54 protein-coding genes (2 of these 54 cut by a window edge) are annotated in these 57,041 nt (G+C 61.6%); 16 read left to right on the top strand and 38 right to left on the bottom strand.

Annotation, left to right across the window (positions count from 1 at the left end; translation table 11 throughout):
- The 7 genes from VLA65_RS12730 to VLA65_RS12705 form a co-directional block, all read right to left on the bottom strand.
- Positions 1-920, bottom strand: the 5' portion of a protein-coding gene (locus tag VLA65_RS12730; RefSeq protein ID WP_332602707.1) for an O-antigen polymerase. It extends 268 nt beyond the left edge of the window; 920 of the gene's 1,188 nt are visible here — the first part of the coding sequence; its start codon is at positions 918-920; its stop codon lies off the left edge, out of view.
- 172 nt (positions 921-1,092) lie between these two features.
- The gene (locus VLA65_RS12725) at positions 1,093-2,250 is read right to left on the bottom strand and encodes a glycosyltransferase family 4 protein (protein ID WP_284989999.1); all 1,158 of its coding nucleotides are present in this window, start codon (positions 2,248-2,250) and stop codon (positions 1,093-1,095) included.
- Positions 2,243-2,719: a hypothetical protein gene (locus VLA65_RS12720; protein ID WP_332602706.1), complete on the bottom strand. Its 477-nt coding sequence runs from the start codon at positions 2,717-2,719 to the stop codon at positions 2,243-2,245. Before VLA65_RS12720 ends, VLA65_RS12725 begins: the two co-directional genes overlap by 8 nt.
- Positions 2,720-3,243: 524 nt before the next feature.
- On the bottom strand, positions 3,244-4,662 hold the full coding sequence (locus tag VLA65_RS12715; protein WP_306959105.1) for a lipid II flippase MurJ: 1,419 nt from the start codon (positions 4,660-4,662) through the stop codon (positions 3,244-3,246).
- Between the two features lie 56 nt (positions 4,663-4,718).
- Entirely contained in the window at positions 4,719-5,084 is a 366-nt protein-coding gene (locus tag VLA65_RS22015) for a DapH/DapD/GlmU-related protein (RefSeq protein WP_370872121.1), read from the bottom strand.
- Positions 5,085-5,254: 170 nt separating this feature from the next.
- Positions 5,255-6,217, bottom strand: coding sequence for an NAD-dependent epimerase/dehydratase family protein (locus tag VLA65_RS12710; RefSeq protein ID WP_332602705.1), 963 nt, complete (start codon positions 6,215-6,217; stop codon positions 5,255-5,257).
- A gap of 26 nt (positions 6,218-6,243) precedes the next feature.
- A complete protein-coding gene (locus VLA65_RS12705) occupies positions 6,244-7,365 on the bottom strand; it encodes a DUF1972 domain-containing protein (RefSeq protein ID WP_306959106.1) in 1,122 nt (373 codons plus the stop codon).
- A gap of 501 nt (positions 7,366-7,866) precedes the next feature.
- Here VLA65_RS12705 and VLA65_RS12700 point away from each other — a divergent pair.
- The 5 genes from VLA65_RS12700 (at position 7,867) to VLA65_RS12680 (ending at position 14,287) form a co-directional block, all read left to right on the top strand.
- Entirely contained in the window at positions 7,867-9,309 is a 1,443-nt protein-coding gene (locus VLA65_RS12700) for a sugar transferase (RefSeq protein WP_332602802.1), read from the top strand.
- 54 nt (positions 9,310-9,363) lie between these two features.
- Positions 9,364-10,677 carry a UDP-glucose dehydrogenase family protein gene (locus VLA65_RS12695; RefSeq protein ID WP_284990003.1) on the top strand — a complete coding sequence of 438 codons (1,314 nt, stop codon included), beginning with the start codon at positions 9,364-9,366 and terminating at the stop codon, positions 10,675-10,677.
- A gap of 131 nt (positions 10,678-10,808) precedes the next feature.
- Entirely contained in the window at positions 10,809-12,566 is a 1,758-nt protein-coding gene (locus VLA65_RS12690; RefSeq protein ID WP_332602704.1) for a DUF4012 domain-containing protein, read from the top strand.
- A 186-nt stretch (positions 12,567-12,752) separates the two neighbouring features.
- Positions 12,753-13,364 (top strand): LPXTG cell wall anchor domain-containing protein, encoded by a 612-nt coding sequence (locus tag VLA65_RS12685; protein ID WP_284990005.1) that lies wholly within the window; start codon positions 12,753-12,755, stop codon positions 13,362-13,364.
- A 320-nt stretch (positions 13,365-13,684) separates the two neighbouring features.
- On the top strand, positions 13,685-14,287 hold the full coding sequence (locus VLA65_RS12680) for an arsenate reductase/protein-tyrosine-phosphatase family protein (RefSeq protein ID WP_332602703.1): 603 nt from the start codon (positions 13,685-13,687) through the stop codon (positions 14,285-14,287).
- Here the strand turns inward: VLA65_RS12680 and galU are convergent.
- Both galU and VLA65_RS12670 read right to left on the bottom strand, forming a co-directional pair.
- Positions 14,284-15,174, bottom strand: coding sequence for a UTP--glucose-1-phosphate uridylyltransferase GalU (gene galU, locus VLA65_RS12675; protein ID WP_332602702.1), 891 nt, complete (start codon positions 15,172-15,174; stop codon positions 14,284-14,286). The genes VLA65_RS12680 and galU overlap by 4 nt on opposite strands.
- Positions 15,175-15,250: 76 nt before the next feature.
- Positions 15,251-15,727 carry a carboxymuconolactone decarboxylase family protein gene (locus tag VLA65_RS12670; protein ID WP_306959111.1) on the bottom strand — a complete coding sequence of 159 codons (477 nt, stop codon included), beginning with the start codon at positions 15,725-15,727 and terminating at the stop codon, positions 15,251-15,253.
- Positions 15,728-15,820: 93 nt separating this feature from the next.
- Between VLA65_RS12670 and VLA65_RS12665 the strand changes: the two genes are divergently transcribed.
- From VLA65_RS12665 to VLA65_RS12655, 3 genes are all read left to right on the top strand, one after another.
- The gene (locus VLA65_RS12665; RefSeq protein WP_332602701.1) at positions 15,821-16,648 is read left to right on the top strand and encodes a MurR/RpiR family transcriptional regulator; all 828 of its coding nucleotides are present in this window, start codon (positions 15,821-15,823) and stop codon (positions 16,646-16,648) included.
- 187 nt (positions 16,649-16,835) lie between these two features.
- A complete protein-coding gene (locus VLA65_RS12660; protein WP_332602700.1) occupies positions 16,836-18,197 on the top strand; it encodes a cation:dicarboxylate symporter family transporter in 1,362 nt (453 codons plus the stop codon).
- Positions 18,198-19,007 carry a bifunctional allantoicase/(S)-ureidoglycine aminohydrolase gene (locus VLA65_RS12655; RefSeq protein ID WP_332602699.1) on the top strand — a complete coding sequence of 270 codons (810 nt, stop codon included), beginning with the start codon at positions 18,198-18,200 and terminating at the stop codon, positions 19,005-19,007. It begins immediately after the preceding gene.
- 42 nt (positions 19,008-19,049) lie between these two features.
- Here VLA65_RS12655 and VLA65_RS12650 read toward each other — a convergent pair whose 3' ends face one another.
- The 4 genes from VLA65_RS12650 to VLA65_RS12635 all read right to left on the bottom strand — a co-directional run bounded on the left by VLA65_RS12650 (position 19,050) and on the right by VLA65_RS12635 (position 23,004).
- Positions 19,050-20,342 (bottom strand): LCP family protein, encoded by a 1,293-nt coding sequence (locus tag VLA65_RS12650; protein ID WP_332602698.1) that lies wholly within the window; start codon positions 20,340-20,342, stop codon positions 19,050-19,052.
- Positions 20,343-20,588: 246 nt separating this feature from the next.
- Positions 20,589-21,272: a hypothetical protein gene (locus VLA65_RS12645; RefSeq protein WP_332602697.1), complete on the bottom strand. Its 684-nt coding sequence runs from the start codon at positions 21,270-21,272 to the stop codon at positions 20,589-20,591.
- Entirely contained in the window at positions 21,269-22,078 is an 810-nt protein-coding gene (locus VLA65_RS12640) for an ABC transporter permease (protein ID WP_332602696.1), read from the bottom strand. The genes VLA65_RS12645 and VLA65_RS12640 overlap by 4 nt, the downstream gene beginning before the upstream one ends.
- On the bottom strand, positions 22,075-23,004 hold the full coding sequence (locus tag VLA65_RS12635) for an ATP-binding cassette domain-containing protein (protein WP_332602695.1): 930 nt from the start codon (positions 23,002-23,004) through the stop codon (positions 22,075-22,077). Before VLA65_RS12635 ends, VLA65_RS12640 begins: the two co-directional genes overlap by 4 nt.
- Positions 23,005-23,042: 38 nt before the next feature.
- Here VLA65_RS12635 and VLA65_RS12630 point away from each other — a divergent pair, with 38 nt between their 5' ends.
- Together VLA65_RS12630 and VLA65_RS12625 are read left to right on the top strand one after the other, a co-directional pair.
- Positions 23,043-23,546: a DUF2127 domain-containing protein gene (locus VLA65_RS12630; RefSeq protein ID WP_332602694.1), complete on the top strand. Its 504-nt coding sequence runs from the start codon at positions 23,043-23,045 to the stop codon at positions 23,544-23,546.
- A gap of 513 nt (positions 23,547-24,059) precedes the next feature.
- The gene (locus VLA65_RS12625; RefSeq protein ID WP_332602693.1) at positions 24,060-25,532 is read left to right on the top strand and encodes an HNH endonuclease; all 1,473 of its coding nucleotides are present in this window, start codon (positions 24,060-24,062) and stop codon (positions 25,530-25,532) included.
- Between the two features lie 55 nt (positions 25,533-25,587).
- On the opposite strand, the gene VLA65_RS12620 is transcribed toward VLA65_RS12625, so the two are convergent.
- The 11 genes from VLA65_RS12620 to VLA65_RS12570 form a co-directional block, all read right to left on the bottom strand.
- Positions 25,588-25,977, bottom strand: a complete 390-nt coding sequence (locus VLA65_RS12620) for a hypothetical protein (protein WP_332602692.1) — start codon at positions 25,975-25,977, stop codon at positions 25,588-25,590.
- Positions 25,978-25,986: 9 nt separating this feature from the next.
- On the bottom strand, positions 25,987-26,769 hold the full coding sequence (locus VLA65_RS12615) for a hypothetical protein (RefSeq protein ID WP_332602691.1): 783 nt from the start codon (positions 26,767-26,769) through the stop codon (positions 25,987-25,989).
- Positions 26,766-27,089 (bottom strand): PadR family transcriptional regulator, encoded by a 324-nt coding sequence (locus VLA65_RS12610; protein ID WP_332602690.1) that lies wholly within the window; start codon positions 27,087-27,089, stop codon positions 26,766-26,768. The genes VLA65_RS12615 and VLA65_RS12610 overlap by 4 nt, the downstream gene beginning before the upstream one ends.
- A 38-nt stretch (positions 27,090-27,127) precedes the next feature.
- Complete coding sequence (locus VLA65_RS12605; RefSeq protein ID WP_284990023.1) at positions 27,128-27,907, bottom strand: enoyl-CoA hydratase/isomerase family protein; 780 nt, start codon at positions 27,905-27,907, stop codon at positions 27,128-27,130.
- An 11-nt stretch (positions 27,908-27,918) separates the two neighbouring features.
- On the bottom strand, positions 27,919-29,154 hold the full coding sequence (paaE, locus tag VLA65_RS12600; protein ID WP_307053684.1) for a 1,2-phenylacetyl-CoA epoxidase subunit PaaE: 1,236 nt from the start codon (positions 29,152-29,154) through the stop codon (positions 27,919-27,921).
- A gap of 10 nt (positions 29,155-29,164) precedes the next feature.
- The gene (gene paaD / locus VLA65_RS12595) at positions 29,165-29,719 is read right to left on the bottom strand and encodes a 1,2-phenylacetyl-CoA epoxidase subunit PaaD (protein WP_059389572.1); all 555 of its coding nucleotides are present in this window, start codon (positions 29,717-29,719) and stop codon (positions 29,165-29,167) included.
- A gap of 8 nt (positions 29,720-29,727) precedes the next feature.
- A complete protein-coding gene (gene paaC / locus VLA65_RS12590; RefSeq protein ID WP_332602689.1) occupies positions 29,728-30,681 on the bottom strand; it encodes a 1,2-phenylacetyl-CoA epoxidase subunit PaaC in 954 nt (317 codons plus the stop codon).
- The gene (gene paaB / locus VLA65_RS12585) at positions 30,678-30,995 is read right to left on the bottom strand and encodes a 1,2-phenylacetyl-CoA epoxidase subunit PaaB (protein ID WP_284990026.1); all 318 of its coding nucleotides are present in this window, start codon (positions 30,993-30,995) and stop codon (positions 30,678-30,680) included. Before paaB ends, paaC begins: the two co-directional genes overlap by 4 nt.
- The gene (gene paaA, locus VLA65_RS12580) at positions 30,992-31,987 is read right to left on the bottom strand and encodes a 1,2-phenylacetyl-CoA epoxidase subunit PaaA (protein WP_284990027.1); all 996 of its coding nucleotides are present in this window, start codon (positions 31,985-31,987) and stop codon (positions 30,992-30,994) included. The genes paaB and paaA overlap by 4 nt, the downstream gene beginning before the upstream one ends.
- A gap of 487 nt (positions 31,988-32,474) precedes the next feature.
- The gene (locus tag VLA65_RS12575; RefSeq protein WP_059389568.1) at positions 32,475-32,867 is read right to left on the bottom strand and encodes a hypothetical protein; all 393 of its coding nucleotides are present in this window, start codon (positions 32,865-32,867) and stop codon (positions 32,475-32,477) included.
- A 241-nt stretch (positions 32,868-33,108) separates the two neighbouring features.
- A complete protein-coding gene (locus tag VLA65_RS12570) occupies positions 33,109-34,653 on the bottom strand; it encodes a sensor histidine kinase (protein WP_332602688.1) in 1,545 nt (514 codons plus the stop codon).
- A gap of 410 nt (positions 34,654-35,063) precedes the next feature.
- Here VLA65_RS12570 and VLA65_RS12565 point away from each other — a divergent pair, with 410 nt between their 5' ends.
- Positions 35,064-35,912, top strand: a complete 849-nt coding sequence (locus VLA65_RS12565; protein WP_332602687.1) for a response regulator transcription factor — start codon at positions 35,064-35,066, stop codon at positions 35,910-35,912.
- 11 nt (positions 35,913-35,923) lie between these two features.
- On the opposite strand, the gene VLA65_RS12560 is transcribed toward VLA65_RS12565, so the two are convergent.
- The 13 genes from VLA65_RS12560 to VLA65_RS12500 all read right to left on the bottom strand — a co-directional run bounded on the left by VLA65_RS12560 (position 35,924) and on the right by VLA65_RS12500 (position 49,300).
- A complete protein-coding gene (locus VLA65_RS12560; RefSeq protein WP_284990031.1) occupies positions 35,924-36,379 on the bottom strand; it encodes an Hpt domain-containing protein in 456 nt (151 codons plus the stop codon).
- 126 nt (positions 36,380-36,505) lie between these two features.
- The gene (locus VLA65_RS12555) at positions 36,506-37,390 is read right to left on the bottom strand and encodes a type II secretion system F family protein (protein ID WP_332602686.1); all 885 of its coding nucleotides are present in this window, start codon (positions 37,388-37,390) and stop codon (positions 36,506-36,508) included.
- 8 nt (positions 37,391-37,398) lie between these two features.
- Positions 37,399-38,331, bottom strand: coding sequence for a type II secretion system F family protein (locus VLA65_RS12550; protein WP_332602685.1), 933 nt, complete (start codon positions 38,329-38,331; stop codon positions 37,399-37,401).
- Positions 38,332-38,338: 7 nt separating this feature from the next.
- Positions 38,339-39,736 (bottom strand): CpaF family protein, encoded by a 1,398-nt coding sequence (locus VLA65_RS12545; protein WP_370872703.1) that lies wholly within the window; start codon positions 39,734-39,736, stop codon positions 38,339-38,341.
- Between the two features lie 128 nt (positions 39,737-39,864).
- On the bottom strand, positions 39,865-41,058 hold the full coding sequence (locus VLA65_RS12540; protein WP_306959129.1) for an AAA family ATPase: 1,194 nt from the start codon (positions 41,056-41,058) through the stop codon (positions 39,865-39,867).
- Positions 41,055-41,828: a Flp pilus assembly protein CpaB gene (cpaB, locus tag VLA65_RS12535; protein WP_307053690.1), complete on the bottom strand. Its 774-nt coding sequence runs from the start codon at positions 41,826-41,828 to the stop codon at positions 41,055-41,057. The genes VLA65_RS12540 and cpaB overlap by 4 nt, the downstream gene beginning before the upstream one ends.
- 34 nt (positions 41,829-41,862) lie before the next feature.
- Positions 41,863-42,894, bottom strand: a complete 1,032-nt coding sequence (locus tag VLA65_RS12530) for a Tad domain-containing protein (protein ID WP_332602684.1) — start codon at positions 42,892-42,894, stop codon at positions 41,863-41,865.
- Positions 42,882-43,256 carry a TadE/TadG family type IV pilus assembly protein gene (locus VLA65_RS12525; protein ID WP_059389560.1) on the bottom strand — a complete coding sequence of 125 codons (375 nt, stop codon included), beginning with the start codon at positions 43,254-43,256 and terminating at the stop codon, positions 42,882-42,884. Before VLA65_RS12525 ends, VLA65_RS12530 begins: the two co-directional genes overlap by 13 nt.
- 124 nt (positions 43,257-43,380) lie before the next feature.
- Positions 43,381-43,608, bottom strand: coding sequence for a Flp family type IVb pilin (locus VLA65_RS12520; protein ID WP_059389559.1), 228 nt, complete (start codon positions 43,606-43,608; stop codon positions 43,381-43,383).
- A 48-nt stretch (positions 43,609-43,656) separates the two neighbouring features.
- The gene (locus VLA65_RS12515) at positions 43,657-43,881 is read right to left on the bottom strand and encodes a Flp family type IVb pilin (RefSeq protein WP_059389558.1); all 225 of its coding nucleotides are present in this window, start codon (positions 43,879-43,881) and stop codon (positions 43,657-43,659) included.
- 720 nt (positions 43,882-44,601) lie between these two features.
- Positions 44,602-47,352 (bottom strand): PEP/pyruvate-binding domain-containing protein, encoded by a 2,751-nt coding sequence (locus VLA65_RS12510; protein WP_332602683.1) that lies wholly within the window; start codon positions 47,350-47,352, stop codon positions 44,602-44,604.
- A 99-nt stretch (positions 47,353-47,451) separates the two neighbouring features.
- On the bottom strand, positions 47,452-48,117 hold the full coding sequence (locus VLA65_RS12505) for a PAS and ANTAR domain-containing protein (RefSeq protein ID WP_307054626.1): 666 nt from the start codon (positions 48,115-48,117) through the stop codon (positions 47,452-47,454).
- Positions 48,118-48,337: 220 nt separating this feature from the next.
- Complete coding sequence (locus VLA65_RS12500) at positions 48,338-49,300, bottom strand: plastocyanin/azurin family copper-binding protein (RefSeq protein ID WP_332602682.1); 963 nt, start codon at positions 49,298-49,300, stop codon at positions 48,338-48,340.
- Positions 49,301-49,718: 418 nt separating this feature from the next.
- On the opposite strand from VLA65_RS12500, the gene VLA65_RS12495 reads away from it, so the two are divergent.
- From VLA65_RS12495 to VLA65_RS12485, 3 genes are all read left to right on the top strand, one after another.
- Positions 49,719-50,765: an LCP family protein gene (locus VLA65_RS12495; RefSeq protein WP_332602681.1), complete on the top strand. Its 1,047-nt coding sequence runs from the start codon at positions 49,719-49,721 to the stop codon at positions 50,763-50,765.
- Positions 50,766-50,970: 205 nt separating this feature from the next.
- Positions 50,971-51,591: a TasA family protein gene (locus tag VLA65_RS12490; protein ID WP_284990045.1), complete on the top strand. Its 621-nt coding sequence runs from the start codon at positions 50,971-50,973 to the stop codon at positions 51,589-51,591.
- Between the two features lie 84 nt (positions 51,592-51,675).
- Positions 51,676-52,662: a signal peptidase I gene (locus tag VLA65_RS12485; RefSeq protein WP_332602680.1), complete on the top strand. Its 987-nt coding sequence runs from the start codon at positions 51,676-51,678 to the stop codon at positions 52,660-52,662.
- A gap of 36 nt (positions 52,663-52,698) precedes the next feature.
- Here the strand turns inward: VLA65_RS12485 and VLA65_RS12480 are convergent, their stop codons facing one another.
- Positions 52,699-52,917, bottom strand: coding sequence for a hypothetical protein (locus tag VLA65_RS12480; RefSeq protein ID WP_332602679.1), 219 nt, complete (start codon positions 52,915-52,917; stop codon positions 52,699-52,701).
- A gap of 340 nt (positions 52,918-53,257) precedes the next feature.
- Here VLA65_RS12480 and VLA65_RS12475 point away from each other — a divergent pair, with 340 nt between their 5' ends.
- Positions 53,258-55,468, top strand: coding sequence for a S9 family peptidase (locus tag VLA65_RS12475; protein ID WP_332602678.1), 2,211 nt, complete (start codon positions 53,258-53,260; stop codon positions 55,466-55,468).
- 54 nt (positions 55,469-55,522) lie between these two features.
- Positions 55,523-57,041, top strand: partial view of a sensor histidine kinase gene (locus tag VLA65_RS12470; protein ID WP_332602677.1) — the 5' portion only. 113 nt of this gene lie beyond the right edge of the window; 1,519 of the gene's 1,632 nt are visible here — the first part of the coding sequence; the start codon lies at positions 55,523-55,525; the stop codon falls past the right edge of the window.

Raw genomic sequence — 57,041 nt, 5'->3', positions numbered from 1 at the left:
AGACCCCAATCCAGGTACAACCCTCCAAAAAGAGTGGGCGGCAACCCGCCAACCTGATCAGGTTGTCGATCGAGCAAAACTGTTACAAGTCGATCCGACGGCATAACCTGAAATCCGAGAAAATTCTGTAGATCGGCCCAAAAGAACTGTCCGGAAAGGAAACTTTCGTGAATGGATTCTCGGGCCGCCGACATTACCCGAGGTCCGGTCTGAAGTGAAATATCCAAAGTGCCGAACCAGGAGTCTTGTTCCCGGGTACCCAAATACGCAAGGCTAGCTTGACTGCCATTTGATCCAAGTGTTCGCGCATAACCAAAAGCTCCAATAACCCCAAAACCAGCAGCCGCAAACAACAAAATTGTCCTGAATCGCGGTCTAAAGAAATCGACGCTGAGCAGTCCGATGGCAATAAGCGGGATAATGAATAGTGATCTCCCTCCACTCAGAAAAAGAAAAACGAGCGACAGACCACCAAGTACGAACCACTTGCGGCTTCCGCGGCCTGCACAAAGTCGGGCAAAAGCTATAATCACAACTATCTGCAGAATTGGAAGTATAATTGGCCAGAATCGACCTAGGACTCCGTAGTTGCCCGTGAATCTACTACCGTCCACGTCATTCGACAATACTGGAATTCCCCCAGTTGCATAGTTCACCACGGCGGCAGTCATTGCCAAACCCGAAATGACAATTATCCTATGGTCTCCTCTGAACAGTACCTGTCCGAATTTCGGCTTGGATTCGAGGGTATAATCACTCTTAAATCGAAGGTTGGCAGCGATCAACGAACCGGCAAAAAGACTTATGAGCCCGATAGCGACGAGCTCATAGTCTTGACTCGTTGGGTTAATACCAAACACTGGGCCTGATCGATCAACCAGCCCAACGCCGTAGACAGCTGCTATGAGGAGAATGACCAACGCAGACGATCCTTCTAAGCCCCGACCAGCCGTTGAACGAAGGCGAAACAGACAGAAACCGCAAATTGCAATTAGAACCGCAAAGCTAACAGATGTTTCATTCGGGCCGCCAGATACGAACGGAAATAGCAAGGCAATAGCGATCGCAGTCAGGGATCCGATAAATCTCACATTAAGTCGATGAAACATATAACTCTTCAATCAGACTCGCAGTATTTTCGATCCCGAGGCCTGCTCGATGCTCGGAGAAATTGCTGTGCCCAATTAGCTCTGCTGAATCTAGGGCCTTCGTCAGCGCATGAACATCCCCGGGTTCAATCAGCACGGAAGGCGCAAGCCTGGCAATATCTGTAATGCCCGGAATGGCTGTTCCAACAACCACGCATCCTGCAGCTATTGCTTCCGCCAGGCTGTTCGGCATTCCTTCGCTGTAGCTTGGTAGTGTGAAGACATCGCTCGCCCAGTAGATTGAAGGCATTTCTTGCGGATCAACGTGCCCGAACAATCTTATTTTGAATCCCACGGCCTGCATGGCGCTTATTTCACTTATGGCCCGCGAAGTCAATTCGCGATAAAAACCCTCATATGGTCCAACAAGCCATAACTCGCTATTGCTGGTTTTCGATCTAAGCTTCCAGGCCGACAAGAGATCTAAGATGCCCTTGTGCTCAACCAGATAACCGATAAATGTAGTAACTTTCGTCTCGGGACCCACGCCATATTTTTTTCGGGCGCTTTCCCGTCGTTCCTCGGTCCGGTCCAAAGCATGAAGGTCAACGCCATTTCGAACCAACCTGAGACGTTTCGCGGGAACGAACGCCTTCGCCTTTTCGTAGGCTTCCGTGCTGAGCACAACTACGTAATCCGACGCCCTGAGCGACAGCCCGTACAGCCAGCCCAAGGGGACTGCCCGTAGGAACTTCCGTCCCAACACGGTCTCTGGATCATCCTCGCCGTCTCGGGTCACCTTCACAACCGTGGTGGCCGACACAAGCCGACCAGCAAGCACAGCCGGAATACTCCACCAATATGCTCCGTGAACGTGGACTGCCGTGGGGCGCCTCTTCAAAATTATCGACGCCGCGCCCAACCCCAGCGCGATGGTGGTCAGTGCTCTTTGAAGCTTGCCCGTCCCCGCGATACCCCGAAGCAGCCGAACCACTCCGAGCCCCTGGCCGAGAGAGCTTCCGACGCCCTTCTGATCTAGGGTGACTACAGCCACTTCCCAACCGCGACTAACAAGAGTCTGGCTCAGAAGCTTCGCCTGCTGTCCTGCTCCCCCATAAATTGGCGGATACTGGGAGCACACCATAACAACCGACTTATTCACGAAGTCCTTCCCTGCAATTCTTATCGAGGATCAGTCTTGCAAAAGTTCCACTGTCCCAGGTTGCGAAGACCTTCTCTCGGGCTTCCAGCCAAGCACCGTCCGGGGATCGGGTTAGCGATCTTTCAATAGCCTCGGCCCAGGCCGAGGCGCTGCCGCCCCTTACGAGTTCGCAAAGCTGCTCGGTCCTTTCCCCTAGGAGAGTCCTTATAATCGGAGAATCTTCAACAACGGGAATAACCCCGTGCCGCAGATATTCGAGTACCTTATAGCCGGCCTTCCGCTTGTTCCAAACCGTGGCCTCTAGAGGCATCAATCCTGACCAGCACCGCCTCAATGCGTGTTCTTCAACCGAAGCTGTCCATTGTTGTCTTCGAATGGATCCAGTCAAGTCCACGTCGATCGGACTGCCGACGATTAAGAATTCTAGATCCGGGAGCAGTGCAGCAACTGCCGGAAGAATCGATTCCACGTTAGAAATTGTTGACGGACTTCCGAGCCAAAGAACCGCGCGCTCTTTAGACGCTAGATCCTCCTCGGTTTCGGGCAGAAGCGGGCTCGGTCCGGGAAAAATGACACACCTTGAATCCGAGCTCAATCCCAGGTCATTCCGTATCATCGCGTTCGAAGTCAGCACAAGATCGAAATATCGAAGACCTCGTCGTACACGCGAACTGGCCTTAGTCACTTGTCGACTGGACGAACCTGGATATCCAAGATAAATCGCGTCATCCAGATCAAAAACCATTCTGGCGCACAGCGAACGAGAAATCTGAAGAAACCACGGCGGAGGCATTACTTTCTGAAAGAACAAAACTTCAGGCCTACGAATCAGCGTTGAAAGAAATAAATAGATTGGCCAGAACCTTGACGAACTTATGATTCTTATGACCCGGTATCCAGAATGCTCGATATGGTCCAAGGGAATGTGGGCGCGAATTCGACTACTCGCAACATCTCGTGTTCCAAGCACTAGGGCAACAACGGTCTTAATTTTCACAGTTTCCCGCCTGTGGCTGCTCGACATTGCTTCCAAATTGGCCTATAGAATCGAATAAACAGTACAGACACTATGAAGAAGAACCCCAATAGTACGTTTGTCAAACCCACGTCGCTTCCTACGGTTAGGCGGGAAATTACGGAAATGCCAAAAGAAACAATAACCGAGAAGCTCGAAAAATACAGTAGGGTCCGATACGCGCCAAGCTTACGCCGTAAATGGGGCCAAATGGGAGACCGCGCAACGAGCCAGATAATCCAAAAAAGAGTGACAACCGCTCCGGCGCTGCTCGCTATTGGGACGGCAGTCAGTTCGAAGGCTTGCTGAAGCAGACGAGAGACTATGAATGTGACAACTAGTCCGATCACCGCGGCGGTCGCGACGCGCACGTAGCTACGCTCAATATACAAATATGATGTGAGTGCCCCGGTAATTGCGCATGCGATCACCCAGGGTAGTTGGCACAACAATACATCGCCGACATCTACGGCATCCGAACTAGTGAATTCACCTCGTACGAAGAGGACACGAATTACGAGATCTTTCAACGGTAAAGCGACCAATAGAACTATCGCGGAGAACACGATCGTGGTGACGACTGTTTTGGCCATGAGATCGGCAGCGCTTTCCAAATCCTCTGATTTCACTTTGCGGGCGAGCGTCGCGTTGGCCGTAAGGGCGAGACCAAACGCCGCGAAAAGCAACAGTCCCTGGGCGAGTTTCTGTCCAAACCCCAATGTCGCGGTTGATCCCGTTGGGCCAACCACGGACAAGAATCTTTCCAATAGCGGCTGAAATTTTGACAATAGTGTGAAACCAACAAGAAACACGTAGAGGCGAATGGAAATATGGGATCCTACCCCGAATGGACCCCCTCGATTCATGGAAAATACACCGACGAGGATCATCTGGCACATGTAGCCAATAGTTAGACAGGCGCCTATCGAAGAAGGCTGTTGGGTCGTTCCGGTCAGCATAAATGAACCTAGGAGCGCCGCCCCATTGATTGCCGGACCAATTCCGGCGACCACGAAGCGTTTCCTTATGTAGGCCACGGCCAGTGGTATTGCCGTCATAGCTGCAAACAAATGGCTGGGAGCAGACCATCGGAGAATATCTGCAAGGCCAGGCTCACAGTAGTTTGCGATAAGAAGCTGGGCCAGCGTCAATACTGTGCCCAGCATGACGAATTTCGGCCAGTCGCCGAGGCCAATCTCGCGCGTTATCGGATTCTCAAGTCGTGGAACCAGTAATATTGGTACAAGCGTAAAGAAAAGCACCGTTCCGAACGTGACAATACTCCACGCCAGTTGAAAGCTGTCAGACGCGCCGGAAAGACCCATTGTCGCCGCAACTGCACTCTGGAAGACAAATCCCAAGATCACATTTAGGAGGGTCAAAACCGTCGTCGTCATGCCTGCCCTTGAGGCCGACACCGTTCGTTCCGAACTTGTCTTAACACCCACGCCAGTCACGAGTGGCTACTGAGGTCTCGAATAGTTCGAGTAGGTTGACCGCCCACCACGAATGAATCAGCAACGTCTTTGTGGATCACTGACCCTGCCGCAACAACAGCACCGTTCCCGATGCTAATGCCTGGCAGGATAGTCACGCCAGCGCCGATCCATGCGCCGTCACCGATCCTCACTGATCTAGCGACAGGTGATCCCGCACGCTTACCCCTGTCGCCGATTTCGTGAGTGCTCGTCAAAATCGTTGTCCCCGGACCGATCGCCACGTTCGTGCCAATGAAGACTTCGGCAGAAGTGTTCGCCTCGATCAAAACCCCTGCACCGATGAAGCACCCTTTTCCAATCCTCACAGTGTTGCCGGTCATACGGGTACCCCCGCATATCTCAACTCCTGGGGCGACCCGTGCGCCCCCCAACTTGAAACACAAGGCCCGAAGCCGTCTCGTGGAGTACGGAGGAAGAAGGACAGCAGCCAAGCAGTGACCAAAGGCAAGTCGCAACGCTCGAAGCTCAGAGGAAATGCTAAAACTAACCATCAATGCGTTGACCCCCAGGTACCGTAAGTAGGCTCAAGCTCGAACTTCACCTGACGAGCCACTCCTTCTTCGATTTGTACGCGGGGTTTCCATCCCAGGATCTCAGAGGATCGGCTTCCATCGGCTCCAGTACGGAGAACATCGCCGAGTTGAGCTGGATGTCGAGACAAATTCACCGGACCGCCGACCGTCGATTCGACCAGCGATATCAGTTCGTTCATAGAAATATCCCCAGAACCCCCGATATTCAATCGAACAGTTCCGTCAGGGTAGATCGAAGATGTCGCACGAACGCAAGAGTCAACGATATCGGCTACGAAAGTAAAGTCCCGCCTCTGATGTCCGTCACCATAAAGTCGAAACTCCCCGCCATCAATTGCAGACCTAATCAATCGCTGAATAGCCATGTCTGGCCGCTGACCCGGGCCGTAAACCGTGAAGAAACGAAGGGCAAACACCTCGAGACCGAAGTTCGCGGCGTGCGCATCAAGAAGACTCTCCCCTGCGAGTTTGGTAACCCCGTAGGGACTCCTTGGGATCGTTGGGGTAGTTTCGTGCGTTGGGTAGGCGTGCGCGTCACCATAGACCGATGAGCTGCTGGCGAAGACAAATCTCTTAACGCCAGCCTCCCCGGCCGCAGTTGCCAACTTATGCGTGGACAGCAAGTTTTCATTGATATAGTTGTCAAACTTCGCCCAAGATGCACGAACGCCGGGCTGGGCAGCTAAATGAATAATAGCGTCAACTCCAGTCAACTCAGCCTTCGTGAGTATCGCTAAGTCCATCTCAATGAACTGGAACGATTCTTTCCCCATGTTCCAAGCGTTGTTTCGTTCTTTTAATTCGCGAGGGTAGTAATCGGTGAAGGAATCAATCCCCGTTACCTGATGACCGTCAGCTAGCAGTCGATTTACTAAATGGCTTCCGATGAAACCGGCACATCCCGTAACCATAACGCGCATGTCGTATCGCTCCGTCTTTATTCTATCTAGGGTCGGTTCTTGTTCTTTTTGCGCTCAACCAAACAAAGTAACCGATCTTGATACTTCTCTAATACTGAACTCCATGAATACAGACTCCTCGCACGCTCGATATTCGAGGTAGAGGTTGCTTCCTGAAGTGATTCGGACTCCATGAGTCGCACGATCGAGTCGTAAATATCCATCGGGGAATTAGATGTAAAAATCGAATCGTTGCCTAGAACTTCGCGATTGAACGCAGTGTCAAGGGCGACGATCGGGGCGCCCGTAGCCATTGCCTGAACCAGGGCAGGATTGGTGCCGCCGACGCTGTGGCCGTGGAAATATGCTCCCGCATGCTGCCACAATGCAAACAATCGCGCATCATCGCTAATTCTTCCGAGCCAATTGAAGTTCGGATGCTTGCGATCCAACAACTCCGCCTTCTCATCAAGTTCGCCACCATACCCCGACGCACCGACCACTACAACCGGATACTCCTTGGCAAGCCGGTCCGCTGCTTCGAAGAATTCATGAATCGTATTCTCTGGAACAAATCTTGCGACGACGAGCACGTACGATCGAGATCGCAGTTCTTCACCAAGCTCGAGGGGCGATATCTCATCCCCGCCATACGGAATAAATGTACTTTCCCTACCGAATTGAACTTTCCACCGATGTTGGATTTCTTTGGCATCCGCCACCAGCTCGTCCGCAAACTTTGCGGTGAGCCTGGCTCCCAAACGAAAGACGGTTCGGGCAAGACGTCCCCATTTCGCCCGCTCCCACTCCATGCCATCAACATTAACGAGAGTTGGAATTCCCCTGAGCTTCAGAAGAGGCAACCAGAATCCGTTAGCGACATTCATGACGAGCGCTACATCTGGCTTTGTGCGAACCGCATGCAAAACGGATGTGAGGCCGAACGAGAGGGTGCTGAATGATCGATTCTCTATCCCAAACGTAATCTTTTGACTGATTCTGGGATCTGCCTCCGCAGCAACTTCCCTTGACGCCTTACGGCGGCCATAGACGGTAACCGTCCAGTCGCAATCGGCGAGGAAAGGTGCTAGCTTCCGAACCGCAGTTTCGAATCCGCCGTAGTAACTTGGATAGCCTCGAGTACCTATTATTGCTATCGATTTGGTCATGCTCACCCCAATTTTATTGCTTTGCTTCATCGATAATTCAGGTTGATTTCGACGTGCTCACCGGAACGTTTCCCCGCCTCGCTTTAGTCAAACCGTAAGTGTCCACCGCTACGCCGTTGCGGCTGAGTAGAGCCGCCGACCCTGACAAGTGCTCCCAGATGGAGAGGCGTGGTCTCACGGATGATGCTATCCCGCCGAAGGACATGACTGGAACCGAGCGGGAAGTGTGTGTCAGCCTGGGGAGGCTTGGCTTACCGTTGACATTCTCGACGCGCACTGCCCGGATCAGTGCAACGGCACTGATAGAATTTGCAGCCATTCGCCTTCTTCCGTAGATCGAGGCAAACAAGCGACTCCGGCGGGGCGGGGGATCAGGTTTGGGTCTGGGCGCTGTTTGAGATTAATTTTGTCCCTGGTTCGCAACATTAGAGGTGGCATCCCGGGCGGCTGTATCCTAGGCCCGGGGACTCCCAAAAACTGAAAACGACTACATACATGGGGATGCTGGTGGGGACAGTTTCTGATTGGCGAGTAAGCACGTCTCGTACCTTGAGGGTAGTTGATGCCTTTGTGATTGTTTGGGCCGTGGCTGGCGCATACAGCATTCGGTTCGGCCTGGATTCAGGATTCAGCATCAAGGGTCAGGATTCCAGCTACTTCTGGCTGTCAATATTCCTCGCCATTACATGGTGGCTCATGCTGGGGGCGTGGAGCACAAGGCAAAGCCGAATCCTCGGCTCGGGGCCGGATGAGTACAAGCGCGTGGCGGCAGCATCCCTCTGGCTTTTCGGTTTCGTTGCGATTTTCTCTTACGTCTTCCGTGTAGAAACCGCCCGGGGGTATGTCGGAATCGCTTTACCTGCCGGACTTGTTGGACTCCTCCTTGCGCGATGGTTACTTCGCCAGCATCTGAGCGTCCATCGCCAGAAGGGCCGACGAATGTCTCGGCTCATGTTGCTAGGAAGTCCGAGCGCGATCGTTCACCTTGCCGCGACCCTAGTGCGGGAGAAACATGCCGGCTATATGCCCGTTGCCGCTTACACGCCCGGCGACTCATCGCAATCGCACGAATTGACAGGTGTCGGGCTGCCCGTGCTTGGCCATGAGTCGGAGACGAAGGCAATACTTGACGCGATCGGGCGATGCGAAGCTGACGCCGTGGCCGTGACGGCGGGGGTCCTTCTGCATCCAAGGACCCTCCGCCAGCTCGGTTGGGAATTAGCGGAACGGAATGTCGGGCTGATTATGGCCCCTGCCCTTACTGATATAGCAGGACCGCGTATTCACACACAGCAAGTCGCTGGGCTCCCACTTATTCACGTCACAACGCCTACGCTCGAAGCCGGGCAGCGTGTCGCCAAACGACTGTTCGACATTGTGGTTTCCGCGGGGCTGGTTGTAGTGTTTTCGCCTCTGCTGGCGGTCCTAGCCCTCTTGGTAAAGTTCGATAGCCCCGGCCCGATCCTGTTTAAGCAGGAACGCGTGGGGTTTGAGGGCACTCCATTCAAAATGCTCAAGTTTCGTTCCATGGTTGTCGATGCCGAAGCGCGGCTCGCTGAGCTGGCACACCGGAATGACGGCAACGGGATCCTCTTCAAAGTCAAGAACGATCCACGCATTACGCGTACTGGACGCTTCTTGCGAAGATACAGCCTGGATGAGCTCCCTCAGCTATTCAATGTTGTTTCCGGGTCCATGAGTTTGGTGGGCCCGCGGCCGCCCTTACCGCTCGAGGTGGAGGCCTACGAACAGGATGCGCGTCGGCGGCTTCTGGTCAAGCCTGGAGTGACCGGGCTGTGGCAGGTAAGCGGAAGGTCCGATCTCTCCTGGCAGGACTCCGTACGGTTGGATCTTTACTACGTGGAAAACTGGTCTCTGGCCGGGGACTTGATAATTTTGCTTCGCACTGCCCGTGCCGTCTTGGGCGGCGACGGCGCCTACTAATTAGGCCGTGTTGGACCGTGACGCAGAAACGACCCTCTGGGGGAAGGCAACATAATGCGCATTTCAGTTATTGGCTGTGGCTATCTCGGGGCTGTGCACGCAGCTTGCATGGCCAAACTTGGCCACGAGGTGGTCGGAATCGACGTGGACGAACGAAAGATCAGTGCCCTATCGGCAGCCCGTGCCCCGTTCTTCGAACCCGGTTTGGACGAACTCCTTAGCGACGTGCAGGGGACGGGAAGGCTGTCATTCACCACTGACATGTCGAAGACTGCTGGGAGCATCGTCCATTTCATTTGTGTGGGGACACCCCAGAAGAAGGGCGAAAATGGCGCCGATCTGCGCCACGTCGATGCCGCAATGGAGGCGCTCCTTCCGCACATAAGACCCGGCGACCTTGTGGTCGGCAAGTCCACTGTCCCGGTGGGGACCGCTTCCCGTCTGGCTGACCTCTTGTCCGAATATCAACCCAGCGCTCACCTCGTTTGGAATCCCGAGTTCTTACGCGAGGGGCACGCCGTCAAAGATACTCTTTCCCCAGATCGTCTGGTCTACGGCGTCGAGGAAGGCTCGGAAGACCACCCCGCCGTCACCATTTTGGACGAGGTTTACTCCGGTCCGCTGGCAGATGGCACCCCCAGATTGGTCACAGACCACCCGACAGCCGAACTCGTCAAGGCAGCAGCCAACTCCTTCCTCGCCACCAAAATTTCGTTCATCAATGCCATGGCGGAGGTCTGCGAAGCAGCAGGCGCGGACGTCACTAGTTTGGCAGACGCTATCGGCATGGATGACAGGATCGGCCGAAAATTCCTTAACGCCGGAATTGGTTTTGGTGGTGGATGCCTCCCCAAGGACATCCGGGCATTCATGGCCAGGGCCGGCGAACTCGGCGCCGATCAGGCCCTGACCTTCCTGCGAGAAGTGGATTCGATCAACATGCGACGCCGCACGCGTGTCGTAGAACTTACCCGCGAGCTTTGCGGTGGAAGCCTGCTCGGTCACCGCGTCACCGTGCTCGGTGCTGCTTTTAAACCCGAGAGCGACGATGTCCGGGACTCGCCGGCCCTGAGCATCGCCGCCCAACTCCAGCTTCAAGGTGCCGTCGTGACGGTAACTGACCCGAAAGCCCTGGAAAACGCCGCCAAGCGATTCCCTGAACTGCAGTACGAATCTGATTTGGATACAGCGATCGCAGGAGCCGATACACTCCTCCTGCTCACCGAATGGCAACAATACAAGGAACTCGACCCATTTGAAGTGAGCAGCGGCGTTGCCGGTCTCCGGATCTTGGACGGACGAAACGTGCTGGACGCCGCAAAATGGCGTGCTGCCGGATGGCAGTACCGTGGACTCGGAAGGCCCTAGGCGTGACGGAAAACGAACTGTCCGATACCACCCCGAACGAACCCGAGCTGCGTCGGGGCAGGGGGAAATCCCAAGCAAGCAAGCGCCGTCGTCGCCAGTTGACAGCCGGAATTTGGCTTGGGGCCTGTCTGGTGGTTGCCGGCGCCGCCGCCCTATGGCTTGGTGCTAAGGCTTCCACCATCAAGACCGAGCTCGAAGCATCCACCCAGTTGGTGCCCAAACTCAAAGAAGACATCCTCCAGAACCGCCCCGCAGATGCCACGGCTTCTGCCGACGAGCTTCGGCGCCACACTGCGGCGGCCCGCGACGCTGCCTCCGATCCGCTCTGGTCTTTGGCTTCGGCCACCCCGTGGCTCGGCGCGAATTTCTCGGCCACTGCCGAAATTGCCCGTTCAGCCGACGACGTAGCCTCGCTGGGCGTCACACCCCTTGTAAAGGTTTACGATTCCCTGAAATGGGACAAGCTGATGCCGAGCGCAGGCGGCACCGACCTGGAACCAATCCGCAAGGCAGCCCCCGCAGTGTCCTCCGCCGCTCAAGCCGTGCGCGCATCTGCGCAGCGCCTGAACGGTATCGATGCCGGCGGCCTGCTCCCGCAGATCGCTGGGCCACTGATACAAGCCAGACAACAACTTGGCTCTGTTGTGGACGAGTTGGACACGGCGTCCGACGCCGCGGGACTAGCTCCGGGCCTGTTGGGCTCCGATAAGCCGCGGCACTACCTGCTGCTGGTCCAAAACAACGCCGAGGCCCGAGCCACGGGAGGCATCCCGGGCGCCTTGGTCGTCCTTACCGCCGACAAGGGCAAAATCAGCCTTTCCGCCGAAACCAGCGCTACGGAACTTGGCCGTTTCACCCCTCCGGTATCGGTGGATGAAGAGCAACAACGCATCTATACGGACCGTATGGGCACCTTCATGCAGGACGTTAACTTCACCCCAGATTTCCCGACGGCTGCCACCACCGCGTTGAAGATGTGGGAACAGAAAAAGAGTGAACAGCTGGACGGAGCAATTTCGATCGATCCAGTGGCTCTGGGCTACATCCTGGACGCCACAGGACCTGTCAGCCTTCAGGACCCGCAGATGCTTGCCCTAACTGGAGGGAAACTTCCGAACCAGCTTTCCGGCAAGAATGTGGTAAAAACCCTACTTTCCGACGTATACGCCCAAATCAAAGATCCAAAGGCGCAAGACGCTTACTTTGCAGTGGTGGCCAAGGAAATCTTCGGTGCTCTCTCCTCCGGCAAGGGCGATGCCAAAAGCCTGCTCGCCGGAGTAGGGAAAGGCGTAGAAGAACACAGGGTCCTGCTCTGGTCGGCAGATACCACCGAACAGTCCGTTCTCGCGAAGTACACGCTTAGCGGCTCAATATCCGGCCCTAGCGTGCCCGCTGCCCAATTCGGCGCTTACTTCAATGACGGTACTGGCGCGAAAATGGACTACTACGTGAAACGCACTGTTCGGCTTGTCGAGCAATGCACGGCTGCCGATGGTTATGCAACAGTCAAGGTTCGAATCACAAGCACTAATACGGCTCCTGCTGACGCGGCCACATCGTTACCGGCATATGTTACAGGCGGTGGAGCTTACGGAGTCCCGCCCGGTACTGCACAAAGCAACGTGATCGCGTACGGGCCTTCCCAATCCCTGGTTGAAACTGCCACGCAGGACGGGAAGACTGTTCCATTTGGTGCGCAGCGCCACGACGACCGACCAGTTGGCACACTCTCCGTACGTCTGGCCCCTGGACAGAGCAGTACCGTGGAATTCACTTTCGGAAAAATCGTCCAGCATAGCCAGCCTGAAGTCGTGGTCACGCCAACTATCCAGCCCATTGACAAAGTGGTCCTCACGACCGAATCAGAAACTTGTGGAGCCCTCGGATAGACAGGGTGTTAACCCTTTGTAACGAGTTTGGATTTACTTTGCAGTAAGCACCCTTAGGGTGGTAGCTTCTCTCTTGGGTAGGTCTCAGATTTCAGTTCACGTGTTCGTGGTGGATGAAATCACATCACCACAATGAATTTCGCAGCAGGTCTCAAGCACATACCAAAGGTCTCAGGGGGACAAAAATTGAAGAAATCACTTGCAGCGCTCGCGCTTGCGGGCACCATCGCTCTCGCCGCTTCGGCTCCGGCAATGGCCGTCGATTACCCGGCACCGGTCCCGGGCACCGTTTCTAGCGCGACTGTAACGGTGGGCGGATCCGTCGTATTCTCCGGAGGCGGCTTCACGCCCGGCGAAACCATCACTGTCACAATCACATTTACTGCCGCTCCTCAGGGCGCAGCAGCACCCGGCACCAGTGGCGGCCTCGCCTTGGCCGTACCCGGCGCCCTTCACCTGGCACCCACAACGGTGACCGCTGTTGCCAACAGCTCCGGCGCTTTCTCCACCAACGTTACGCTGACTGCTGCAGGCACCTACCAGTTGACCGCTGTCGGCGCGACCTCCGGCCACAGCGTCACGTCAACCGTGGTTGCTGCAGGAGTTAGCGGCGCAGGTCTTGCAAACACCGGTGGCACCGGGCTTGCCAACACCGGCGGTACCGGTTTGGCCAACACCGGCGTCGACTCCAGCCTGATCCTTTGGGGCCTGGTTGGTGCTGGCGCACTCGTAGCCGGCACGGCCTCCGTAGTGGTGGTTCGCCGCCGCGCAAAGAACGAAACCGTAGCCGCAGCCTAAACGCACAACGAAAAGGAGGGGTTGTTTCCGGTGATCCGGAAACAACCCCTCCTTGCTTGCGCCTACGGTAACTTATGAACATGGGGAGACATTGGCGACGCCGCAAGAGGCTGAGCTTCAGAGTGGGGTTGCCTGCGATTCCACGAATTCCAGCTGTTCCGAGTCAGGCGCGGCCCGTCATTTTCCTGATCCTGCTGGCCGTGGTTTCCATCGGCGTGGCCGCCTTCGCATTGCTACGCCACGCGTGACTATAACTCCCGTGTTAACTTGTAAAACACAGGTGTCCCGCACATCTGCCAGCTAGTGAAAGAGCTACACCTTTGGAATCGCCCCAACCCGTACGGATCCTGACCGTCTGCACCGGCAACATCTGCCGCTCCCCCGTAGCCGAACGCTTGCTTCAGGCAGGCCTGGACCAGGTTCTTCCCGGTGGCTTCGAAGTCCGCAGCGCCGGCACCCGCGCCATGGTTGGAAGCCCCATTCAGCCGCTGTCAGCGGACATCATCCGCACGTATGGCGGCACGCCCGATGACTTTGCCGCGCGCCAGCTCACTTCAAAGATCCTCAGGGAATCGGACCTGGTACTCACCATGGCGTCCCACCATCGCGGTGAAGTGCTGCAGCTGGACGCATCCCTGCTCAAACGGACGTTCACCATCCGCGAGTTCGCACGGATGGTGACGGCCCTTGAAGAACGAGGCGACGCGCCGCCGTCGGGCTCTGACTACACCCAACTGTGGCGAGAACTGCCGGCACGGGCATCCTCCGTCCGTCACCTCGTCCTCGCGGCAAAATCCTCGGACAACGACGTTGCGGACCCCTACAAACAAGGCGCCGAGGCGTACCTGCGGATGGAAGACGAGCTGGCCCCGGCCATCCTCAGGATTCTGCGCTACGCACGGCTAACCATGCAGCCGTCCTAGCCGAGGAATTCCTTCATCCAGGTTTTGAGGTCTTCACCGAATTCGGCCCGCTCGGCCGCCAGGGTGATGACGGCCTTCAAGTAGCTGAGCTTGTCCCCGGTATCGTAGCGACGTCCACGGAAGACAACCCCGTAAACACCCGCGCCTTCGCCATCGCCCATTGCGAGGGTCTGAAGCGCGTCGGTCAGCTGGATCTCGCCCCCGCGCCCGGGCCCGGTCTCTTCGAGGACATCGAACACGGCCGGGTGCAGGACATAGCGGCCAATGACAGCCAAGTTTGATGGCGCTTCTTCAACAGAAGGCTTCTCCACAAGGCTGTTGACCCGGACGTAGTCCGCCCCCGCGATGGGCGTAATGTCGGCGCAACCGTACGCGCTGATCTGCGACGGTTCCACTTCGATGAGGGCAATCACCGAGCCGCCCGTCTTCGCCTGGACGTCGATCATGGTTGACAAGAGCTCCTCGCTCTCGTCGATCAGGTCGTCGCCCAAGAGCACTGCAAACGGTTCGTCGCCCACGTGCTGCTTGGCGCACAGCACGGCATGGCCCAAACCCTTCGGCTCGCCCTGCCGCACATAGTGTATTGGTCCAAGCCCGGAGGCATGCTGCACGGCGTCCAAGCGAGCTTCGTCGCCTTTCAGCTCCAGAGAGCGTTCAAGATCAGGTGCGCGATCGAAGTGGTCTTCAAGGGCGCGCTTGTTGCGGCCTGTAATCATCAGCACGTCGCTGAGGCCCGCCTTCACGGCCTCCTCAACCACGTATTGGATGGCCGGTTGATCCACCACCGGCAACATTTCCTTCGGCATCGCCTTGGTGGCAGGCAAGAAACGCGTGCCCAATCCGGCTGCCGGAATAACTGCTTTACGAACTAATCTCCCCATAGACATAGGCAAATCCTACGAATGGATTATCGGAAGCACGAATCCCTGGGGCAAGATTGCGACATTTCCGGCCAAGAAGTCGTTAGCTCCGGGCTTTGCGCACCGGGTGCTCGCTCAGGATAGACAGGCGGTTGAAGGCGTTGATGCCGATGCACGCCATGCACAGCACGCTGATCTGCTCCTCGGTGTAGACCTTCCGCGCGCGGGAGAACAGCTCGGCCGTGGGACGGGCACTGCTCATGCGCGTGATCTGTTCGGCAAGCTCCAGCGCCACCTGTTCGGCCTCGTCGAAGAGGCCCACCTCGCCATGCACGGACACCAAGGAAAGCCGCTGCTCAGTCTCCCCATAGCCGATGGCGCGGCGGTGATGGAGATCCAGGCAAAAGGCACAGCCGTTGATCTGCGAAGCGCGGTAGTTCAACAACTCCAGTGTGCGGCGCGGGATCCCGGTCCTATCAGCCTCGGCAGTCACCTTACCCGCGTAGTCGGACAGCGCCTGATAAAGCCCGGGCTGTTGCTTGTCCAGATAGCCAGCGAGTCGCGGTGTATTTTCGCTCATTCGCCGAGCCTATCGGAGAGATAAACCCGGCAAAGACCACACAAAGAAAGAAACGGCTGTGGGAACAGCGCGGGGTCGTGAGACGGTTGTTTCATGAGGATCGATGAGCGAATCGAACAGCATTATCCGGCGCTTGGCCCGCAGGAACAGCTCGCGGCAGACACCATCCTGAACCACTTGGGTGATCTCGCCGTCTACAACGCGGCCGAACTGGCGCGCCTGAGCGGTGTCTCCAAGGCAACCGTGAGCCGCTTGTTTCGCCGCCTCGGCTTTGCCGATTTCAATGAGGTCAAGGAGCACACCAGGGCACTGCGGTCCAGCGGTGTGCCGCTCGCCACCAGGGAGTCCGACGGCGGTCTGCCGACCCACGCGGCACTGGAACAGCGGAACCTTCAGCGTCTGTTCGAGTCAATTGACGAAACACGGCTGGGCGAGGTGGCCAATCTGCTTGCGGGAGCCCGGAAGGTACTGCTCATCGGCTTCCGAAACAGCTTCCCCCTCGCGCTCCATTTGCGGCAACAGCTCCTCCAATGCCGCGACGGCGTCGGGCTGGCCCCGCAGCCAGGCCAAAGCGTGGGCGAAGAACTCGCGGGGCTCGGTCCTGCCGATGCTGTGGTGCTGATGGGTTTCCGCCGCCGTCCAGAAGCCTTCCCAAACGTCCTCAAAGCAGCTGCCGGAACAGGTGCGTCCACCATCCTGATTGGCGATGCCAGCGGGCGCCGGATGGCCGGCGACGCCAAGGTGTGGATCGAGTGTCCCGTGGAAGGCGCTGGAGCCTTCGACAGTTATGCTGCGCCCATGAGTCTCCTGAGCGTCCTGGCCAACGCGGTACTTTCGGCCATGGGAAGACCAGGGACCAAACGCATCAGTGAAATCACAGGCCTTTTCGACTCGCTCGGAGAGGTTGAAAGGCTTCGGTAGATCCGGCTCTCGGACGCTGAGGAACCGTCCTCAGACCAGCGGTCCGCGCACCTTTTGAAACAGATGTTTCAAGGTTCCGATAGTTTAATACATTCGTTTCAGGCTGGAAACAATGCTCCCCTACGTTGGAGGGGTCCCTTGAATTTCGGCCGCGGACCTCTGGTTCCGCATGAGGATTGGCTTCGCCATGAAACTCGACACCTATGCTGCGCAGGCAGCCGCCATCAAGAAACCGCTGCACAAGTCCCTGTTCTTCCAGATCTTCGTCGCCGTCGTCGCCGGCATCCTGATCGGGTATCTTTGGCCGTCAATCGGGGCAGGACTACGCCCGCTCGGTGACGGGTTCATCCAGCTCATCAAGATGATCATCGCGCCGCTGATCTTCCTGGTGATCGTCACAGGGATCGCGGCCGTTGGCGATGTCAAAGCCGTGGGCCGAGTGGGAGTCAAAGCGCTCTTGTATTTCACCGGGGCCACGTTGTTCGCTCTGGCCTTCGGCCTCGTGGTGGCCAACATCGTCCAGCCCGGTGCGGGGCTCAACATCGACCCGAGCACCCTAAGCCAGGACGCCCTGAAGGCTAAGACCGGCACCGCTCCGCCCAGCGACGCCGGACAATTCATCCTTGGCATCATCCCGACGAGCGTGATCGGCGCCTTCGCGAGCAACAACCTCCTCCAGGTCCTGTGCTTCTCTGTCTTCTTCGGCGCGGCCATAGTGGTGATCGGCAAGGACCGCTGTGCCCCTGTCATGAAGGTCCTGGACACCATCCTGGAGGTCTTCTTCAAGATCATGGGCTGGGTGATGCGCCTGGCCCCGATCGGCGCCTTCGGTGCCATGGCGTTCATCATTGGCCAGTATGGACTGAGCACATTGGGCACCTATGCCTTGCTCATCGTGGCCTGCTACGGTGCAGCGATCGTGTTCATTGGCCTGCTGTTCGTGATCGCCTGGGGCCTGGTCCGGGTCCCGTTGTGGCAGTTCATCAAGTACACGCGCGAGGAGTTCCTCCTGGCTCTGGGCACCGCGTCCACTGAGTCGGTTCTGCCGCGGATCATGACCAAGCTGACGGACGCCGGCTGTTCCCGCTCCACCGCCGGCCTGGTGGTCCCCACCGGCTACTCCTTCAATCTGGACGGTGCGGCCATCTACTTGTCGATCTCGCTCTTGTTCCTTGCCCAGGCCTTCGGCCACCACTTGGATCTCGGGCAGCAACTGGCCGCCCTGGGCATTCTGATGCTCACCTCAAAGGGCATGGCAGGCGTCCCGGGTTCGGCCTTCCTGGCACTCTCCGCGACGGCGGGCGCATTGGGGATCTTCCCTGTGGCCGGCGTCGCTCTCCTGCTCGGAGCCGACCGCCTCATGGACTCCATGCGCGTCGTCGTGAACCTGCTGGGCAACTGCGTTGCGACGTTCGTCGTCGCCAAGTGGGAGGGGCAGTTCGACCGTGAAGCCATGCTCCGTGCCTTCAGCGGAGACAAGCCCGCAGCTGAAGGCGGCCCGATCAATGCCGGGAACCTTGCCGTGCAGGCTGCAGGGACGCGCAGTTAGATGGCCAACTCATTTCACCCCGAAGGCGCCATTCCACAAGCCCAGCTCCCAAAGGACCGGGCCATGGTCAAGGACACCTATACCGTCATACCCAAGGGCGTCCTCAAAGACACAGTCACCAGCACTCTCCCCGGCTGGGAGAACACACGGACTTGGATCATCGCACGCCCCATCGAAGGTTTCGCGACACGGTTTTCCCAACTAATCGTCGAGGTGGGACCAGGCGGCGGTTCGCGGAAGCCCGAGCCGGAAGCCGCCGTCGAAGGGGTCCTCTTCCTGACAAGGGGATGGCTTACCCTGGCGCTCGACGGCGAACTGCATATCTTGGAGGAAGGCAGTTACGCGTATATCGCAGCCGGGGCCGACTGGTCCGTAAGGAACGATTCGGACGGCATCGCAAATTTCCACTGGATCCGTAAGGCCTACGAACCGGCGGATGGCTACACGGCCACGTCCTTTGTGACCCGCGATCAGGATGTGGAGCCCAGCCAGATGCAAGGTACCAACGGCAGCTGGGCCACGACTCGATTCGTGGATCCCGACGACCTCGCGCATGACATGCACGTGAACATCGTGACCTTCGAGCCTGGCACTTCAATCCCGTTCGCCGGAACACCAGCCATGGAACATGGGTTGTTCGTCCTCGAAGGCAACGGCGTCTATCTGCTCAACGACGACTGGGTGAAGGTCGAGGCCGGTGACTTCATGTGGCTGCGCGCCTTCTGCCCGCAGATCTGCTATGCAGGAGGCCCGGGCAAGTTCCGTTACCTGCTCTACACCGATGCAAATCGCCAGATCCGTCTCACATAAGCGTCCGGGTGGTCATAGTGCCCTGACCTCACGACCACTCCGCTACTTCACGCAGGCGATGGCCCCGCCTTGGAGGGCCCCGGTGGAATCCGCGTAGACGTTGCTTGCAGGTGCCGACGGAGTGGCTGGTGCTGCAGCTCCTGAGGCGGGTGGCGCTTCGGGTGCGGGTGCCGCCGGCGAGGTGGTCGCCGCCGTCGCGGTCGCCGTCGTCGTCGGTGCGGGAGCCAGCGGGACCGGAGTAAGGAGTTCCTTGACGGTCGCCTGCACCTGCTTGACGTCCACGGTGTTGATGGATGCGCCATCCGGGGAGGTGCCGAAGCCTGTGATCGGCAGGGTGGAGAAGGAGATGTTGCCCCCGGTCAGGGACGTTGCCTGCTGGGCAAGCTGGATCAGGTTCAAGTCCGAATCCACCACGATGTTCTTGCTCACCGCATCCAGGACACCCTGCATTTTCCCGATGTCGGTGAAGGTCCCGGCGTCCTTGAGCTGATGGGAGACCGAGGCGATGAAGGCCTGCTGCCGGCGTTCGCGGTCCAGGTCCGAGAAGAGGTACGTCGGATCGGTGGTGTCCCGACGCTGCCGCACGAAGGCCATGGCCTGTTTGGCGTCGATCTGCTGCATGCCCGCTTTGAAGTCGGCCCCGGAGAAGGTGTCCTGGGTGGCCCGGTTGACGCACACGGTGATGGGCGCGATAGCCTGGGCCGTCTGGTAGAACGCGGCCATGGTGACTTCGAGGAAGTGGTCGACGTGCACGCTGCCCAGGAACTTGGTCACGGTCGCTATTTCGGCCTTGCGCCCGGCGTCGCGGGCCGCCTGGTAGGTGGCGTCGTCGTCGGGCTTTCCCGCGTTGATCAGAGAGGTCTTCTCTGCCGCGAAACCGTAACCGTACGCCTCCTTGATCTTGGCTTTGAACGGGCCGCTTCCGGGGATGCCGTCCACCTGGACGTAGTCATCCCGGGGAATCGAGATTCCTGCGGCTTTGGAACCGTCCGCGGGGATGTGGATGAGCATCAGGACGTTCGAGTTGTAGCCGCCGATATTCTCATCCCCCGCGTGCAGCGCGTCATACATCTCCGGAGGAAGGGGCTTACCCTTCTCGTCGACCCTCGTATCCAGGCCCATGATCAGGATGTTCGTGTCCTGGCTCAGCTTCGGCACCGCCTGGGGCTGCGACTTCAGGTCATTGAGGACATCCGATCGGTGGACGTTATTGTTGACCGCAACCGCCGTCGCGCCCACATACGTGACCACGACGGCGGCCGCCAGGGCCACGGTCGCCGCGACCGCCGTCGTCGAGATCAGGAGGACGGACTTGCGCCGGGACTTGTGGCGCATATGTCGGGGACCTTGAGAGCTTGCCTCCCCGCCGGGTGATCCGGCATGCGTTCCGCCGCGTCTTCCGGCGCGTCTTCCGCCGCGCAGGCGGTGGGGCCCATCATTCATGGAATTCTCCTGTCCCCGCCGCGGTTGGCGCGGTGGCTGGGTCCGCGGCGGGACCAGCGGGTAAGCAGATTGTAATCGGACATCCAAGGAATGGACTCGATGACGCGGGGCACGGCGCCGAGGGTGTTGCTTCCGCCTCTAGCGGCGCTTGAGCATCACCGCGACCGCGGTCCCGATGCACACCGCGACGGCGAGGACCCCAGGCCCGGTCACGGCCTGACCGCGCCACCCCTCCCATGGTGCGGCCGTCGGCAGAAGCATTACCGCGGAGATCGCGGCCAGCACGAGCACCGCGATGTTGACCGCCAGCCGCATCCGGCGTCCCCCGGGCTCCGGTTTCCCGCGCTCCTGCTTGACGGTGCGGCGCCGCCAGTCGTCGGCTATGAGCCCAGGTACCCGCCTCACGTACGCGAAGACGTGCACTGCGAGGGTGGCGAGCCAGAACAGGAAACTGACAACGTGCACCCGGATCAGGATCTCGGGAGCCGGGCCGGTGATGGCCAAGGCGATACCGCTGCCAATCAGCACAAGCGTTGAGACGACGAGCAGCGGAGCAGTCAGGCGCAGAAGCAGCCGAGGCGGACCCTTGCGACGGTAGGCGGGATCCCGCGTGTAGTAGCGAATGAACCGCCAGCCGGTGCTGGCCGTCTTGGCCACCACCGGGCCGGCCAGGAGCACGCCAATGAAGAAGTGCGCCACGATCAGGCTGCCCAGGGTGGGAACGGTGGCGATCTCGGCCACCGACAGCACCAGCACCACGGCCCCTGTCAGGGCGGTGAGGCGCTCGTTGCCGACGACGCCGGAGGTTGCTTCTTCTGTCACGCTTTGACGTCCTGGCGGGGGAACACGACGGCGGTCACCACAACGAAGCCGACAATCCACAGGAGCGCTGCACCTACGGCTGCCGGATAACCTTGGAGAGGGGTCGGGCCAACCAGGGGCACGGTGGTCCCCACGATGGTGTTGAACACCCGGCCCGGGAACCACTGGCTGACCTGCGGCAATACCACCGCGATGATGCCTTCGACCACCAGGATGTAGGCCAGGCCGATCCCGACGCCGGCCGCGACCGAACGCGTGAGTACCGCGATGACCATGCCCAGGGCGCTCACGCCGACGAGGCACAGCACCTCATTGCCCAGGAACGCCAGGAAGACCTGCAACCCCTCCGGAGAGGTCCAGGCGGCGGTCTGAATCCCTTGGCCTTGAGCAGCGACAAGGATGAACGTGCCGCTGATGAGCAAGGTGAGCAGCATCGAGAGCAGCACAAAAAGTACCAGCCCCAGCATTTTGCCTGCCAACCAGCGCAGGCGGCGCGGCTCACAGACCAACAAGTTGCGCAGCGTGCCTTGCGACCATTCGGCGGCGAGATTGGCTGTCACCATCACCAGCGCGATGGCAATGATCACGGAGCGGGCCTGGCCAATGATCGAGACCAATCCCTGGGGTGTGGGGAACGCGGCAATCAGGCCGGTCATCTCCCGGCCGGTGGCTCCGGATGCGATCTGGTGGAACGTCAGATAAGCAATAAAGGTGCTCACCACCAGCATCGCCCCCGCGACCGCCACAACACTCCAGCGGCGGAACTTGAGCACTTCGCTGCGAAACGCACGGATCACGGAAATCATGAGCGGTCTCCTTTCAGCAAAGCCAGGAACAGTTGCTCCAGGCTGGCTTCCCTCACTCGGATGGTCAGATCCGGCGCGCCAGCCTCCCTGGCCTGCCGGTTCAAGGTCTCGGCAAAACCGGCAGAACAGGCGATGTGCAAGGCCTGATCCTCCCGCGTGACCGTATAACCGGCCTCGCCCGCGATCCGGGCCACCAGATCCAACTGGACCGAGTCCTGGGCTTCGACCACTACCTCGACGCGTTCGGCGAACAGCTCCCGTGCCGGTCCGCAGAACAGGGCCTTCCCTTGATTGAGCATGATCAGCCAGTCGGTGAGCTGTTCCAACTCGCCGAGCAAGTGACTGCTGAGGAGGATGGTTTTCCCCTGGCCGGCCAAACGGCGCAGCATCTCGCGCATCTCGATGATGCCGAGGGGATCAAGGCCATTGGCTGGCTCGTCGAGAATGAGGAGCTCCGGATCGGGCAGCAGGGCCATCGCCACCCCAAGGCGTTGCTTCATGCCCAGTGAATACGTTCCTACCCGGTCACGGGCCCGATCGGAGAGTCCCACCACTTCCAGCAGTTCGCTCACGCGGGAACCGGGATGGCCTCCAAGACGGGCGAGCACCTCCAGATTTGTCCGCCCGGAAAGGCCCGGATAGAACGCCGGCGCTTCCACCAGTGCCCCGACGCGCGGCAGGTAGCGCTCGAATTCAGTGAGCGAGTGGCCCAGAACCGTGGCGCTGCCCGCATCCGCCCGCACCAGGCCCAAGAGCAGGCGAAGGGTGGTGGTCTTGCCTGCCCCGTTGGGGCCAATAAACCCTGCGATGGCTCCCTGAGGCACGCGCATGGTCAAGCCGTCGACGGCGGTATGCCTGCCAAAGTGCTTGCTCAGGCCATGTGTTTCAATCGCGAAAACTCCTGCGGGATCAGAAGAGAGGGGCATAAGAAAGAATGTATCTTGAGGTAGCGGAGGGAAGTGTGATGGAAACGAAACCAGCTGAAACAACCCTGCTCGACCGGACATTTCGCGTGAGCCTCATCCTGAAGGGCCTGGACGGCGTCCTGGAACTGATCGGCGGCGTTCTCCTGTTGCTGGTCACGCCTCAACAAATCGGTGATCTGGTCGGGTTCCTCACCCAGCACGAACTCGCCCAGGATCCGCACGACTTCCTGGCGAACAGCCTGGTGCACCTGAGCTCCAACCTCTCAGGGTCCGCGACGCTGTTCGGCGCGATCTACCTACTGCTCCACGGCTTGGTCAAGATCGTCCTCGTCTGGGCCGTCCTGAAGGACAAACTCTGGGCCTATCCGTGGATGATCGCGTTCTTGCTGGTCTTCATCGTCTACCAGTGCTACCGGATCGTTGTGGCCTTCTCCTGGGGCCTTGTCCTTTTGACAGCCTTCGACATCTTCATCGTCTGGATCACCGCCCGCGAATACCGGCTGCACCGGGCACGGAATCGACAGCACTCCCCTACGACTTAGCAGGGCGGCTGAGGGCACCTGCGCGCTTTTTTGTTACCGCCGGATCCGTGGGTGCGGGCCCACTGCTAGGTTCCGGAACGCAGCTGTGGGACTTCTCCCACGAATTCAACAGACCAGTGCTTGCGGCCGGACCCTTCCTACCCCCTGGCGACCTGCACCGCTTCTCCTGGAACGCCCGGAAACCTTCGGCGTAGTCCTCGGTCTTGCACAGCCGGGCCTACTCGAATCGCGACGCTCAAGACGAGCATCGGCAAAGTAGTCCGCGCCCTCCGCGAGCACTCCCAACGAATTGGCCGAGATCCCCACAACGAGCAACCCGGCCTCCAGCACCAGGTTCAAGTTCGACCTCCGGGCTCCGCTGAGGTGGTTCGATACACAACGCGGACATCTGCGGTCCCGAAATAGTTTTACTAATTTTCCTGGTTTTCGGTGAGGAAGCGGTTTTCTGGGCCCTAAATTGTCAGACCCCCCTGGGATGCTTTGGTTATGGAAGGGATTCGGGGAACACAGCTGATGGGGACGGGCTCGCCAGTCGGCGGCGCGGCTCCGATGTCGGGTGCCTGGGTACGGGACGTGATCGATGCCCTGACCTCGTTCCGGCCAGCCCTCCCGAACGGCACGGTACCCGATGGCCGCGCCGAGCTGATCGACCAGCTGCGGGCACTGGAGGATCTGAAGTCCGCGGCCGCGGCTGCGCAGGCCCGGATTGCCGTCTCCTTCGATGCGGCCCAGCGCAGCGCCGAGACGAACCTGGGCGTCCCCGCCGACGAGCGCGGCCGCGGCGTCGCGGCCCAGATTGCCTTGGCCCGGCGGGAGTCCCCCGCCAAAGGATCCCGGTTGCTGGGTTTGGCGAAGGCCCTCGTGACTGAGATGCCGCATACCCTGGCCGCGCTGGATTCGGGACAGCTGAACGAATGGCGGGCCACCCTGTTGGTGAAGGAAACAGCCTGCCTGAGCGCCGAAGACCGCTGCGCGGTGGACGAGGAACTGGCCGCCGAGACGGGAGCCTTCGACGGCGCCGGAGACAAGGCCATCATCTCCGCCGCACGGGCCGCCGCCTACCGGCGGGACCCCCGGTCGGTGACGCAACGCGCCAGCCGTGCCGCGGCGGAGCGGCGCGTGAGCTTGCGCCCGGCCCCGGACACCATGACCTACCTGACCGCCCTGCTTCCCGTCGCCCAGGGCGTGGCCGTGCACGCGGCCCTGAGCCGGCACGCCGACACCCTGCGCTCCGGCGGAGACACCCGCAGCCGCGGGCAAATCATGGCCGACGCCCTGGTCGAACGCACCACCGGCACCCCCGGCGGGATCACCGGAGTGGCCATCCAACTCGTCATGACCGACCGCACCCTCTTCCAGCGCGACAGCGAACCCGCCCGGCTCCCCGGCTACGGCATCGTCCCCGCAGGTTGGGCACGGAACCTCCTCAGCGGCAGCAGCGGGAACACCAAGGATGGCCGGTCCGGCCAGGACCAAGCCGAAGAGACGCACGACTTCAAGCTCTGGCTCCGGCGTCTCTTCACCGCTCCGGGAACCGGAGAACTCGTCGCCGTCGATTCCCGGGCCCGGTTCTTCCCCGCCGGGCTGCGGCGCTTCATCCAGGCCCGCGACGACACCTGCCGAACCCCCTACTGCGACGCACCGATCAGGCACTTCGACCACATCATCCCCTGGCACGACGGCGGACCCACCAGCCTGGCCAACGGCGCGGGCCTGTGCGAAGCCTGCAACCACACCAAAGAACTCCCCGGCTGGACAGCACAAACCGGAGCAGTAACAACCCAGCACGCGACACGGCACGTCCTCGGCATCCGCACCCCCACCGGACACCACTACCAATCAACAGCCCCGCCGCTGCCAGGCAGCAATCCACTAGGAACCGACCCGCCCGACACCGCGCCGTCGCATTCCAGACGCCGGCGCAAACTCCGCCACCAAGCCAAGGCGCTGAGATACGCCCATCTCACGCAACTCCAGGTCGCGTGACACTCCAGGCCGCTTGAGCAACGCCACCGTTGCGTCCCGGCGTTCGGCCGCGTCCTCAAAGGGCCGCGGTCACCAGGTGGGTGCGGAGATTGCTTTGCTGCCCTGCGTCCCTGGCTTCCGGGGTCCGGGTTAGCCGGCCGAAGTTTGCTGCGGGCTGTCCGGCCTGGACCACCACGGCGTTCCTCCATCCGCCGGCCCGGAAGAGTGCCTCGGGGGAATCCGTACAGAACGGTAGCGGGCGTCCGGCACTCCTGCGGGCGGCCACTACTGGTGCCATGCCCTCAAGCGTCAAAAGCCCGGTGCCAAAGATATCCGCCAGGAAGGTGGACCGTCCCGCGGAGAGGGCTGCGGCGTCGTGGACCAGGGACTCGGCATCGGAGGCGGCAATCCACCGGCCTGTGCCTACAACGGCTGCCCGTGCCCGGGGATCATCAAACCCCGCCACCGTGCGGCCTCAGGAACCCAGGGGCTTCATGCGCATCCTGCGCAGGGCGGCTACCGCGAACACTACGGCGAGCGGCAAGGCGACGACGACGGCGCTCAGCCACGCGCCCGTGCCTTGCCAGCCTTGGACGGCGGCGTTAAGGGCCTGGACGCCGGTCGCCGCGGCGGCGAGCAGGAAAGCCGCGGCCGCGAGCGACGGCGCGAGGCCTGCCGGGAGCGCGGCGTCGCGCGGAAGGAGCCGCCATACGAGCAGGAGAACAAGGCCCAGCACCCCGAGGACCACCCGATATTCGACCACCTCGCCCCAATGGTGCTCGGCAGCGGCCTGGGCGCAGTCGAGGCCAGCGTAAGGAGCCTGCAGGACCGCGCACCTGGCGGCCGTGTAGGCGACGCCGGGGAGGTCGCCGGCCACGAAGCCCGCGCCCCAGATCCGGCCGAACAGCTCCGATACGACGCCGCTCACGCCGACGGCGATCGCGCCCACAGCCGCAAGGCCAAGCAAGGGTCGCACGAACGCCCGCAACGGCAGCCGGGCAACATCTCGAAGTGACGGGCGCAGGACCGGCGTCACGGTGCTGACCGGACCGAAGCGCTTGACGGCCTCGCGTTCGGCGTCCACCGGGTCCAAGCCTTGCCCACGGAGCCGGGCGGCGCATTCGCGCAAATGCGCATCGGTTTCAGCGAGAAGCCTGCGCGCGGCAGCGGGATCGCCGTCGCGCGCAGCTCCGAACAGCTCGTCGAGGTATGCGTCGATGGGCCCCTCTTCGGCCCCGGCGCCGTTCCCCGCGTTCATGATGCTGCTCCAAGAACGCCCCGCACCGCCGCCGAGAAGCCTTTCCACTCCTCCACCTTGCGGGCAAGCTCGGCGTGTCCGGCCCCGGTGAGCGCATAGACGCGACGTCGGCCGCCGTCGTCGTCCGCCCAGCGGCTCGCGACGCACCCCGCCGCCTCGAGCTTGTGCAGCGCGGGGTAGACCGAGCCCTCCTGAAGCTCAATCCGCGCGCCGCTGCGCTCGTGAATGCGCGCGATGAGCGCGTAGCCGTGAGCCTCGCCCGCTCCGAGCGAGCTGAGCAGCAGCAGGTCAAGCTGTCCGTTCACTGAACTCCGTCCCATACCTAGAGAGTCTAGGTATGGGACGGGATGCTGACAAGCTACCCCTTGAAGACCGGCGCCCGCTTCTCCTGGAACGCCCGGAAACCCTCGGCGTAGTCCTCGGTCTTGCAGAGCCGCGCCTGCTCGTCGTTCTCTTCGGACATGGCGGCCCACAAGCCAAGGCGCTGGTCGCGGATATGGGCCACGAGCTCCTTGCTGGCTGTGAACGCACCGGTGGCACCCGCCGCGACCCGCTCCACGATGATCCGCGTGGCCTCCAGCAAGGCGTCGTCCGGCATGACCCGGCTGAACATGCCCTGCGCCACGGCCTCAGCGCCGCTGATCAGGTCCGCGGTGTAGATGAGGTCCAAGGTCCGGTGCATGCCCAGGCGCTCGGTGAAGTACCAGTGCCCGCCCGAGTCCAGAGTGGCACCCAGTTTGGCGAACGGCGAACCGAACTTCGCGTTCTCCGCCACGTACACCACGTCGGTAGCGAGCAACAGGCCGAGCCCGACGCCGAGGCACGCGCCGTGTGCTGCCGCGAACGTCGGGGCGGGGAAGGCTGCCATCTTCTTGAGCAGGGGCTCCACGAGCCCGTTCAAGTACGCCTTCGCGTCGTCGCTCTCCGGCGTCACCCCGGCAATGTCGCGTCCCGCGCAAAAGGCGCGGCCCTCTCCGCGGAGGAGCAGCGCCCGCACCATCCCGCGGGAGGCGGCGGCAGCGGCGTCGTCGTACGCTCTATCCAGTTCCGCGAGCGCCGCCTCGTCCAGCGAGTTCAGCTTTTCAGGGGCATTGAGGACAATTTCGGCGATGCCGTTGGCGATGGAGAGCTCGATCATTCGTATATTCCTTAGACGTCGAAATCGACCGTGACGGATTCACTCGTGGGGTGGGACTGGCACGTCAGCACGTAGCCCTTGTCCAACTCATCCTGCTCCAAGGCGTAGTTCTCGTCCATGCTGACCGTCCCGGAGACCAGTTTGGCGCGGCACGTGCCGCACACGCCACCGGCGCACGCGAAGGGGACGTCCGGGCGGACGCGCAAAGCCGCGTTGAGGATGGATTCCCGCGCGTGGGTGGGGCTGGCGACATCGCCCGTCAAACCATCCAGCTTGAAGGTGATCTTGAAGGTGTCCTTCGACTCGTCCTCCACAACAGGCCGGCCGGCGTTGCCCTCGGGGCGGTCCGGGCGGCCGGTGGTGAAGAGCTCAAAGCGGACGTGTTCGGGCTCCACGCCACGGGCAGCGAGGGTATCCCGGCACAGCTGGACCAGCTCGAACGGCCCGCACAGGAACCATTCGTCCACATCCTGCGCGTGGATGGCCGTGCCCAGCAGCTGCTGGAGCTTCTCGGCGTCGATACGTCCCGTCATGAGCGGGGCGATCCGCTGTTCGCGCGACAACACATGGTGCAGCGCCAATCGCGACGGGTACTTGTCCTTCAAGTCCGCCAATTCCTCGAGGAACATGACGTCCATGGCGGCCTTGTTGGCGTAGATCAGGTCGAAGCGCGTGCCCGGATTCGCGGCCAGCAGCGTGCGGGCGATCGCGATCACCGGGGTGATGCCCGAGCCGGCGGCGATGGCCACGAACGAACCGGCGTCGGAGAGCTCGCTGGCCATGTTCTCCGGATTGTTCATCGAGTTCATGACGTTCTGCTGGACAGTCTTGCCGTCCTTGCCATGCTTCGAAATGAACGCGCCCATGGGACTCATGACGTCCAGGGTGTCGCCGGCCTTGAGTTCCGCGTTCGCCCACGTGGAGAAGATGCCGCCCAGGTCCTTCTTGATCGCCACGCGGATCTCGCTGCTTCCGTCCGCGAAGCTCCGCGGCTCTGCGCAGATGGAGTAGCTGCGGCGGACCTCGTGCGGCTCCCCGCTCTCGTCAGGAAGCGTGGTCCGCAGGGCCACGTACTGGCCGGGAAGGTAGTCATACTGGCCGGCGAGCTCAGCCGGGACATCGAACGTGACCTCGATAGCGTCGTCAGTCAGGCGGCGGACTTCCGAAACACTGAGGGAATGAAAAGACGCACGACGGCGGCCGGTGGCCTGCGCTTGTTCGGCTGCGGTCTGGCGGACAACGGGCATGTCGGATTCCTTACAGGACTTTGAAGTAGTCGAACGGTTCCTTGCAGTCCTGGCAGACGAAGAGCGCCTTGCAGGACGTGGAACCAAAGCGGGTGAGTTCCTTGGTGTTCAGCGAAGAACACTGGGGGCATTTCACGGCGAGCTGGAGCCTTACCGGGCCTGAGTGGCCGCCGGCGGCCGCCCTGCCACTCGGAGGGGCGATGCCGTATTCCTGCAGCTTGGCCTTGCCGTGCTCGGTCATCCAGTCCGTGGTCCATGCCGGGGCCAGGACGAGCTCGACGTAGACGCTCGGGTAGCCCTCTTTGTGGAACGCGGTCTTGAGGTCGTCGCGGATGGCGTCCATCGCGGGGCAGCCCGAGTAGGTCGGCGTAATGGTGACCTGGACCGCAGGGACCAGCCCGCCGTCGTCGAACAGTTGGACGTTCCGGAGAATCCCCAGATCCTCAATGGTGAGGACGGGAATCTCTGGATCGCAGACCGTGGCGGCAATCCCCCAGGCCTTTTGCTCGGCGGTTTGCTGAGTCTTGACCTGCGCGGTCCTGGCGCTGGTGTCATGAACGAACATGTCCACCGTCACCAGCTTGCACCGGGATGTTCGCGGGCAAGCACCTGCATCTCGGCAAGCAGGTAACCCAAGTGCTCGGAATGCTTGCCTTGGCGGCCGCCACCCAAGGATTGCGGGATCCGTTCGAGGCTGAGCTCTGTGTCCAGCCCGGCTTCGGCGAGGATCTCGCCCGTGAGCTGGTCGAAATCCGCGCGGAGGCTGGAAGGCTGCACGCCTGCTCCGCTTTCCGCCAGGCGGGCCGTGAGCTCGTCGTCTTCGAAGAGTTCTTCCACGTATGGCCAGACGAGCTTGAAAGCCTGGACAATACGACGGCGGGACTCTTCCGTGCCGCCGGCAAGCCTGAGGACCCACTGTGCGCTGTGGTCGCGGTGGTAGTCGACCTCTTTGAGGGCCTTCGCCGCGATGGCCGCGATGGTTTTGTCGCTCGAGCCGGTTAGCCGTTTGTAGAGCTCGAACTGGTAGTAGCTCACGATGAACTGCCGGGCGATGGTGACGGCGAAGTCCCCGTTGGGCTGCTCGAACAGGTGCGCGGAACGGAACTCGTGCTCGCGGCGGAAGTACGCCAGATCGTCCTCGGACTTGTCCCACGCCGCTCCGGCGTAGGTGAGGAAGGAACGGGCGTGGCCGAGCTGGTCTAGCGCGATGTTGCCCAGGGCGACGTCTTCCTCGAGCTCGGGTGCGCGGGAAATCCAGTGGCCCAGGCGCTGGGCGAGGATCAAGCCGTCGTCGCCGATGCGCAGGGCGTACTCCGCGACGTCTTCGCTTGGCTTGACTTGTCCCTTGCGGATTTCAAGGGCGATGTCCTCCGGGCGCAGGGCGTTCCCGGGCGTGATGCGCGTAGCGCTTGCCGAACCGTCTCCGGAAGCACCGGCGCCTTTGACGCCGACGGAGATGTCGCCGTGGCCCTCGATGGCGAAGTCCGGGTTGTTTTCGTTTGCGTTTGCGTTTGCAGGGGCGGTCACAGGTGCTTCACGCCTTCGCTCTTGGTGTAATACGTCGCGTGGCGGTAGTCCTTGCCCTGCGGGGATTCGAAGAAGGAACCCTTGGAATCCGGGTCGCTCGAGGAAATAGCGTCGGCCGGAACCACCCAGATGGACACGCCTTCGTTGCGGCGCGTGTACAGATCGCGGGCGTTGCGCAGCGCCATGGCCGCGTCAGGAGCGTGCAAGGATCCGGCGTGGACGTGGGACAGGCCGCGGCTGGAGCGGACGAAGACTTCCCAGAGGCTCCAGGGGGTCTCGTGGGGTTCGTTGGTCTCGTGGGCTGGGGTGGTCATGCTGCGTCTTCCTTTTCTGCTTGCTTGCGCGCGTATTCGGCGGCCGCTTCGCGGACCCAAGCGCCGTCGTCGTGCGCTTCGCGCCGGCGCTCAAGCCGCTGCGCGTTGCAGGGACCCTTGCCGGCGAGAACGTCTTTGAACTCGTTCCAGTCCAGGGGCCCGTGCTCCCATTTCTTGGTTTCTTCGTTGAAACGGATGTCCTTGTCCGGGAGCGTGAGGCCCAGGACCTTGACCTGCTCCACCATCATGCCGACGAAGCGGCTGCGGAGCTCGTCGTTGCTGAACCGCTTGATGTTCCAGGCCATGGACTGCTTGGAGTTGGGGGAATCATCGTCCGGCGGGCCGAACATCATCAGCGCCGGCGCGTACCAGCGGTTGACGGCGTCCTGGGCCATCGCCTTCTGGGCGGGGGTGCCGTTGGACAGTTCAAGGAGGATCTCGAAACCCTGGCGCTGGTGGAACGACTCTTCCTTGCAGATGCGCACCATTGCGCGTCCGTAGGGTCCGTAGGAAGCGCGGCACAGGGGAACCTGGTTGCAGATCGCGGCACCGTCGACGAGCCAGCCGATCGCGCCCATGTCCGCCCAGGAAATCGCGGGGTAGTTGAAGATGGATGAGTACCGTGCCTTGCCGGCGATCAAGTCGCTGGTCATCTTGTCCCTGCTCTGGCCGAGGGTTTCCGCGGCCGAGTAGAGGTACAGCCCGTGGCCTGCCTCGTCCTGCACCTTGGCCATGAGGATGGCCTTGCGCTTGAGGCTCGGAGCCCTGGTGATCCAGTTGGCTTCCGGCTGCATGCCGATGATCTCCGAGTGCGCGTGCTGCGAGATCTGGCGGAGCAGGGTCTTGCGGTAGGCCTCCGGCATCCAGTCGCGGGGTTCGATGCGCGAATCCTCAGAGATGATGCGGTCAAAATATGCCTGACCGGCCCGTTCCCGCTCAAGCTCTTCGGGGGACAGCTCAGCGGGCACAGACTGCAGATTCTGCGATGCCATGGTTGCTCCTAAATATTTACCGACCGTTCGTTCAGAATATGCGGAAGGCGCGAGATGCGTCAAGCGTTGCATCACTACACGCAGCAGGTGGAGCAGGCCGGGCGGGGCGGGGCAGGGCTGAGCAACAGAACGCCCGCTCACATATATGGCCCTCTCCCCCGACGCCCGCTCACATATATGGCCAAATGCCGGAACGCCCGCTCAGATCATCTGAGCGAGCGTCGGCGGAAAACACCCCAAAGGTGAGCGAGCGTCTGGGCTGAGCACGGCGCAAAGGCGGGAGGACAGCGCAACGGGGACTGCCGCCGTCGGGCACTAACGGACCTTTCCCGGCGCACCGACAGCGACGCTCGCTCAGATATATGGCCCTTTCCCCCGACGCCCGCTCACGTATATGGCCAAATGCGGCGACCCTCGCTCAGATCATCTGAGCGAGGGTCGCCGGAAAACACCCCAAAGGTGAGCGAGCGTCGGGAGGGGTGGGCGCTTAGGCTGAGGCCGACGCCGGGATCAAGGCGGGTCGCGGGGTCAGTTGCTTCCGCGCCCAGCGGGCCAGCTTCTTGCCTTTGCCTTTCCACCAGCTGTCCTCGTCCTTGTCTTGGTGCCAGCGGAAGATGATCATCACAATCACGAAAACGCCCATTGCCACGTCGGCCCAATTCCATTGGATCGCCTTGGCCAGCACGCTGACGCCCATGACGAGAATCGACGGCACTGCCAGGGTCTTGAAGATGGTGTTCGCGACATAGCGCCGATGCGACCGTGGCACGGACATGGCACGGACCATGTCGAAACACACGCAAACCACCACCATTGCCTGGCCCAGGTCCATCAAAATGAGCCCGGGCAGCGAACCGGCGAACATGGAAGCGGATTCCATCCCCGCGCTCAACGGACTGCCCCCCTCACCATGGGACGCGGAAAGGACACAACAGGATTGCAGGAAACACACATACGGATAACCCCCAGAGACCAGGAACTGCATTGAGACCAACTGCGTTCCATTCAATCTGGCGGCTCCGGGGCCGGTCACGAGTAGTGGGTACTCTACTTTGCGCGGCTGACTACTTGCCGGCGCGTGCAGTTACCCGGTCCGGGAACGGACCCACTACAGTCCCGGCCTAATACAGTGCGGGCGCGCCGGCCTGTGACGGTTCCTGGGGTTGGCCAGCCGGCAGCGCCACTGTGAAGGTGCTTCCACTACCGGGTTCGCTGCTGCAGGAGATGCTGCCTCCGTGGCGTTCCACGATGGACTTGGTAATGGACAGCCCGAGGCCGACGCCGGGTATCGCGGCTTGACGGGCAGCATTTGTCCTGAAGAACCGGGTGAAAATCCTGGCCGACTCGTCGGTGGTCATGCCCATTCCCGTGTCCTTCACTTCGAGCTGGACCCAACCGTCGTTCCGCTCGGCCCTGATGGTCACGAGTCCGCCACCGGGTGAATACTTGATCGCGTTGGATACCAGATTGTCCAAGGCCTGGCCCAGCCTCAAGGGGTCGGCGTTCGCCCACAGGGGTGCCGGAACGTCGGCGACGAGGCCCACGTGCGCGGCGTCGGCCTGCGCCCGAGCAGAAACCAGGCTGTTTTCGACCAACCCTGCCAAATCCGTTCGCCGCAGATGCACGCTCTCTACTGCCGCGGCTGACGAGAGCAGGTCCTCCACCAAGGCCCGGAGCCGCTCGGCATTCCGCTCCGCAACTTCCAAGCCAAGCCTTGTTGCTGGTTGGAGCTCCTGGTCGCCGCGGAGCACAAGATCGATGTTGCCCAGGATCGATGTCAGCGGCGAACCGAATTCGTGCGAAACGTTGGCAACCAGTTCGTCCTTGGCGGCAAGGGCATCGACAACATCCGTCACATCCTTGAAAACGATCACCGCACCACCAAACCCGTCGTCGAGCTCGCTTTTCATACCCCGCGCGGCGGTTGAGATGGCCCGTTGGCCGGCACCGGCGCCGAACCACAGCAGATAGTCGGAATATGTTTCCCCTTGAACGGCCCTCCGAACAGGGCCCTTTTCAAGTGGGACTGGCGTCCGCCGGTCCTGGCCGAAAACCAGCCAGTCTTGTTCCCCGGGTCCCCGCGAGCCTTCCGCGGGCATTGCCATCTTTATGAATGCATTTTGTTGGTTGTTGATCAGGAGTGTTTCGCCCTTCGAATCGACGGCGACAATTCCGACGTCGATCGTGTCCAGGATTGTCTTGAGCAGCGTTTCCCGCTCCCTGCTCGCGGCCAACAATTGCCGCAGGGCCTGATCCCGCTGGCTTACCCGCCGTTGCTGCAGACGGGCATTTGAACCGGCCAGACGAATGGAGACTGCCATTGCAAACATCATGAGGGGCAAAAGCAGTACTGAAGAAATGTCTGACGACGTCGGACGGGGCATGTGCGAAATGACCGGCGGAATCGCGATGAGGAAAGGACCCACAAAGCTGAGGATCAGGCTTGTCCTGGAAAGCATGCCCGAGGCAGACAACCAGATCACGGGAAAGATAGCCAACGTGATGAGGCCCGGTACCGCGCTGAAGGCGCCATTTCGAGTGAACCACAGGGCAACAAAATCCAAAATAGGGATTGCCAGGCCCGCGCTCGGCGACAATCTCTCCCATGGAACCAGCAGACAGCCCAGGAACAGGATGCCGTGGAGGACGACTCCGGTGACGAACAACCAATTTTGGATTAAGCCTGGCCAAAGGGTTGGGGCTGCGATCGCCAAGCCCGCGATGATAAGCGTTAGCGGCAATTCACAGACAGCCAGGCGGGCGCGAGGCGTGAGTTTCCTGAAGAAACGGGCGGCCGCGCGGAAAAATGGCTGCTCACTCAAAGTCGAGACCCTTCGTTGGAGATTCGCGAACCAATTACTGCTCCACGCGATTCCCGAAGGAACCGCACAGAGCCCACTATTCCCCCCAAGGAACCACAATACGACGCCCCGAACGATCCAACTGGAAGTTCGGAGCAGCGCTTAATCCACATATTAGATGCCAGATGGCTTCAATGCTTGTATCGTGAGTATTTGGGTGGCATTTACCGCATTGCGCTGGGCTGTGCGGCGATGTGCACCCACAAGGATGTCCAATGAGCGAGCCTGGGGTAGCTGTAGTCATTGAGGATGACGAAGATGTACGAAATCTGGTTGACGCCATCCTCAAAGAAGCTGGATTTGTGGTGCATTCTGCCGCCACCGGACGCGAAGGGGTGGAGGTCGTACGGGACCACCACGCCTCGGTGGTGACACTCGACGTCGGGCTTCCGGATATGGACGGCCACGAGGTCCTGCGTCGGATTCGGCAATTCAGCGACGCATATGTCGTGATGCTGACGGCCAGGCGCGACGAGCCGGACACGTTGACGGCATTCCTGACCGGCGCGGACGACTACGTCAAGAAACCGTTCTTGCCCCGTGAATTGAGGGCCAGAGTCACCGCCATGATGCGGCGGCCTCGCGCGGAGGGCAGGCTTGCGGAGGGCAGGCTTGCGTTGCCGGAGGAAGGTCGCGTGGGTTACGTGCCCGACGGCGGTGCGGCCGGGGGCGGCGGTGCGGGCGGGGGCGGCGGTGCGGGCGACGCCGGTGGTTCGGCCGGGCCCGATGGAGCGGTGATTCGGCACAACGGCTTGGCCCTGAACTACAAGTCACGCATGGTGACGCTTCAAGGTTCGGTCCTGACTCTGACGCGAAGCGAGTTCGATCTTCTCTACGACCTGCTTCGGGCCAAGGGCGAGGTGCGGACGCGCGCTGACCTTGTGAGGGCGGCCCGCGGAGACTACTACGACGACGATGCGTACATCAGCGACGCCGACGAACGGGCTGTTGAGACCCACATCGGCAACCTCCGCCGAAAGCTCCGTGAAGATCCACAATCGCCGCGATTTCTACAGACCGTCCGGGGAGTCGGGTATCGCCTGACACCGAAAAGGTCAGATTGAGCCGGCGAAGGTCAATCGTTCCGGAGTACGTAGCTGTCCTTTAGTTCCTGGACCGTCAGATGCCCGCATTCCGCAACTTCCTTGAGGAGGGGCCGAGCCTCCCGCAATTCACTTTTTCGAATGCGTTCCTCCAGTTGCGCTGCAAGCACCGCGAGGCGAACACCGCCAACCATAATTGACGAGGTTCGGAGGCTTAGGACCGCGTTCAGGGCCGCGGCCACGTCGCCGCGCTCGACGGCGGTAGCCAGGATTTCGTATCGCTTAACCCAGAGTTTTGCGAAGTCGCCAGCAAACGTGCGTGCGATCAGCGGATTGTCCACTTGGTCTTCCAGGAGTTGGAATTCCGCGAGATCCAGTATGGGATGTTCGGCCAGCGGGACGATGGGCAGCCCAGTAGAGTCGTCGACTGAGCCGGGATGGCTCGGATCTGAATCCTCGTTGACCTCGCTGGAACCTGAACTGAACATAGCCCAATGCTACTTTCTGAATTTCCGGAAAAACCGAACTTATGGCTATCTTAAGGAAATCTTAGGCCTTTCTTGATTTAGACCCCTTTCATCCGGTCTAACAATTCGGAGAATGTGATATTGCGCTCAGCCTCCGCTGAACGTGGCTATAGCATTGATGATCGCCGGCCCCAGGATGGCGATGAACAACACGGGGAAAATGAAGAGCAGAAGGGGGAAGAGGACCATCACGGGAAGCTTCATCGCCTTCTCCTCGGCACGTTGGCGACGCTTCACCCGCATCACCTTCGCCTGGACCCGCAAGACACGGCTGATCGCAATGCCGTATGTGTCCGCCTGAATCACGGCCTGCACGAAGCTTCGAAGCTCCGGAATGTTGGTGCGCTCGGCCAACGCCAGATAGGACTCACGACGGCTCCGTCCAACTTGCATGTCCTGCAGTGTCCGAACCAACTCCTCAGCCAGCGGCCCCTTCCCGTTTTCCCCGGCACGGGCCATTGCTCCTTCGAAACCGAGGCCCGCCTCGACCGATATCAGCATTTGGTCCATGGTATTTGCGAGTTCCAATTGCATGGCCTTTTGCCTCTCTTGTCCTTTGCTGTACAGCATTAAGTCCGGAATAAAGTATCCAAGCAGCACAACAAATATTCCCAGGAGCTTAAGGATTCCGCTCGAGCTATTGGAGCTGATCACAAACCCAAAAAGTGCGCCGAGCAATCCGAGCAGCGGTTTGGCTGCGAGGACGCGCCCCAAAGGGAGCGACGGCGGGCGGCCGGCCAACGAGAGCAGCCGATCCAGCTTCTGGACGTAGCCCGCGGGAGTCAGACGGTAGCCAATGAGCTCGAGTCCACCGCCACGACTTTGTGGACCGGCCTCGGCAACGTTTTGGCCCTGCGTCAAAAGCACGCGGACAGCACGTTGGGCTTTTCGGTCAACCGAGAGGAACGACCACGCGAGGTAGGCGATAGGCAATGGAACCAACAGCAGCGAGACAAGGAGAGAGGGATTCACGAGTCACCTCAAAACTTCAAGTCGATGATCTTGCGCATCCAGAGACCGCCGATGGTCATGAGAATGACTGACAATCCGATCATTCCCCAACCAAGCGGCTGGGCGAACATCACATTCATGTAGCCAGGGTTGACAACCAGGAGCATGGTCACGATGCCGAAGGGAAGCGCCATCAGGATGTATCCGGAGAACTTTCCCTCCGCGGCCAAGGATTTGATGTGGCCCTTGATCTCGCTGCGTTCACGTATAGTCTCGTTGACCTGGTCTAGGACCTCCGCAAGGTTTCCGCCCACCTCGCGGTTGATTTGAATGGCCTGCGCTATCCATACAAAGTCCTCGCTCCGCATTCGCTCCGCCGTATCGTTAAGCGACGCCTCAAGGTCGCGGCCAAGGCTTGTCTCTGTAATGATCCGACGCATTTCCTCGGACGTGGGGCTGGCAGACTCTGTGGCCGCAGCGTCGATGGCACGGAGGATGCTGTGCCCGGCTCGCAAGCCACCAGCCAGTAATTGGAGGGTGTCCCCAAGCTGAGCATCGAACTTCGCGCGCCTCTTACCGGCAAGGGAGCTCAAGAACATCCGTGCCACGAAGGGCGCCGGGATGAAGAATAGAAAAGCTACGAATGGGCCGCCGATGACCAGCCCGATCAAGGCACCCACGAGTGCACCCGCAATCACAAGGATGAAGAAGTCCGCCTGGCTCATTCGCAGCCCGGCATTCTCCAGTTGTTCACGGTTAAAGAGCCGGACGTCGCGCCTGGCCAGAACCCCATGAACTGCTTCGGAGGCAGAACCCGCAAAACGGGTCAGCTGGGACCCCGAGCCTTCATGGTAAGGCCGCCTTCGATCGAACGGTACTTCCGGGGTTTTCGGCAAAATCACGGCCACCCCGAGGAGCAGGATGGCTGAAAACATCAGGGCCATTCCGGTCAAGAGCATCATGTTCCGCTCACGTCCTTGCTGCTGTTGCAGTTGCCAAGGGAGCGGCGAATACTGCGGGAGACACATGAATGCCGAAGTCATCGAAGCGGTCGATGAAGCGCGGACGAATACCCGTCGGGACAGGCTTTCCCAGGAACCTACCGTGCGCGTCGACGCCAGCCGAGTAGTCGAAAATAAAAGCGTCCTGGAGGGTGACAATGTCCCCTTCCATGCCTTGGACTTCCGTGACGTGTGTGATGCGGCGCGTTCCATCCCGCAAACGGGAGATCTGGATGATGAGATTCACGGCGGAGGCAATTTGCTCACGGATCGCGCGCAGGGGAAGGTCCATGCCGGCCATGAGGACCAAGGTTTCAAGGCGTGCCACCGCATCGCGAGGGGAATTTGAGTGCACCGTTGACAGTGAACCGTCGTGCCCGGTGTTCATCGCCTGAAGCATATCGAGGGACTCTCCGCCGCGGACCTCGCCGACGACGATCCTGTCCGGCCGCATACGGAGGGAGTTCCTGAGCAACTCCCTGATGGTCACTGCACCCTTGCCCTCGGTGTTTGGGGGCCTGCTCTCAAGCCTGACCACATGTTGCTGTTGAATCTGCAGTTCTACAGCGTCCTCGATGGTGACGATGCGGTTGTCCTCCGGGATGAAAGACGAGAGGACATTCAACAAGGTGGTCTTACCGGTTCCGGTACCCCCGGAAACAATGATGTTCAGCTTCGCTTTGACGCAAGCATTGAGGAGCTCAGCCATCTCGGGCGTGAGCGTGCCGAAGTCGATCAGGTTCCTGATGGTCAACGGTACTTTGCTGAATTTTCGGATGGTCAGCGACGAGCCGCCCACCGCAAGCGGAGGGATCACCGCATTGACTCGGGACCCGTCCTCAAGTCGCGCATCAACGAGGGGTGACGACTCATCGATCCTGCGCCCCACCTTCGAAACGATGCGTTCAATGACCCTCCGGAGATGGTCCTCAGAGCTGAATCCGGAGTCCGTGAGGATCAGCTTGCCTTTTCGTTCGACATAGATCTGGTCCATCCTGTTGACCATGATTTCGGTGACCTCTGGATCGTCCAGCAAGCGTTGGAGCGGCCCATAGCCAAGGACGTCATCCGCCACGTCGGCCACGAGCCTGCTGCGCTCATCCGCGGACAGCGGCACCTGCTCGGCGTCGATGATCCGGATGAGTTCTTCGCGCGCAGTCGACCGCAATTCACGTTCGCTGACGCTCGAATCATTGAACCTTGCCCCCAACCGCTCGAACAACGCGGTGGCGGCGCGCTGCTTGAGGGCAGCGAAGGCGTCCACCGGTTGTTGGGCCCTGAGCTTCGGAGAGTCAGGGACGTCGGACAGCTTGACCGAAGTGTGGGATTTTACCGCGCTGCCAGGCTTCCCCGCGGGAAATGACATGATTTGCTGAGTGGACTCGGCGAATGTCGGTTTAGGCGTAGACAGCGTGCTCGGGCCAAGGTCGCTCCCCGGGCCAGAGGACCCTTCGATTTTGTCCTCGGCAGCATGCAGGCGTTCGGACAGCTTCATTAGACCACTACCCTTCTGTGCAGTTTGCGCTGCGCCGTGGCTCGCCACGTGGGATTGAAACGCTCGACGAGTTGCTTGAGTCCTTTGACGGCCGGATCCTTCACCGAGTCCTGGAGCACGGGAATGCCGCGGTTGGTGGAAAACGCTACAGCTTTCGATCGAGGGATACTCACATCAACCGGGGCACCGACGGTCGATTCGACATCCTGGACCGACAGCCCCGACTTGGAATCAGCCATGTTGAGCACCACGTGCCGGGTTTCCGGCAACAGGTTCAGCCTGCGGAGAATATCCAGGCCGGAGCGAAGGCCCCGGACGCTCGGAACATCCATGCCCGTCACCCAGACAGCGTCCGAGCATTGTTCTAGGGCAGCGAGCCCGATCTCGGGCAGTCCGGGTGCCGTGTCCACCACCACGTACTGGAACTCTTGGGCGAGCTGTTCGAGGAGTCGGCCCACCTGTTCCGGCGAGATCTCGTCTGCTTCGACGGGGTCCTTCGGTGCACACAAGGCATAAATGCTTGCCGGGTGGACCGTCAGAAAGGCCTTGAGTACAAGAGAGTCCTGGCTTGCCGACGGCGTGACAGCGTCGGTAACGGTGTGTTCCGGATTCAGATAGAGCCCGGAAGCGACGTCGCCGAATTGCAGGTCCAGATCCACGATCACCACGCTCATGGGGGCGATCTTGCCCAGCCCGACGGCGATGTTCGTGGCGATTGTCGTCTTGCCCACGCCACCCTTGGGCGAAAAGACGCCGATCACCAGGCCCTTCGGCGAGCCCGATTGCTTGGCATCCCCAGTGCGCTGTCGGCTCGCGAAAGACTGGCACGCGCGCTCAAGCATGACCCGTATCTGGGCCAGGTCCGCATCCGGGCTCATGATGTCGCGGATGCCGGACCGCATTGCCTGGAGCACGAAAGCGGGATCCAGTTCGCTGACGAGGATCACGCTCAGCTCCGGCAACTGCACATCGAAAACCGTTGCCAAGCGAAGGGCGTCCTCAACGGGAACGTCAGGTCCCAGAATCAGCACTTCCAGTTGTTCCTGATTGAGCGCGCCAAACAGCTCAGCCGGGTCGGCCGGCAAAATGCTCGTGAAGAAAGTCTGCACGCTTCCGGGCAGGCCACCCGCAACAGCTTGACGCAGCCGCTGGTCAAAGTCGGTGTTGGGGGTTATCAGGACAAAACGGCTCACCTGTATACCCCGCTCTGCTGGATGACGGTGGGGCCGCTGTCTTTGGCATCCAACGGCTCTTTGCTCAACCAGATCTTGGCGTACTCGGCGGCGAAGACAATCTTGGCTGCGTCCACGTCACTTACCGCAACGGTCAGCAAGAGGGAACCGGTGGGAAGGCTTGTATCGCCAGGGTTCGCCGCGCCACCAGAGCCGGGAGTCGGCGTCGGCTGCTGGCTTGCGGTCGCTTGGGGGGCGCGCTGGACCGCGGTCAGAAGAACCTTGGGGATGGTCAATTGGGTGGTCCCTTTGTCCGACTTCGAGTCACTTCCGCCGCTGGACATGGAGATGAAAATGCCAACATGGTCGCCGGGAACGAGTCGTCCTCCGACCACGCGCTGGGGTTCCAGTTGGAAGGAGACTTCCTGAAGTCCTGTGGGCACCTTGACGTCCCCAGGAGTCTTGAGCGCGTCCGGGGCCACCAAACGTTCGGCCACCAGCGTCTCGCCAGGGACGAGGTCGACGGCGGCGACCTTGCCTGCTGCGTCCCCCAAGGTGTGTAGCGCGGTCTTGGGGACCGCCGATCCCGGCAACTGCTGGGTATCGAGGGAATCCTTCATGGCGTCAACAGAGGTGCCGGCCGGGATGGCTGTCTTGACCACCAACACATCAACGGGCGCCAAGTTTTGGACTGCCCGTTGATCCGCTCCTTGCGCGTAGGAAAAGACGAGAATCACCCCGACGAGGGCCAGCACTGCCGCTGCCGACCCGGCCAACAAGCGTGACTTCACTTACAACTCCTGTGCTCATAGAACGGATGAAAATCTAGGGGGTGAGGCGGACAATGGTGGCCCCAAACGCATCTACCGGGCCCAGCGTGTAGCCATCCGCCAGCGAGACGTATTTGATGAAGCTCCCGATGATTCCGCGGCAGTTGCCGTTGCAGGAAACTGCTGAAGGGACGTAGGGACTTGTGTTGTGAAAACTGTCCGGAAGATTGTTGTTGCCGCTGAATGTCCATCCGGCCACTTTGAACGCCGCGAAGGAGACCAGATGGTAGATTGCGCCGGCACCCGTACCTGTGACGGCATCGAAGACCGGAAGCAGGACGACGACCTCGCGGCCCGCGTTGATGGTGTCTGCCCACTTTTGAAGGGTGGTTGCGCAGTTACCCGGCGAACTGTTACCAGGGGCGCTCCCACCCTCGCTGACGGCGAGGTTAATCGTGCCGCCACACGCACCGGTGTCTTGGACTATCCAGCCGTATCCGCCGGCAACCGTGGCGCCTGAAGGGCCGTAATTGCAGCTGGGATTGGCACCGGAGCCGTGATCCTGAAGAAGCTGGAGTGCTCCACCGATGTATCCCTGCACCTGGCAGATGGAATACGCGAGGGGAAATGCGGTTCTGCCGGCGACTGCGCTCCCCCACTGAACATTCGACGTGGTCACAACGTTGCTCGTGCTGATACCGAGGACTCGCGCGAAAAAGAGTGAGACGGCGTTCGGCGCTCCGCCTGCCTGCTGGGCGCCTGCGGTCACGGTGACTTTCCGGTTCGTCAGGTCCAGGTTGATCGACTTGATGTTGTTCAGGCCGTCGTTTGCGTTCTTATTGGCTACGTCAGCCGCGATCTGCGACGTGATGGAGCAATTCGGATCGCTCGTATTCGCGGCGCATTTCTGCGCTACGGCGAGGGCGGCAGCGTCGGACCCGTTCTGCACTTGCGCCTTTTCCGAGTACAGCATTCCCGCATCCACGGCGAGGGCGGCAAAACCGAGCAGCACCACCAGCAAGAGGGCGACGAGGACGGCAACTGCACCGCGCTCGCCGTCGTCATCGCGGATCGTCAGCCGCCGCATACCATGACTCCTACTCCTTGCATGGGGAAAGGCCCAGCGATTCCAGTGAGGGTGCTGAGGGTGTACTTGATGGTCACGGACATCTGTGCGCCGGAGGTGCAGCTGGCCGGACTGAAGGTGAAGTTCGTGTCTGCCAGCCCTGGATTCAACGACACTGCAGCATTCTTCGCCGCTGTCTTGGCTGCCGTCTGATCATTCGAAATCGCCATGACACGGACTCCTTCGCGGGCTGCATTTGAGAGCGATACCTGAACGTTGTAAGCCCTGCCGAATTCCATGATGCCTAGGAGCAACATGATCAGGAGCGGTGCCAGGATGGCGAATTCAACAGCCACGGCACCGCGCTCTGAAGCCCTCGGCATGATCTTGCCCTCCCAGCGACGGATAGTTCGAACCAAGCAGAGTGGCGGCCGCCTGAATGCCGCCGCCACTCGGAAATTGCTTGGTATGCCCCGAATTGCCTCCCGGGCACTCGCAGCACGACTTCTAGGCGCAGGTGCCAGTACCACCCGAAGTGGTGGCAGCCGTCCAGGTTTTGCCACTGACGGAACACTGGACCTGGGAGAACGTCTCCCTGACCGTGCTGCCCAGCAGCGTCACAGCCGCGATGATCACCACTGCGATAAGGGCAACCATGATGCCGTACTCGACGGCAGTGGCACCTGTTTCGTCGCGCCGCACGTGAGACGCGGACTTTAGGAAAGCGGAAAGCATTGATGCTCCTTGTTGTCTGGTACGAACGGTCGGGAGAAGGCGAACGACCTAGGCGCAGGTGGCCTTACCAGCGGATGCTCCAGCGGTGTAGGTCTTACCAGCCACTGAGCACTGGACCTTGGTGAACGTGTCTTGGACCGTCCCACCCAGCAACGTGACAGCGGCGATGATGACCACTGCGATAAGGGCGACCATGATGCCGTACTCGACGGCGGTGGCGCCCTTTTCGTCGCGACGGATACGGGATGCGGCATTGGAGAAGAAAGCAAACATTTGAAACTCCTGAGCGAGTTGGGGAATGTGGGCTGGTCCAGCACCAGCTCTCTAGCAACTTAGCAACGCCAAATACCCCGTGGAGCAGTCCTTGGGACTTCCTGTGTCAAGACTCGCGATCCTGCGCATTTCTTGGGTTAAACCTAGGGAAACCCTTGCGATCTTGGGCTTTCCTGCCGAGCCCGAGCAAAGGTGGGAAAACAGCTCAACCGCCCCGCCGCCGTCGGGCCCCACCCCCGGAACCCTCGCTCACATATACGGCCAAATCCCCGAACCCTCGCTCGGATATGTGGCCAAATCCCCGAACCCTCGCTCGGATCAAGTGAGCGAGCGTCCGCCGAAAACACCCCATATGTGAGCGAGCGTCCGAGGGGGCACAACCCAAAGGTGCCCCAACAGCGCAACCGCCCCGCCGCCGTCGGGCCCCACCCCCGAACCCTCGCTCACATACACGGCCAAATCAAGTGAGCGAGCGTCCGCAGAAAACACGACATAAGTGAGCGAGCGTCCGAGGGGGCACAACCCAAAGGCGCCCCAACAGCACAACCGCCCCGCCGCCGTCGGGCCCCACCCCCGAACCCTCGCTCACATATACGGCCGAATCCCGGAACCCTCGCTCGGATATGTGGCCAAATCCCCGAACCCTCGCTCAGATATAAGCGAGCGAGCGTCCGCCGAAAACACCACATAAGTGAGTGGGCGTCGGAGGGGGGCGCAACGCTAGGCGGGTGGGGGTTCGACGGTCACCGTGCCCGCGTCGCCGTCGACGGTGATTTGTTGGCCGCTCGTGAGCCGTTGGGTGGCGACTCCGGTGCCGAGCACGGCGGGGATGCCGTACTCCCGGGCCACGATGGAGCTGTGGCTCAACGGGCCGCCGACGTCCGTGACCACGGCGGAGGCCATCGCGAACAGCGAGGTCCACGCGGGAGTGGTGATACGGGCAACCAGGACCTCGCCGGGCGCCATCTGGCTGAAATCCTGGGGCCCGCCCAGCACACGCGCAGGAGCACTGACCCGGCCGGCACTGGCGCCGACTCCTTTGATGACGTCGCCCGGCTGGTCCTGGGAGCGTGCCGGCATCATCGATTCGAAAGCGCCCTTCATCCAACGGGTCTCCGGCAGCAGTTGCGGTGCGGCCGCCTTGGCCTGGCCACGCCAAAGCATCTTGCGCTCGTCGACGACGTCGGCGCGGACGGGGCGCGCCGCCCCGGTAATTGCCACCGCCACGGGTGCGGGCGGTTCCGTCGAGCCCGGCGGTTGCGGCGCGGCGAGGCCGAACTCGACGGCGCTTTGCAGCTCGTGCTGTCGTAGCCAGAACACGTCGGCGGGACGGGCGACGACGCCGGAGTAGACCAGCCGTTGTCCGAGTTCGAGCAGCATCCGCCGGATCAGCGGCCAGGCGAGCCCGACGTCGGCGAGCGCGTCTTCGCGGATCGGTGCGGACTTCTGCGCCCACCGGAGCAGACGGATGAACGGCGCCCTACGACTCCGCCCGAGCCGGGTCCGTCCGAGCCGGGCGAGTATGCGCTCGGTTTGGTCCTCCCGCCGGGCGGCCGAGAGCCGCTGGCGCTCATGCGGATCGTTGCCTTGTCCCCGGAGGTAGAACTTCACCGTGTCCAATAGCGCCGAAGGATCGTCGGCCGGCACCGGGCTGGCGAAATCCAGGTTGTAGACCGCATGGCCGAAGCGATCGAGGTGGGCTTGGAAACGCGGACGCCATTGCTGCCAAAGCGCCGGGTCCATGCCGGCAGGCGGGAGCCAGTTTCTCTGCGACTCAGCCAGTGCGGCCGTCGATTGATTGAGGATCGCCGGGGCGAGCCCCTCGACTTCCCGGGCCCACGCCGCGAGGTCGTACAACGATTTCTCTGCCCGTATGGGTTCACTGTCATAGCCGAGGAGGAACGTCTCCGCCGAAGGATCTCCAGTGCGTCGGATGAGTTTGTCGTAATACGCGCGGAAGGAAATTTCGCTCGTGGCGGCGATCGGTATGACGGACTCCACGGCCGTGTAGTACACGGTTCCGGCGTCGAGCAGCGTCCGGACACCCGCAAGCAGCTCCTCTCCCGAAAGCTCCCCCAGGGACTTTGCGGACCAGTCCTCGAGCACCTGCTTATAGCGCGGATGCGAGAATTCCCTCCAGCCAGCCAAGCCCATGTGCGCCTTGCCACGAGCCAAGGCGACCACGGCGGGACCAACCTTGCCCATCACGCGCCACATCGCCGCGGTGCGGTAGTAGTAGTACGCGTACCCGTTGATAGTGGGCAGCCCGACGTCGCCGTCCCTGACCACTTCGCTCCCGACGGCCTCGTTCATCAGGGCCTTGAGGGACCGGGTCACCGAGCCGTCGATGAGGTCGGCGAACAGTGGCGAGAGCGGATCCGGCAGTTGTTCCACGATGCTTGCCCGGAAGTAGAGCCCCTTCGGGTAGGGCAACGGCCAGGTATCCGGGGTATCGGCAACGGGTTCAGGCAGTGCCGTGATGGGCCGGGATTGCAGCATGAAGAAATTGCCGTCCGCCCGCGCCCATTCGATGTCCTGCGGAGTTCCGAAGTAGTCCGAAATCCTCGTTCCATAGCGGGCCAGCGCGGCGGCAGCCCCGTCGTCGAGCACGGCCCGGTTGCGAAGTTCCGCCGGGACCGGCTGCTCCGTAGTGCCTCCTTGGTCCGGCGCGACGTCGGCGCGGTCGGCGGCGCGGTCCGGGACGCCCTCGGCGTACACAGTCATGACTTCCTTGTCGGCCGTCCGGCGCGAGAGCACGCGGCCCGTTCCCGCTTCGACAACAAGGTCATCCGTGGTGACGGTTCCGCTGACCACGGACTCCCCCAGGCCCCACGCGGCACTGATCGCGATCTGGTCGCGGCGACCGTTGGCCGGATTGGCGGTGAACATGACTCCGGCGGCCTCGGCCTCCACCATTCGCTGGACAACCACCGCGAGGCGTACGTCGCCAGGCGCAATGCCTTCTCGGGTCCGGTAGGCCATGGCCCGCGCCGTCCACAAGGAAGACCAGCAGTCGACGACGGCGGCATCCAACGCTTCCGCCCCGCGGACGTTGAGGTAGGTTTCCTGTTGCCCGGCGAAACTGGCCGAGGCAAGGTCCTCGGCCGTGGCGGACGAGCGCACCGCAACCGCCACGGCGCCGCCGTCGTCGCCGCGAAGGCCTTCATAAGCGGCAGCGAGCTCGTATGCGATGGCCGCAGGCATGGTCCCACCGGTGAAAAGGTCCCGGATCGCGGCCGAGGCGTCCTCGTAATCCTGGGGCGCGGCCTCCGACGGGAGGGTCGCCAGTTCCTGGATGCGCGCCTGGATCCCGTTGGCATCCACGAAGGCCTCATACGCTGCGGTGGTCAGCACGAACCCGGGAGGGACCGGCAGCCCGGCGCGGACCAGGTTGCCCAGCCCGACGCCCTTGCCGCCCGCCACGGCGACGTCCGCTGCCTGGACATCGGCGAAGTTGTAGATGTAGGTCATGACCGTCGCTCCTTGTCGCGGAGACGCCCTCATCGAGCCTGACCCACAACATACTGCCACGCCGTCGGGCGCGAGGCGATGGCTGGGCCGGCCGGCTTCTTACTGCGGGCTCAACGCGCGTTTCACCGCCGCTTGGTCGCACGCCTGGAGAACACGGATGAACTCGTCCATCGCTTCCGGCCCCGCGTCGGTGTCAGCCACGCGAACAAGGTGGGAGGCGAGGACTGCGACTTTGACGTTCGTCATGCTGCTGCAACCCGCCAGCAGTTTGAAGGCGGCCTCGGAGCTGAGGAGCAGCCGCCCCATGAGGATGCCGCGTGCCTGATTGATGACGCCCCGCGTCGCATTGGCGCCCGCGACGGCGTCACGCGCCGCCTGCTCGGTTTCCCGCCGCAGCGTGGACGTCAGGTCCACCGTGGTCCCCTCGAGCGCGACGGTGCCCGAGGGGCCCAGTTGCGCATTCCCCGCCGTCAGGACCCTGCGGACATGTCCCTGCGCGTCGATGATCCGGTGGTAAATGCAGAAGTGTCCGCCCTCGCGGAATACCTGAGCCAGGATCTCCATGGCCCGCGGCCGGTCATCCGGGTGCTTGTGCGACATCAGCAGCTCGAGCGTGGGCACTACTTCCCCACGCTGGTAGCCGTGGAGATTGAAGAGCCCGTCGGACCATTCCGCTTTCCCGGTGAGCGGGTCAAAGAGGAAAGTTCCGGCCGGAAAGCCGGGGGCGCCCAGTGCACTCGAGTACGTATGAGGGCTGTCCAACATGGCGCAAAGACTCATTTCATAAGGTTGCTTATTAATTCAGCTAAGCGTACAGAATACAACGCGTACGACGGCGGTGCGCACCGCCTGCTCACGGCCCCCCGCAACCCGGGGCTTGGTTCCCGGCCGGGTGTTTGTAGCGCACATGCAGGAAACCAGCCCCGGATATGCAAGAAACTACCACGTACGGGAAACAAGCCCCAGTATGCGTTCGAATCAGCAGCTAGTCCTTCACCACCACCTTGCCGACCATTCCAAAGTAGTCGTGGAGTGCGCAGATGTAGTCGTACACCCCTGCCTTGTTGAAGGTCACCGTGAACGTCACGCCCGGCGGCAAGATACCCGAATTGAGCTGCCCGCCCGTGTAATTCGTCGGATCGCCCAGCGGCGGGAACGGGTTGGCCGGCTCGGCACCGAAGGTCACCGTGTGCGGCTCGCCCATGCCGTTGTTCACGAAGCTCACGCTCTCGCCAACATGGATGACCACCTTTGGCTCGATGAACCGCATGACGCTGGCCACGCCGTCGTCGGCTCCGGCAATCACGGTGTGGTTGTCCGCCTGGTCGCGGGCGTCGCTCCATAGCTGGTAGCCGTCACGGATGATGGCCTTTTCAGCCCGCTCTACCCGGTTGTTGTATTGCCCCTGGGTGTACGGGTAGTCCGTACCTTTGGCCCGCACGTGGACTGTGCCCTTCATGGCCGCGCCATGCACCAGGCAGTAGTACGTGAAATCGCCGGTATCCGGGAACTTCAAGGTGTAGGAACCGACTTCGGAGAACCCACTGTTCGAGACGTTCGACATCACGCCGGAGTTGTAATAGGAGTGCCCGTCGTAGGAGGTGCCGCCCTGCGCGGATATATAGAGGGGACTGAATGGATCAAAGGGTTGCGTGGACTCGATGGTTTGCCCGGCGGCCAGGAACGTGACTGTATGTATTTCGGCCGCGTTGGCCTCCCAGGCGACCTTGTCACCCGCATTGATGTAGATGTTCTTCGGCAGGAAGGACATTCCCTGGATGGCCTGGTCCGACGATTCGGAGCCGACCTGGACGGTCCACGTCCTTGGGGATTTGCCAGTGTCCGCTGCCGCTGTGCCGCTGAGCGCGACCGGCAATACCAGGGCAAGGAGCAAAATCATGAGCGCCCGAAGGCGCGGCAATAGGAGGGGTTTTGGATGAGCAGTCATAAGACTCATTCCTTAGGAAAATCTTTGCTGACCGGCTGTTATTAGCCTGGAAATTTTGAGGCGCCGGAGACCATGGCGTCGTTTGACGGTGACTCGGTTTCTTTTAATTCCCTATGAACTTCAGCTCGCAACTGCTGCCCGTCCCCCGCATACGGCGCGGCGCCACGGCGTTGGGGCCATGCAGGATCCTCCCTTGCTCGCAGGGATAACGTCCGGTTCCGTGGGCCAAGAGCCCCCCATTACGGAACCGAAAGGACACGGCAAAACCGGCCCATGTGAAGGCGAGAGATTTATCTCTCATCGTGCTACCAAGACGTTATTTTGTCGAGACACCAGGACTGCGCTCGGGTGATTTTTGTGGCCGAAATGAGGCCTTCCCTGCCGCGTTTTTAACCCACCTGGGTGATACGTTCCGGACATGAACGGACGACGGCGACTGTGGCTTGCGGCGGGACTGGCAGTTTTGCTGGCCCTGGTGGTGGTTTTGGCCGCGGTCATCGCCGGATCCAACAAGACCCCGTCCTCCGCACCGTCATCCCCAAGCCCCACCGCGACCCCCACGCCGTCGGCAACTCAAACCCGTAAGCCAACCGCTGCCGCACCCGCCCCCGCACCTGCCCCGCCGACCATCCCGGAGCTTCCGGCGGCGCCAATGAACATCCTGGTGATCGGCAGCGACAGCCGTGAAAATGCCAAAGAGGAGAACAACCAGACCATCACAACAGGCCAGGCATCGGACCAACGTTCGGATTGCCTGATGCTGATCCACGTTCCGGCGGACCGGCACAAGGTCTACGGTATTTCGATCATGCGCGACAATTGGGTGGACATCCCCGGCTACGGCGCGTCAAAAGTAAATTCGGCCCTTGGGCTGGGAGGCACCCCCCTGGTGGTCCGTACGGTGGAATCGCTGCTCGGCGCCCATGTGGACCACACGGTCATGCTTGATTTCCACGGCTTCAAGCTCCTGACGGATGCCTTAGGTGGCATCGACGTCAATGTCACGCTGCCGTTCACCTCCACTATCGAGACCCAGCATCAATTCGTGGCCGGCATCAACCACTTGGATGGACAGGCCGCGCTGGAGTTTGTCCGCGAGCGCCATGCCTTCGTCGACGGCGACTACCAGCGCGTCCGCGACCAGCAGACGTTCCTCCGCGCTCTCCTGGTCAAGCTTTCGGGAGGCGTGCAGAATCCTGCCGGCGTGCTGGGACTCGTCCAATTCGCAGCCAATGACCTCACCGTGGACGACGGCTTTGACCCGATGTCCGTCGCCATCCTGGCCTACGGACTCCGCACCGTGGATCCCACGGCATCAGTCTTCTTCACCTTGCCCACCGCGGGCACGGGTACTTCCCCGGACGGACAATCGATCGTTCTGCCGGATTACGCGGGGATCGGGGAAGTGGCCGCGGCGCTGCGGGACGACACCCTCCCGCAGTATGTGGCAGCCCACGGTTACTGAGGCTCCGCGGGCTACTCGTTTCCACTACTGGGAGGCAGCAATGCATTTACCTCCCACCACTCGAAAACTACTTGATCGAATCTTTAACCAAACTTCGAGAAAAGCTTGCGGGAACCTTGCGGCTTCCTAAAAAACCTGCCCGAAAGTAGAGGACATCGGACAGCAAAGTCCCGGTCTCACGGGCTTCAAGAAACGGAAAACGATCATGGGTCTCAACCTGAAAACCACCACCGGCAAAGTCATCGCATCCCTGGCCCTGGTCGGCACTGCTGCCGGCGTGGCAGGACTGGGAACCTACGGCGCCTTCACCTCCAGCACCTCCGCCAGCAACACCGTCGCCTCCGGCATCGTGAACATCGCCCTCGGCGCCACCGGCACCACCAACCGCCTCAGCGTCGCCGCCTCCGGCCTGGTCCCCGGCGACACCGTCCAACGCGTCGCCACCCTGACCAACGCCACCGGAAACCAGAACCTCTCCGCGATCACCCTCACCACCGCAGCCTCCCCGACCTCCCTGCTGGACACCAACACCACCATGGGCCTGCAGGTCACCGTCGATAACTGCTCCACCGCCTGGACCGAAGCCGGCACCGCCCCCGCCTACACCTACACCTGCTCCGGCACCACCACCAGCGTCCTCGCCTCCCGCCCCGTCATCGGCGCCAACCTCACCCTGGCCAACCTCACCTCGGTCACCGCCGGACACACCGACAACCTCCGCGTCACCCTCACCCTGCCCTCCACCGCAGACAACACCCTCCAGAACCAGAGCAGCACCATCGCCTTCAACTTCACCGGCACCCAGCGCACCGCCACCAACCAGTAACACCCCCACCCAGCCAGCCCTCCGCCGTCGAGCCCCCCATGCAAACGACGGCGGAGGGCCTTCCACAAGAACGGAGACCCAGCCATGACCGCTTCACTGGTCCGCCCCCGGCGGGTCTCCCAGACGGCCACCACGACGGCGACGCCCGGCTCGGGCAAGAACCGGGGTGTTGCGTCGAAGATTGCCCGGGCGCTGGTCAGCGTCATCACCACCACGATCATGGTCGCGGCAGTGGCTGCGTTCCTGTTCCTCGCGGTCGGGCCCCGCGTCCTCGGCTACCAGACCAGCACCATGCTCACCGGCTCGATGTCGCCCCTGATCAACCCGGGAGACGTGGTTGTCACCGTTCCCGTGGCGGTCCAGAACCTGAAGGTCGGGGACATCATCACCTACCACATTCCGGTGGAGGACCAGCGGGTGGAGACCCACCGGATCATCGACCTGACGGTGAACAACCAAGGCACTGCCACCGTCCGCACCAAGGGCGACGCGAACAACGGCGCCGACCCCTGGACAGCGACATTGGCCGGAGGCCAGGTTGACCGCCAGGTGTTCACCGTCCCGTACCTGGGCAACGCGATCCGCGCTCTTCGTGATCCCGTGGTCCTGAAGGTCCTGATGTATGGCGCTCCGGCCGCCCTGGTGGTCATGGTTCTCGTCTCCATCTGGCGGAAAAAGCCCGAAGGCGACGACGGCGCCGTGGACACCGGCGCTGCCCTGCCGGCCTTTGACCGTCGCCCGCTCAAGCGCCTGGCACGGGAAATGAAAAGCAAGGAGGCTGCCGAGAAGTTCGCGGCCGCCTACGCCAAGATGCTTCCCCAGCGTGTGGACAAGATCAGCCACGCACTGAGTACCGGCGACAGCGACCTCGCGATGGATGCGGTGCTCAGCCTGAAAACCAGCTCCTCGATGGTGGGGGCGCTGCGGATGGAACAGCACTGCGTCCGCCTCGAACACGCCTTGGTCACAACCGACCACACCGCGGCAGCCCACGCCGGGGAACTCGTCCGCCAGCACCAACCACAGCTGGAAAAGGCCCTGGGCGGTCACACCACCCGGCGCGCCGCGTAAAATCCTCTTCACAGAACCGAACCGGATGCCCTCCCCTTACCGCATGAAAGCGGTGAGAATGGAATGGACCACCGGGCCTGACAGAAAGCCGCTGACCTTGCGTAGAAGCCGGAGCACCGCCGACGCAGCGCAGACGCCTGCGTTGGGGCGCGTCGCCGCGGTCCTGGCAGCGGCTGCGGTGTTGGTCTTCGCTCCCGGCATCGCGCAGGCCGCGTTCTCTGGAATGGACTCGGCGTCAACCAGCGTAGGTACCATGTCAATGCCTGCCCCAACCGGTGCCAGTGTTACCGCCACTTGTGTAGCCCGTAGCCTGATCGTCATTGTCGACAACTATGGAACAGTCCCGCGCGCGACGTCATACGAGTTTTCGGTTGTAAACCCCGGCGGATCCACTTTCTCAGCGCCTAGTGGAACTTACACCAAATCCCCAGCAGCCAAGGGCACGTGGACCTACCAGATCCGGGGGCTGTATCAGGTATCCCCCGGCAACGTGTGGACGGGTCAATATTTCCAAGGAACGGTGGTGTGCTGACGGAACGGCCGCTCTGAGCGAAATCGGTGGTCGCGTGTCGGTGGCCCTCTATAGAGTTGCCCCATGAGCCAGCCTGCCACGCCTCCAGTTCCCCCCGTCGCCAAGAAGGTGCCGCACACCCGCGAGCACCACGGCGATGTTTTCGTGGACAACTACGAATGGCTCCGGGACAAGGAATCCTCCGAGGTCATCGAGCACTTGAAGGCTGAAAATGCCTACCAGGAAGCCGTCACCGCACACCAGGAACCGCTGCGGGAGGCGATCTTCCAGGAAATCAAGGGACGCACCCAGGAGACGGACCTCTCGGTCCCCAGCCGCAAGGATGGCTGGTGGTACTACACCCGCTCTGTCGAGGGCAAGGAGTATGGCATCCAGTGCCGCGTCCAGGCCGCGAACTCGGGCAACCCGGTGGCGGACTGGACCCCGCCGGCGGTGGAACCCGGCGTCGAACTCCCGGGTGAAGAAGTCCTGCTGGACGGGAACGCCGAGGCGGAAGGCAAGCCGTTCTTCTCCATTGGCGGCACTGCGGTGACGTTGGACGGCAACCTCTACGCCTACGCCGTGGACAACTCCGGCGAGGAACGCTTCACGCTCCGCATCAAGGACCTGCGCACGGGTGAACTTCTGCCCGACGTCATCGAGAACATCTTCTACGGCGTGGCCTTCTCCCCCGACGGCACGCGGATCTTCTACACCGTGGTTGACGATTCCTGGCGCCCGTACCAAGTAAAGTCGCACGTCCTGGGCACGCCCGTCAGCGAGGACGAGGTGATCTACCAGGAGGACGACGTCGCAATGTGGCTCGGATTCGAGCTCTCCTCCGACCGGAGGTACCTCGTGCTGAGCATCGGCTGCTCGGAATTCAGCGAGACGCGCCTGCTGCGCTTCGACGATTTCGACGCCGGCCTGTCCACCGTGATTTCCCGCGACGAACACATCCTCTACGAGGCCGAGCCGTTCCTCCTCGATGGTGTTGATGGACAAAAAGCTGAGACCATCCTCCTGACCCACAACAAGGGTGCCATCAACTCGATGGTGTCCATCGCGGACCCGGCCGAGTTCGCCAAGCCGCTGTCCGAGCAGAACTGGCGCACCGTCGTCGGGCATTCCGACGCCGTTCGCGTCAACGGCGCGGGCGTCACCTCGACGCATCTGGTGGTGTCGGTACGGCAGGACACGATCGAACGCGTGCAGGTGCTTCCGCTCGCCGGGCTGGGAACCGCCGCGCAAGGCGCAGCGGTTGAGCCCGCCTTCGATGAGGAGCTGTACACGGCCGGCGTGGGTGGAACCGACTATGAAGCCCCCGTGATCCGCATCGGGTACACGTCCTACTTCACGCCGTCGCGCGTGTATGACTTCGTGCTGCCCACCGCCGCCCTGCCGCACGGCGAACTGCGGCTGCGGAAGGAAAGCCCGGTGCTGGGCGGATACACCGCGTCCGACTACGTGGCCACCCGGGAATGGGCGACGGCGGCGGACGGCACGCGCGTCCCGCTGTCCGTGTTGCGGCACGCCTCCCTTGCGCGGGACTCAAGCGCCGCCGGCCTGGTGTACGGCTATGGCTCGTACGAGGTCAGCATGGATCCCGGCTTCGGCGTGGCCAGGCTGTCCCTCCTCGATCGCGGAATCGTCATGGTGATCGCCCACATCCGCGGCGGCGGCGAGCTCGGCAGGCGCTGGTACGACGACGGCAAGAAGCTCAACAAGAAGAACACCTTCACGGACTTCATCGCCGCAACGGACTGGCTCGCGTCCTCCGGTTGGGTGGCCCCGGAGCGGATCGCGGCCATGGGCGGCTCCGCAGGTGGCCTGCTGATGGGTGCCGTGGCCAACCTCGCGCCGGAAAAGTACGCCGCGATCGTGGCGGCCGTTCCGTTCGTGGACGCGCTCAACACCATCCTGGACCCCGAACTGCCGCTCTCCGCGCTCGAGTGGGAAGAATGGGGCAACCCCATCACCGATCCCGAGGTGTACCAGTACATGAAGTCCTACACCCCGTACGAGAACATCCGGGCCGTTTCGTACCCGCAGATCGCAGCGGTCACGTCCTTCAACGACACCCGCGTGCTCTACGTTGAACCGGCCAAATGGGTCCAGGTGCTGCGCTCCGAGACCACGGGCAGTGCGCCCATCGTCATGAAGATCGAGATGGACGGTGGACACGGCGGAGCATCGGGACGGTACGTGCAGTGGCGCGAGCGCGCGTGGGACTATGCCTTCGTCGCGGACTCCCTTGGCGCCGTCGAACTGCTGCCTGGAGCCGGACTCAAGTAACGTTCTCGATAGTAGGCTTCCCGTGGGGGACGGACCGGACAGTAGGAGCGTAGCTTGACTGACAATGCATCGTTGCCAAACCGGGCCTTGGTGGCCGACCCTGACCCGGCCCGCCTCGCCGAGACGGTTGCAGCGCTCGCCGCGGCAGGGTTCATGGTTCGTTCAGTGCCCGACGCCGGTTCACTTGCGGCCGCGCTGGAAAGCGAACCGTGCGACGTGCTGGTGGTGGACAACGACCTCCGGGAGTTCCTTCCCCGGAACAGCGTTCCGGTTTTGCTCTTGCTGGATCCCGAGAACGAGCTGGATGTTGCTGCCCTGGAAGGGTGGACGATTGCTGATTACACCTACCGAGGACAGCCTCCCGCATTTCGGGTGCACCGGGCCTTGGTACTGATAGCCCGCGCCGCCGAACGGACGCGCCGCCGTTCGGAAGCCGAGTCGCTGAGGGAGAGCCTGCGGAAGGTATCCGCGGCGATCCGGTCAACCATTGATCCAGGCCTGATTGCCCGGCACCTGGTCGACGGAATCGGCGAGGCCTTGGGCGCGGAACACGTCTGGTTCACGACGTTCCCGGATACCCGGGTGCCGCAGGTGAGCGCCGAATGGAACGCGCCCGGACTGGTGCCGGGAGTCCTGCCGGGAGAACTCACTGACGAAATCGCCACGTTCGAACTGGCGGAACGGTTGTGGGCAGAAGCGGAAGTGCAGCCGCTGCCCAAACGGGCTCCCTCGGGTGAATCCGGCGGTGCGGGTGATACCGGTGGTGCGGGGGCGCCGTCGGCCTCTGTTGTGGTGCCGGTAGGCGAGGGAGACCTCGTTCTCGGCGTCATCTGGATCGCCCGCCCGGACACGGCGCAGGAATGGACCCGGGCCGAAATAGGCCTGATTCAGCACGTCTCGGGGAACTTGGCGTATGGCCTGATGCAGAGCCACCTGATCGGCGCGCAACAGCAGGTCATGTACAAGCTCCAGGAACTCGACCAGGCCAAGACCGACTTCCTCACCACCGTGAACCACGAACTCCGAACCCCCCTGACGTCCATCACGGCATACCTGGACATGATCCGCGCTGGCGCCGGTGGACCTCTTCCCGCGGGCGTCGAGCGGATGGTCGACGTCATTTCACGAAATGCCGAGCGGCTCCGACGGCTGATCGAAGACATGCTCACAGTCTCGCACCAGGACACTTCCGGCGACCTCGAACTGAGCCGCGTGAATGTGGGCACCCTGCTCAGGCTTGTTGTCTCGACGTTGCAGCCGCTCGCCGACTCCCGTTCGCTGTCCCTCACTGTGATGCATGCGCCCGGAACCATGACCGTCCAGGCCGACGAGGCCAAGCTCGAGCAAGTCTTCGCCAACATCATCAGCAACGCCATCAAGTTCACGCCCAACGGCGGCCACGTCGCGGTCAGCAGCGGGGTCACCTCGGACCCGGGGACGGTTCCCAGCGTGGTGGTGCGCGTGGAGGACACCGGCGTCGGGATCCCCGAAACCGAGATCGAGCAGGTGTTCACACGGTTCTTCCGCGCTTCAAACGCCTCCACTGCGGCCATCCCCGGGAGCGGGCTTGGCC

The organism is Arthrobacter sp. S2(2024) (assembly GCF_036662515.1).
GTDB lineage: Bacteria > Actinomycetota > Actinomycetes > Actinomycetales > Micrococcaceae > Arthrobacter.
This window is presented reverse-complemented; position numbering and strand designations above follow the sequence as displayed.

Excerpts from the sequence above, each read along its gene's own strand:
- VLA65_RS12715 (WP_306959105.1), bottom strand. The coding sequence starts at position 4,662 with ATGACGACGACGGTTTTGACCCTCCTAAATGTGATCTTGGGATTTGTC.
- VLA65_RS22015 (WP_370872121.1), bottom strand. The coding sequence starts at position 5,084 with ATGACCGGCAACACTGTGAGGATTGGAAAAGGGTGCTTCATCGGTGCA.
- VLA65_RS12710 (WP_332602705.1), bottom strand. The coding sequence starts at position 6,217 with ATGCGCGTTATGGTTACGGGATGTGCCGGTTTCATCGGAAGCCATTTA.
- VLA65_RS12705 (WP_306959106.1), bottom strand. The coding sequence starts at position 7,365 with ATGACCAAATCGATAGCAATAATAGGTACTCGAGGCTATCCAAGTTAC.
- VLA65_RS12700 (WP_332602802.1), top strand. The coding sequence starts at position 7,867 with ATGCTGGTGGGGACAGTTTCTGATTGGCGAGTAAGCACGTCTCGTACC.
- VLA65_RS12695 (WP_284990003.1), top strand. The coding sequence starts at position 9,364 with ATGCGCATTTCAGTTATTGGCTGTGGCTATCTCGGGGCTGTGCACGCA.
- galU (WP_332602702.1), bottom strand. The coding sequence starts at position 15,174 with ATGTCTATGGGGAGATTAGTTCGTAAAGCAGTTATTCCGGCAGCCGGA.
- VLA65_RS12670 (WP_306959111.1), bottom strand. The coding sequence starts at position 15,727 with ATGAGCGAAAATACACCGCGACTCGCTGGCTATCTGGACAAGCAACAG.
- VLA65_RS12665 (WP_332602701.1), top strand. The coding sequence starts at position 15,821 with ATGAGGATCGATGAGCGAATCGAACAGCATTATCCGGCGCTTGGCCCG.
- VLA65_RS12660 (WP_332602700.1), top strand. The coding sequence starts at position 16,836 with ATGAAACTCGACACCTATGCTGCGCAGGCAGCCGCCATCAAGAAACCG.
- VLA65_RS12655 (WP_332602699.1), top strand. The coding sequence starts at position 18,198 with ATGGCCAACTCATTTCACCCCGAAGGCGCCATTCCACAAGCCCAGCTC.
- VLA65_RS12650 (WP_332602698.1), bottom strand. The coding sequence starts at position 20,342 with ATGCGCCACAAGTCCCGGCGCAAGTCCGTCCTCCTGATCTCGACGACG.
- VLA65_RS12640 (WP_332602696.1), bottom strand. The coding sequence starts at position 22,078 with ATGATTTCCGTGATCCGTGCGTTTCGCAGCGAAGTGCTCAAGTTCCGC.
- VLA65_RS12635 (WP_332602695.1), bottom strand. The coding sequence starts at position 23,004 with ATGCCCCTCTCTTCTGATCCCGCAGGAGTTTTCGCGATTGAAACACAT.
- VLA65_RS12630 (WP_332602694.1), top strand. The coding sequence starts at position 23,043 with ATGGAAACGAAACCAGCTGAAACAACCCTGCTCGACCGGACATTTCGC.
- VLA65_RS12625 (WP_332602693.1), top strand. The coding sequence starts at position 24,060 with ATGGGGACGGGCTCGCCAGTCGGCGGCGCGGCTCCGATGTCGGGTGCC.
- VLA65_RS12615 (WP_332602691.1), bottom strand. The coding sequence starts at position 26,769 with ATGAACGCGGGGAACGGCGCCGGGGCCGAAGAGGGGCCCATCGACGCA.
- VLA65_RS12610 (WP_332602690.1), bottom strand. The coding sequence starts at position 27,089 with ATGGGACGGAGTTCAGTGAACGGACAGCTTGACCTGCTGCTGCTCAGC.
- VLA65_RS12605 (WP_284990023.1), bottom strand. The coding sequence starts at position 27,907 with ATGATCGAGCTCTCCATCGCCAACGGCATCGCCGAAATTGTCCTCAAT.
- paaE (WP_307053684.1), bottom strand. The coding sequence starts at position 29,154 with ATGCCCGTTGTCCGCCAGACCGCAGCCGAACAAGCGCAGGCCACCGGC.
- paaD (WP_059389572.1), bottom strand. The coding sequence starts at position 29,719 with ATGTTCGTTCATGACACCAGCGCCAGGACCGCGCAGGTCAAGACTCAG.
- paaB (WP_284990026.1), bottom strand. The coding sequence starts at position 30,995 with ATGACCACCCCAGCCCACGAGACCAACGAACCCCACGAGACCCCCTGG.
- paaA (WP_284990027.1), bottom strand. The coding sequence starts at position 31,987 with ATGGCATCGCAGAATCTGCAGTCTGTGCCCGCTGAGCTGTCCCCCGAA.
- VLA65_RS12575 (WP_059389568.1), bottom strand. The coding sequence starts at position 32,867 with ATGGAATCCGCTTCCATGTTCGCCGGTTCGCTGCCCGGGCTCATTTTG.
- VLA65_RS12565 (WP_332602687.1), top strand. The coding sequence starts at position 35,064 with ATGAGCGAGCCTGGGGTAGCTGTAGTCATTGAGGATGACGAAGATGTA.
- VLA65_RS12560 (WP_284990031.1), bottom strand. The coding sequence starts at position 36,379 with ATGTTCAGTTCAGGTTCCAGCGAGGTCAACGAGGATTCAGATCCGAGC.
- VLA65_RS12550 (WP_332602685.1), bottom strand. The coding sequence starts at position 38,331 with ATGATGCTCTTGACCGGAATGGCCCTGATGTTTTCAGCCATCCTGCTC.
- VLA65_RS12545 (WP_370872703.1), bottom strand. The coding sequence starts at position 39,736 with ATGTCATTTCCCGCGGGGAAGCCTGGCAGCGCGGTAAAATCCCACACT.
- VLA65_RS12530 (WP_332602684.1), bottom strand. The coding sequence starts at position 42,894 with ATGCGGCGGCTGACGATCCGCGATGACGACGGCGAGCGCGGTGCAGTT.
- VLA65_RS12525 (WP_059389560.1), bottom strand. The coding sequence starts at position 43,256 with ATGCCGAGGGCTTCAGAGCGCGGTGCCGTGGCTGTTGAATTCGCCATC.
- VLA65_RS12520 (WP_059389559.1), bottom strand. The coding sequence starts at position 43,608 with ATGCTTTCCGCTTTCCTAAAGTCCGCGTCTCACGTGCGGCGCGACGAA.
- VLA65_RS12515 (WP_059389558.1), bottom strand. The coding sequence starts at position 43,881 with ATGTTTGCTTTCTTCTCCAATGCCGCATCCCGTATCCGTCGCGACGAA.
- VLA65_RS12510 (WP_332602683.1), bottom strand. The coding sequence starts at position 47,352 with ATGACCTACATCTACAACTTCGCCGATGTCCAGGCAGCGGACGTCGCC.
- VLA65_RS12505 (WP_307054626.1), bottom strand. The coding sequence starts at position 48,117 with ATGTTGGACAGCCCTCATACGTACTCGAGTGCACTGGGCGCCCCCGGC.
- VLA65_RS12500 (WP_332602682.1), bottom strand. The coding sequence starts at position 49,300 with ATGACTGCTCATCCAAAACCCCTCCTATTGCCGCGCCTTCGGGCGCTC.
- VLA65_RS12495 (WP_332602681.1), top strand. The coding sequence starts at position 49,719 with ATGAACGGACGACGGCGACTGTGGCTTGCGGCGGGACTGGCAGTTTTG.
- VLA65_RS12490 (WP_284990045.1), top strand. The coding sequence starts at position 50,971 with ATGGGTCTCAACCTGAAAACCACCACCGGCAAAGTCATCGCATCCCTG.
- VLA65_RS12485 (WP_332602680.1), top strand. The coding sequence starts at position 51,676 with ATGACCGCTTCACTGGTCCGCCCCCGGCGGGTCTCCCAGACGGCCACC.
- VLA65_RS12480 (WP_332602679.1), bottom strand. The coding sequence starts at position 52,917 with ATGGTACCTACGCTGGTTGACGCCGAGTCCATTCCAGAGAACGCGGCC.
- VLA65_RS12475 (WP_332602678.1), top strand. The coding sequence starts at position 53,258 with ATGAGCCAGCCTGCCACGCCTCCAGTTCCCCCCGTCGCCAAGAAGGTG.